This window comes from Paenibacillus glycanilyticus (assembly GCF_051200795.1).
In the GTDB taxonomy this organism is placed as follows: domain Bacteria; phylum Bacillota; class Bacilli; order Paenibacillales; family Paenibacillaceae; genus Pristimantibacillus; species Pristimantibacillus glycanilyticus.
Genome location: NZ_CP195155.1, coordinates 5,595,243 through 5,652,913 on the forward strand (window position 1 = coordinate 5,595,243; position 57,671 = coordinate 5,652,913).

At 52.6% G+C, this 57,671-nt stretch carries 52 protein-coding genes (2 of these 52 cut by a window edge); 6 read left to right on the top strand and 46 right to left on the bottom strand.

What is annotated here, in order from left to right:
* Together ACR9FF_RS25165 and ACR9FF_RS25170 are read right to left on the bottom strand one after the other, a co-directional pair.
* Positions 1–22: the start of a carbohydrate ABC transporter permease gene (locus ACR9FF_RS25165; protein ID WP_317979975.1), read on the bottom strand. It extends 860 nt beyond the left edge of the window; only the first 22 of its 882 coding nucleotides appear in the window; its start codon is at positions 20–22; the stop codon falls past the left edge of the window.
* Between the two features lie 16 nt (positions 23–38).
* Entirely contained in the window at positions 39–959 is a 921-nt protein-coding gene (locus ACR9FF_RS25170) for an ABC transporter permease (protein WP_397369588.1), read from the bottom strand.
* A gap of 500 nt (positions 960–1,459) precedes the next feature.
* Between ACR9FF_RS25170 and ACR9FF_RS25175 the strand changes: the two genes are divergently transcribed.
* Entirely contained in the window at positions 1,460–2,500 is a 1,041-nt protein-coding gene (locus ACR9FF_RS25175) for a LacI family DNA-binding transcriptional regulator (protein WP_435166016.1), read from the top strand.
* An 89-nt stretch (positions 2,501–2,589) separates the two neighbouring features.
* On the opposite strand, the gene ACR9FF_RS25180 is transcribed toward ACR9FF_RS25175, so the two are convergent.
* From ACR9FF_RS25180 to ACR9FF_RS25365, 38 genes are all read right to left on the bottom strand, one after another.
* A complete protein-coding gene (locus ACR9FF_RS25180) occupies positions 2,590–3,648 on the bottom strand; it encodes an LLM class flavin-dependent oxidoreductase (RefSeq protein WP_317979972.1) in 1,059 nt (352 codons plus the stop codon).
* Positions 3,645–5,135 (bottom strand): DHA2 family efflux MFS transporter permease subunit, encoded by a 1,491-nt coding sequence (locus ACR9FF_RS25185; RefSeq protein ID WP_435166020.1) that lies wholly within the window; start codon positions 5,133–5,135, stop codon positions 3,645–3,647. The genes ACR9FF_RS25180 and ACR9FF_RS25185 overlap by 4 nt, the downstream gene beginning before the upstream one ends.
* Complete coding sequence (locus tag ACR9FF_RS25190; RefSeq protein WP_435166023.1) at positions 5,114–7,147, bottom strand: dipeptide ABC transporter ATP-binding protein; 2,034 nt, start codon at positions 7,145–7,147, stop codon at positions 5,114–5,116. Before ACR9FF_RS25190 ends, ACR9FF_RS25185 begins: the two co-directional genes overlap by 22 nt.
* Before the next feature lie 14 nt (positions 7,148–7,161).
* Entirely contained in the window at positions 7,162–8,055 is an 894-nt protein-coding gene (locus ACR9FF_RS25195; protein WP_435166026.1) for an ABC transporter permease, read from the bottom strand.
* Positions 8,056–8,082: 27 nt separating this feature from the next.
* Positions 8,083–9,003, bottom strand: a complete 921-nt coding sequence (locus ACR9FF_RS25200) for an ABC transporter permease (RefSeq protein WP_127498484.1) — start codon at positions 9,001–9,003, stop codon at positions 8,083–8,085.
* 21 nt (positions 9,004–9,024) lie between these two features.
* Positions 9,025–10,698 (bottom strand): ABC transporter substrate-binding protein, encoded by a 1,674-nt coding sequence (locus tag ACR9FF_RS25205; protein WP_435166029.1) that lies wholly within the window; start codon positions 10,696–10,698, stop codon positions 9,025–9,027.
* Between the two features lie 22 nt (positions 10,699–10,720).
* Complete coding sequence (locus tag ACR9FF_RS25210; RefSeq protein WP_317979966.1) at positions 10,721–12,064, bottom strand: LLM class flavin-dependent oxidoreductase; 1,344 nt, start codon at positions 12,062–12,064, stop codon at positions 10,721–10,723.
* Between the two features lie 235 nt (positions 12,065–12,299).
* Positions 12,300–13,535, bottom strand: coding sequence for a M20 metallopeptidase family protein (locus tag ACR9FF_RS25215; protein WP_435166032.1), 1,236 nt, complete (start codon positions 13,533–13,535; stop codon positions 12,300–12,302).
* Entirely contained in the window at positions 13,532–14,860 is a 1,329-nt protein-coding gene (locus ACR9FF_RS25220; RefSeq protein ID WP_435166035.1) for an LLM class flavin-dependent oxidoreductase, read from the bottom strand. The genes ACR9FF_RS25215 and ACR9FF_RS25220 overlap by 4 nt, the downstream gene beginning before the upstream one ends.
* Positions 14,860–15,369 carry a DinB family protein gene (locus ACR9FF_RS25225; protein ID WP_435166038.1) on the bottom strand — a complete coding sequence of 170 codons (510 nt, stop codon included), beginning with the start codon at positions 15,367–15,369 and terminating at the stop codon, positions 14,860–14,862. Before ACR9FF_RS25225 ends, ACR9FF_RS25220 begins: the two co-directional genes overlap by 1 nt.
* Positions 15,366–16,553: an amidohydrolase gene (locus ACR9FF_RS25230; RefSeq protein ID WP_435166041.1), complete on the bottom strand. Its 1,188-nt coding sequence runs from the start codon at positions 16,551–16,553 to the stop codon at positions 15,366–15,368. The genes ACR9FF_RS25225 and ACR9FF_RS25230 overlap by 4 nt, the downstream gene beginning before the upstream one ends.
* A 21-nt stretch (positions 16,554–16,574) precedes the next feature.
* Entirely contained in the window at positions 16,575–17,585 is a 1,011-nt protein-coding gene (locus ACR9FF_RS25235; protein ID WP_435166044.1) for an LLM class flavin-dependent oxidoreductase, read from the bottom strand.
* 136 nt (positions 17,586–17,721) lie between these two features.
* Positions 17,722–18,474, bottom strand: a complete 753-nt coding sequence (locus ACR9FF_RS25240; RefSeq protein WP_127498468.1) for an amino acid ABC transporter ATP-binding protein — start codon at positions 18,472–18,474, stop codon at positions 17,722–17,724.
* Positions 18,471–19,181 carry an amino acid ABC transporter permease gene (locus ACR9FF_RS25245; RefSeq protein ID WP_127498466.1) on the bottom strand — a complete coding sequence of 237 codons (711 nt, stop codon included), beginning with the start codon at positions 19,179–19,181 and terminating at the stop codon, positions 18,471–18,473. The genes ACR9FF_RS25240 and ACR9FF_RS25245 overlap by 4 nt, the downstream gene beginning before the upstream one ends.
* Positions 19,171–19,959, bottom strand: coding sequence for an amino acid ABC transporter permease (locus ACR9FF_RS25250; protein WP_435166049.1), 789 nt, complete (start codon positions 19,957–19,959; stop codon positions 19,171–19,173). The genes ACR9FF_RS25245 and ACR9FF_RS25250 overlap by 11 nt, the downstream gene beginning before the upstream one ends.
* A gap of 40 nt (positions 19,960–19,999) precedes the next feature.
* A complete protein-coding gene (locus tag ACR9FF_RS25255) occupies positions 20,000–20,869 on the bottom strand; it encodes a transporter substrate-binding domain-containing protein (protein WP_127498464.1) in 870 nt (289 codons plus the stop codon).
* 23 nt (positions 20,870–20,892) lie between these two features.
* The gene (locus ACR9FF_RS25260; RefSeq protein ID WP_435166052.1) at positions 20,893–21,426 is read right to left on the bottom strand and encodes a GNAT family N-acetyltransferase; all 534 of its coding nucleotides are present in this window, start codon (positions 21,424–21,426) and stop codon (positions 20,893–20,895) included.
* Between the two features lie 138 nt (positions 21,427–21,564).
* Positions 21,565–22,449 carry a LysR family transcriptional regulator gene (locus ACR9FF_RS25265; protein ID WP_015846783.1) on the bottom strand — a complete coding sequence of 295 codons (885 nt, stop codon included), beginning with the start codon at positions 22,447–22,449 and terminating at the stop codon, positions 21,565–21,567.
* Positions 22,450–22,687: 238 nt separating this feature from the next.
* Complete coding sequence (locus tag ACR9FF_RS25270; RefSeq protein ID WP_435166056.1) at positions 22,688–23,932, bottom strand: alpha-L-fucosidase; 1,245 nt, start codon at positions 23,930–23,932, stop codon at positions 22,688–22,690.
* A gap of 72 nt (positions 23,933–24,004) precedes the next feature.
* Entirely contained in the window at positions 24,005–25,822 is a 1,818-nt protein-coding gene (locus ACR9FF_RS25275) for a glycoside hydrolase family 35 protein (RefSeq protein ID WP_435166059.1), read from the bottom strand.
* Positions 25,823–26,011: 189 nt separating this feature from the next.
* Positions 26,012–27,388: an ABC transporter substrate-binding protein gene (locus ACR9FF_RS25280; RefSeq protein WP_248757962.1), complete on the bottom strand. Its 1,377-nt coding sequence runs from the start codon at positions 27,386–27,388 to the stop codon at positions 26,012–26,014.
* Positions 27,389–27,495: 107 nt separating this feature from the next.
* Positions 27,496–28,266 (bottom strand): carbohydrate ABC transporter permease, encoded by a 771-nt coding sequence (locus ACR9FF_RS25285; RefSeq protein WP_236013522.1) that lies wholly within the window; start codon positions 28,264–28,266, stop codon positions 27,496–27,498.
* A 75-nt stretch (positions 28,267–28,341) separates the two neighbouring features.
* Positions 28,342–29,274: a carbohydrate ABC transporter permease gene (locus ACR9FF_RS25290; protein ID WP_317979957.1), complete on the bottom strand. Its 933-nt coding sequence runs from the start codon at positions 29,272–29,274 to the stop codon at positions 28,342–28,344.
* 497 nt (positions 29,275–29,771) lie between these two features.
* Positions 29,772–31,370, bottom strand: coding sequence for a response regulator transcription factor (locus ACR9FF_RS25295; protein WP_435166063.1), 1,599 nt, complete (start codon positions 31,368–31,370; stop codon positions 29,772–29,774).
* Complete coding sequence (locus ACR9FF_RS25300; RefSeq protein WP_435166066.1) at positions 31,363–33,129, bottom strand: cache domain-containing sensor histidine kinase; 1,767 nt, start codon at positions 33,127–33,129, stop codon at positions 31,363–31,365. The genes ACR9FF_RS25295 and ACR9FF_RS25300 overlap by 8 nt, the downstream gene beginning before the upstream one ends.
* Before the next feature lie 56 nt (positions 33,130–33,185).
* Positions 33,186–34,325, bottom strand: a complete 1,140-nt coding sequence (locus ACR9FF_RS25305; protein WP_435166069.1) for a glycoside hydrolase family 88 protein — start codon at positions 34,323–34,325, stop codon at positions 33,186–33,188.
* 166 nt (positions 34,326–34,491) lie between these two features.
* On the bottom strand, positions 34,492–34,680 hold the full coding sequence (locus ACR9FF_RS25310; protein ID WP_127498440.1) for a hypothetical protein: 189 nt from the start codon (positions 34,678–34,680) through the stop codon (positions 34,492–34,494).
* 21 nt (positions 34,681–34,701) lie between these two features.
* A complete protein-coding gene (locus ACR9FF_RS25315) occupies positions 34,702–35,232 on the bottom strand; it encodes a TQO small subunit DoxD (RefSeq protein WP_317979953.1) in 531 nt (176 codons plus the stop codon).
* A 120-nt stretch (positions 35,233–35,352) separates the two neighbouring features.
* On the bottom strand, positions 35,353–35,778 hold the full coding sequence (ndk, locus tag ACR9FF_RS25320) for a nucleoside-diphosphate kinase (protein ID WP_127498436.1): 426 nt from the start codon (positions 35,776–35,778) through the stop codon (positions 35,353–35,355).
* A 76-nt stretch (positions 35,779–35,854) separates the two neighbouring features.
* On the bottom strand, positions 35,855–36,958 hold the full coding sequence (locus ACR9FF_RS25325) for a sensor histidine kinase (RefSeq protein ID WP_435166074.1): 1,104 nt from the start codon (positions 36,956–36,958) through the stop codon (positions 35,855–35,857).
* Positions 36,951–37,604 (bottom strand): response regulator transcription factor, encoded by a 654-nt coding sequence (locus ACR9FF_RS25330; protein WP_435166077.1) that lies wholly within the window; start codon positions 37,602–37,604, stop codon positions 36,951–36,953. The genes ACR9FF_RS25325 and ACR9FF_RS25330 overlap by 8 nt, the downstream gene beginning before the upstream one ends.
* The gene (locus ACR9FF_RS25335; protein ID WP_435166080.1) at positions 37,604–38,044 is read right to left on the bottom strand and encodes a hypothetical protein; all 441 of its coding nucleotides are present in this window, start codon (positions 38,042–38,044) and stop codon (positions 37,604–37,606) included. Before ACR9FF_RS25335 ends, ACR9FF_RS25330 begins: the two co-directional genes overlap by 1 nt.
* 155 nt (positions 38,045–38,199) lie before the next feature.
* On the bottom strand, positions 38,200–38,910 hold the full coding sequence (locus tag ACR9FF_RS25340) for a Crp/Fnr family transcriptional regulator (RefSeq protein ID WP_201008226.1): 711 nt from the start codon (positions 38,908–38,910) through the stop codon (positions 38,200–38,202).
* Positions 38,911–39,008: 98 nt separating this feature from the next.
* Positions 39,009–39,749 carry a pyruvate formate-lyase-activating protein gene (gene pflA / locus ACR9FF_RS25345; RefSeq protein WP_435166083.1) on the bottom strand — a complete coding sequence of 247 codons (741 nt, stop codon included), beginning with the start codon at positions 39,747–39,749 and terminating at the stop codon, positions 39,009–39,011.
* 21 nt (positions 39,750–39,770) lie between these two features.
* Positions 39,771–42,041, bottom strand: coding sequence for a formate C-acetyltransferase (pflB, locus tag ACR9FF_RS25350; RefSeq protein ID WP_435166086.1), 2,271 nt, complete (start codon positions 42,039–42,041; stop codon positions 39,771–39,773).
* Positions 42,042–42,126: 85 nt separating this feature from the next.
* Positions 42,127–42,696: a molybdenum cofactor guanylyltransferase gene (gene mobA, locus ACR9FF_RS25355; protein ID WP_435166089.1), complete on the bottom strand. Its 570-nt coding sequence runs from the start codon at positions 42,694–42,696 to the stop codon at positions 42,127–42,129.
* 89 nt (positions 42,697–42,785) lie between these two features.
* The gene (gene adhE, locus ACR9FF_RS25360) at positions 42,786–45,392 is read right to left on the bottom strand and encodes a bifunctional acetaldehyde-CoA/alcohol dehydrogenase (RefSeq protein ID WP_435166092.1); all 2,607 of its coding nucleotides are present in this window, start codon (positions 45,390–45,392) and stop codon (positions 42,786–42,788) included.
* A gap of 103 nt (positions 45,393–45,495) precedes the next feature.
* Positions 45,496–46,047 (bottom strand): hemerythrin domain-containing protein, encoded by a 552-nt coding sequence (locus ACR9FF_RS25365; protein WP_435166095.1) that lies wholly within the window; start codon positions 46,045–46,047, stop codon positions 45,496–45,498.
* A 246-nt stretch (positions 46,048–46,293) separates the two neighbouring features.
* Here ACR9FF_RS25365 and ACR9FF_RS25370 point away from each other — a divergent pair, with 246 nt between their 5' ends.
* The 3 genes from ACR9FF_RS25370 to ACR9FF_RS25380 all read left to right on the top strand — a co-directional run bounded on the left by ACR9FF_RS25370 (position 46,294) and on the right by ACR9FF_RS25380 (position 50,511).
* Complete coding sequence (locus tag ACR9FF_RS25370; RefSeq protein WP_435166098.1) at positions 46,294–47,100, top strand: alpha/beta hydrolase; 807 nt, start codon at positions 46,294–46,296, stop codon at positions 47,098–47,100.
* 372 nt (positions 47,101–47,472) lie between these two features.
* Positions 47,473–48,087 (top strand): TetR/AcrR family transcriptional regulator, encoded by a 615-nt coding sequence (locus ACR9FF_RS25375; protein WP_435166101.1) that lies wholly within the window; start codon positions 47,473–47,475, stop codon positions 48,085–48,087.
* A gap of 36 nt (positions 48,088–48,123) precedes the next feature.
* On the top strand, positions 48,124–50,511 hold the full coding sequence (locus ACR9FF_RS25380; RefSeq protein WP_435166104.1) for an MMPL family transporter: 2,388 nt from the start codon (positions 48,124–48,126) through the stop codon (positions 50,509–50,511).
* A gap of 56 nt (positions 50,512–50,567) precedes the next feature.
* Here the strand turns inward: ACR9FF_RS25380 and ACR9FF_RS25385 are convergent, their stop codons facing one another.
* The 4 genes from ACR9FF_RS25385 to ACR9FF_RS25400 all read right to left on the bottom strand — a co-directional run bounded on the left by ACR9FF_RS25385 (position 50,568) and on the right by ACR9FF_RS25400 (position 53,660).
* Positions 50,568–51,314 (bottom strand): stalk domain-containing protein, encoded by a 747-nt coding sequence (locus tag ACR9FF_RS25385; RefSeq protein WP_435166107.1) that lies wholly within the window; start codon positions 51,312–51,314, stop codon positions 50,568–50,570.
* 135 nt (positions 51,315–51,449) lie between these two features.
* Positions 51,450–52,001 carry a hypothetical protein gene (locus ACR9FF_RS25390; protein ID WP_435166110.1) on the bottom strand — a complete coding sequence of 184 codons (552 nt, stop codon included), beginning with the start codon at positions 51,999–52,001 and terminating at the stop codon, positions 51,450–51,452.
* A gap of 69 nt (positions 52,002–52,070) precedes the next feature.
* Positions 52,071–52,730, bottom strand: coding sequence for an SGNH/GDSL hydrolase family protein (locus tag ACR9FF_RS25395; protein WP_435166112.1), 660 nt, complete (start codon positions 52,728–52,730; stop codon positions 52,071–52,073).
* 93 nt (positions 52,731–52,823) lie between these two features.
* Positions 52,824–53,660, bottom strand: coding sequence for a radical SAM protein (locus tag ACR9FF_RS25400; RefSeq protein ID WP_435166115.1), 837 nt, complete (start codon positions 53,658–53,660; stop codon positions 52,824–52,826).
* A gap of 161 nt (positions 53,661–53,821) precedes the next feature.
* Here ACR9FF_RS25400 and ACR9FF_RS25405 point away from each other — a divergent pair, with 161 nt between their 5' ends.
* Positions 53,822–55,507, top strand: a complete 1,686-nt coding sequence (locus ACR9FF_RS25405) for a ribonuclease J (RefSeq protein WP_201008237.1) — start codon at positions 53,822–53,824, stop codon at positions 55,505–55,507.
* A 66-nt stretch (positions 55,508–55,573) separates the two neighbouring features.
* Entirely contained in the window at positions 55,574–55,756 is a 183-nt protein-coding gene (locus ACR9FF_RS25410; protein WP_435166118.1) for a hypothetical protein, read from the top strand.
* Positions 55,757–55,797: 41 nt separating this feature from the next.
* On the opposite strand, the gene ACR9FF_RS25415 is transcribed toward ACR9FF_RS25410, so the two are convergent.
* The gene (locus ACR9FF_RS25415) at positions 55,798–57,297 is read right to left on the bottom strand and encodes an ATP-binding protein (protein WP_435166121.1); all 1,500 of its coding nucleotides are present in this window, start codon (positions 57,295–57,297) and stop codon (positions 55,798–55,800) included.
* A gap of 138 nt (positions 57,298–57,435) precedes the next feature.
* Positions 57,436–57,671, bottom strand: the 3' portion of a protein-coding gene (locus tag ACR9FF_RS25420) for a sugar phosphate isomerase/epimerase family protein (RefSeq protein WP_435166124.1). Its footprint extends 622 nt past the window's final position; 236 of the gene's 858 nt are visible here — the last part of the coding sequence; the start codon falls outside the window, past its right edge; it ends in the stop codon at positions 57,436–57,438.

The window sequence follows — 57,671 nt, forward strand, 5'->3', positions numbered from 1 at the left end:
GTCTGGAATGCTTAATAGTCATGCATGCATCTCCTTTCTTAGTAGAGGCCGTCGCCCTCGTTCAACCTTTTGACAATGAAATTAACCGTAATAAGCAAGACGACGTTAATGACGGAATTAAATAATCCAACAGCCGCAGAATAAGCATAGTCACCGGATTGCAAACCGATTTTGTACACATAGGTTGGAATAATTTCCGATGTCGGAAGGTTCATCGCTGTCTGCATCAGATAAGCCTTCTCGAAACCGATTGACATAATGCCGCCTGCCGCCAGAATAAACACAATCGCCATAATAGGACGAATCGTCGGCAGATCGATATGCCGGATGCGCTGGAGCAGGTTCGCCCCGTCCAGATTAGCCGCATGATGAAGCTCAGGATCCACGTTTGCAAGCGCGGCTACATATATAATGGAAGCCCAGCCTGCTCCGGTCCAAATATCCGACAAAATGTAGATGCCACGGAAATATTCGGGTCGCGACATGAACATCACGGGTTCTCCCGTCAGCAAGGTGAGCAAATGGTTAATCGGGCCTGTCGGAGACAGGAAGATGAACAACATCCCGACGACAACAACGACCGAAATGAAGTTAGGAGCGTACAAAAATAATTGAATATTTTTCTTAACTCCGGTATGCCTGATCTGATTCAGCATAAGCGCGAGAAGAATCGGGATCGGAAATCCGAGAATAAGGCCGAAAAAGCTTAATTTAAGCGTATTCATAAAAATAACGTCGAAATTCGGCGACGACAGAAACTTCTCGAAGTTGTACAGCCCTACCCAGTCGCTCCCCATGATCCCTTTGATTGGACTGAAGTCCTTGAAGGCAATAACGGCACCATACATCGGACCATATTTGAATATTAGTGTCAGAATAAGAGCCGGGGCGAGCAGGATGTAGAGAAAGTAATGTTTTCTCCAATAATCAAGTACTGCGTTACCGGGCTTTGCTACCATTTGGGCCTGTTTGGCTTCCATTGTGTTAGACTTACCTCCGTCCATTTACAAAAGTGTTCTATGTTTGTGCAGTAAGGGCTTTCATTGATCTATTTTCATTTCGCTTGCTGCATTTACAATTTATCAAACAGCTATGCAAACGTCAATACATTTTGTAAAAAATAAATTGCACATTTGGAAACATGAATTGTTCATTTATGAAGTAGCCAATTCACTATTACGGACGAAACATTGGATTTGATTGGAATTAGTAGAAGAATTTTAATAAAAACCCGAAAGATTCAGTATCTTCAATGTCCCCGCCCTGTTAACTTTGCACAAATATATTTACTAATGAACTTTTATTTATAGTGTATTTGTAAACATAAATGTGCATTTGTAAAATCAATGTTGCTATTTGTCGCAAACTATTATACATTTGAGTTACCTATATGGATGAATCAGGTTTACAAAATCACAAAAATAGGAGAATAAAGATCGCAAGAGGTGAGCTTACCTGCATGAATAAGGAAAAAGTAACCATTCAAGACATCGCTGACGCACTCGGCATATCCAGGAATACCGCCTCCAAGGCGTTAAATGGCCGAAGCGAGATTCCGGAGGAAACGCGAAATAAAGTAATCAAAAAAGCAATTGAATTGAAATACAAGCAATTTTCTTATCTGGAAAGCGATCAGCTGTTATCCAAAAATTCAGGGAATATCGCATTATTGACGGCTAACCTTCCGAATACCTCCCATTTTGGCTCTACTCTGATCAGTGGATTGGAGAAGCGGATCAGCGCCGAGGGCTATAACCTGTCCTTTCACATTATTAGAGAGGTGGATCAAGCCTCGTTATCGCTGCCTAACAATTTTGATGTATCCAATGTAGATGGCATCATATGTATTGAAATGTTTAACCCTGCTTATAGCGAAATGATTACAAGCCTTGGCGTGCCTACTATATTTATAGACTGCGCCTCCACGGTAAGTTATCCCGAATTCAAAGCGGATATTCTTCTGATGGAAAATCAGCATAGCGTTTATCAGCTTACAAGGAAGTTAATAGCGAGCGGATATAACAGCTTCGGGTTTATCGGGGATTATAACCACTGTCTCAGCTTTAACGAACGCTGGCTGGGCTTCAATCGGGCTCTCAGCGAAGCCGGAATACCGCTTGATCTCGGCCAATGCATAGTAGACGACGACCGCCTTTTCTTTTCCAGGCCAACCTGGCTGGAGGAACGTCTCAATGAGATGCAGGAGCTGCCTTCCGCCTTCATCTGCGCCAATGATTTTATTGCCGTCAGCTTCATGAAAGCGCTTAAGAACAAGAACATCTCCGTTCCTCAAGATGTCGCAATTTGCGGCTTCGATAATGGGCCAGAGTCCATGATCGTCGAGCCCCACCTTACGACTGTCCATATTTACAGCAACGAAATGGGCGTGAAAGCTGCGGAAATGCTGCTGTCAAGAATTAGCGATCCGGAACAGCCCTATCAGGTTTCGCATATCTTTACGAAACCGCTTGTCAGGGAGTCTACTGCGGGGATTGGTTAGCGCGGATTAGCTGATCCAAGCTGGCTAACGCAAACAAAAGCAAGCCTCCATCCTCGGATAGGGGCTTGCTTTTGTTATTCAAATACAAGTTATACGGGCACTCTCTTCCCTTGCTCCTCCCAAACCCAGCTTGGCACTTCCCGGCGCAGTACGGGAGCGATATCCGAAGCGAACCGCTCCATCTGCTCCTGCTGCTCGGCTTCGGATAGGCCGTCTACGCTAAGAGACAGCACCTGGTGACCAAAGGCCGCTTGGTAGTTTAATATTTTCTCGATAATCTGCTCCGGGCTTCCGATCAGGCTTGGACCTCTGGCGATATTATCCTCAAGCGAGGTAAACGGAGATTGGTTATGCTGAGCGGCGGCCGTTGCCTGGAACGCCTCATAGTAAGGACGATACCGCTTAATAGCCTCCTCCGTCGTATTCGCGATATACAAGCTGCCCGCGCCTGAACCAACAACCGCTTTCCGCGGATCATGCCCGTAATACGCCAGTCTCTCGCGGTAATGATCGATGAGATCCTTGTATTTCGCCTGCGGATGGAAGCTGTTCGAGGAGAAGATCGGCTCGCCGTAACGGGCGGCTAGCTCGGTGGAGCGGGTGCTGGACGCGCTCCCATGCCAGATCGGAATCGGCTTCTGCAGCGGTCTTGGCTGCGTCGTCACCTCATGAAGCGGCGGACGGTACTGGCCTTGCCAGGTCACATCCTCCTCCCGCCAAAGACGCCGCAGCAGCTCGTAGCGCTCCTCCATCGAATCCCATTGCTCCTCTTCCGTGATTCCGAAGAGCGGGTAATGCCGCGGATCATTGCCTTTGCCGATAATCATCTCCAGTCTTCCGCCGGACAGATGATCAAGCGTCGCGTAATCCTCGGCGACCCGTACCGGATCCAGTACGCTAAGCACCGTTACAGTCGTCAGCAGTCGAATGCGCGAAGTTCTTGCCGCAATAGCCGTCAGCAGCAGCGGAGGAGAAGAAGAGAGAAACGGCGCTCCATGCCGTTCTCCAATGCCGTATCCTTCAAAACCAAGCTTCTCGGCAAGCACTGCCTGCTTGATTATATTTTCGATTTTTTCGCTGGTCGTAAAATGCTCCCCCGTCACCGGGTTCTTCAAATTCATAACCAGGCTGAACCATATAAATTTCATAAGCTTTCACTCTCCTTTGGCGTCGTAAGCGGTGGTGCCGGCATCCGTCTGCCCAGCAGCAAAGCAATCGGAATTGCGCAGGCGACAATGATGCTGGATACGAAAAACACATCGTGAATACTGTGCATGTAAGCTAGACTATATGCCTTCGTCCCCTCTTCTCCTCCGCCTGAATCAGCCAGATGAACCGACAGCCGGGAGTAAAACAACGACGTGCAGAGGCCTAAAGCCATAGCGCTAAATACTTGCCTCAGCCAATTGAGCAAAGCCGACGCATGCCCGATCCACTCCTCGGGAACGGACGACATGCTTGCGTTGGTGGTTGGCGTTGAACCCAGACCGGTACCGATATTTCGGATGGCGAGCCACACGATAATCGCAATAAGACTGGTTTCCGGAGGCATTTGACTGAAATAATAGGTACTCACAACCAGAATCGCGCAGCCGATCATAATCAGCTTGGCCGGTCCCGCTTTGCGGTACCATTTGCCGGCGGCAAACGTGGCAGCCGTTAAGCAAGCCGCGGCGGGAAGAAACAGAAGACCAACCCTGAACGGCGATAAGCCTTTCATCTCGACCAATAATAAAGGCATGAAATACACAACCGAATAAAGTCCAAACGACAGAATAAGGGAGGCCGTCAGACTCAGTGAAAATCTGGGGTTGAGCAGCAGCCGAAGCTGCAATAGAGGATGCTCGCTGCGGCGAGCCTGCCATATAAATAGCGCAAAGCTGCAGGCTCCAACAAGCAGCATCGTCCAAGTAAGCAAGCTGTTCCAGCCCCATACGGTCATGTTGCCGAATAGCAGCAGCAGCGCGAGACTTCCGCCCGTTGCAAGCAGCAGCCCCGGCCAATCCAATCGGGCGAGACCGTTTGCCGAGTCCTTCGGAATAACAATCGCTCCTACAATCCAAGCGACAAACCCGACCGGTACGGTCACCAGGAAAATAAGATGCCAATCGAAGCTTTGCAGCCAGCCGCTGAGCGACGGGCCAATCGCTGTTCCCAACACCGTGGAGAAGGACCACACGCTAAGGGAAAAGGATTGCTTTTCCGGCCTAATCGTCCGGTAAATCAGAGCAAGCGACACCGGCTGAATAAGCCCGCAAAACAGCCCTTGCACAATACGAAACGCAATAAGCGCACCAACATTCCAAGACAGTGCGCATAAAAACGAGCTGACCGTAATTCCCCCGATTGCAAACAGAAACAGCCGCTTGCAGCCAAACCGCTCCATCGCATAGCCGGTAATAGGAACAACAATGCCGCTCGCCAGAGTAAAGCCGGTCATCATCCACTGAACCGTCTGCAGCTCCGTGCCGAATATCCGGATAAAACCGGGCAGCGACACGTTAAGCGAGACGACATGGTACATCCCGACAAAGGATCCGATAAAAATAGCCGTCAGCACCGGCCAGAATGCCGGGTAGGATGCTGCCGCCGGCCCCTTCTGCTCCGCCTGCTTCATAGTAAGGTATAGTGGCAAGCCGCATAACGATCCTCGCCTAACGGGCGAAGCTCCGGCTGCTCCTTCCTGCATCTTTCCGTCGCGAACGGACAACGGGGGTGGAACCGGCAGCCGCTTGGCGGATTTGCCGGCGAAGGGATTTCGCCTTGGATCGATGCAGTGCCGCGCTGACCCGGGACGGGCTGCGGAATCGATTCGATGAGCAGCTTCGTATACGGATGGGCAGGCTGGCGGAACAGCTCATCGCTTGGAGCGATCTCCACAAGCTTGCCCAGATACATCACGCCAATCCTGTCCGAAATATGCCTTACAATCTGCAGGCCGTGGGCGATAAACAAATAAGTCAGACCCAGCTTCTGCTGAAGCTCCTGCAGCAAATTAACGATCTGCGCCTGAACGGACACGTCCAGAGCGGATACGGCTTCATCGGCAAGAATAAAGCTTGGGTTCAAGGCAATTGCCCGGGCAATGCCAATCCGCTGCCGCTGGCCGCCGGAGAACTCATGCGGATATTTGCTGGCGCTCGCTGGATCAAGTCCCACCAGACCGAGCAGTTCTTCCACGCGATGCCGACGTTCGTCAGCCGTCCAAGTGCCATGTACTTTAAGCGGTTCGGCAATACTGTCGCCGATCGTCCATCTAGGGTTTAGAGAACCGTAAGGGTCCTGAAAAATAACCTGCATATCCTTCCGCAACGGACGAAGCTGCGCGCCATTTAATCCTGTCAGCTCCTTGCCCTGAAACAGCACCTTGCCTGAAGTCGCCTGCTCCATTTGCAAAAGAACCCGGCCTAGCGTAGATTTGCCGCTTCCCGATTCGCCAACCAGACCAAACGTTTCATTCCGCCTGATGGAGAACGAGACATCGTCAACCGCGCGAATGAAGGTACGTGGCGCGGTAAAGCTTTTTCGCTTCACCGGATAATACTTGCGCAGATGATCGGCAGAGAATAGGATTTCGCTGTCTGTGCCGGAAAGGGCAGCTTCCGACTGTTCATCATGCGCAGCAGACTCTTCTACCCGCAATGCGGCGGATTTGCTTCTAACCGCAGGCTCTGCGGCAACCTGCTCCGCATGCCAGCAAGCCACCCCGCTTCCGCTCTGTTCAACAAGCGGCGGAGCTTCCGCCCGGCATCGCTCCGTTGCGTATTCGCAGCGGGGATGGAACAAACAGCCGCCGGGTAACGCGGCAAGTGACGGAATAGATCCCTGAATCGCATAGAGCCGTTCGCCGCGTACGCTGTCCAGAGGAGGAATCGATTGAAGAAGTCCTCTCGTATACGGATGACGAGGTCTTGCGAACAAATCCTCAGCCGCCCCCTGTTCAACAATCCGTCCGGCGTACATGACGACAATGCGATCCGCCATCTCCGCGGCAATGCCGAGGTCATGGGTAATTAGCAGAATCGACATCCCGAGCTCCTGCTGCAGCTCCTGAAGCAGCTGCAAAATTTGGGCCTGGATCGTAACATCCAGAGCCGTGGTTGGTTCATCGGCGATGAGCAGATCCGGGCTGCAGGAGAGTGCCATCGCAATCATCGCCCGCTGGAGCATGCCGCCGGATAACTCGCCGGGATACTGCTTCATCCGGATTGCCGCTTCAGGAATACCAACGCGGCTTAATAACTGAATGCCCCTATCCCAGGCGACCCGCCGGCTCACCCGTTCGTGCTGCATGATCGTCTCGACAATCTGCTGGCCAATGGTGAAGACCGGGTCAAAGGCGGCCATCGGCTCCTGGAAGACCATCGCTACCCGCTTGCCGCGCAATTGCCGGAGCTCGGCTTCAGGCAGCGCCGCAATATCCCGTCCCTGCAGCAGGATGCTTCCCCGCGTGATGGATCCTTTCTCGTAATCAATCAGCCTCATAATCGCTTTGGAAGTGACTGTCTTACCGCTGCCGGATTCTCCGACAAGGCACACGGTTTCCCCGGGCTGTATCGAGAACGATATATTCGTAATCGCTTCAAGCAAGCCATTTTTGGTCCGAAAACCAACGGACAGCTCCCGAATATTAAGCAACGCCTCCAATAGAGCTCCCCCTCCTACCTCGTGCTTTTCTTCGGATCAAGCTGATCTCTCAGCCGGTCGCCGATCATATTGACTGCCAGCACAAACATCGTGATCGCAAGCCCCGGGAAAGTACAGATCCACCAGGCAACCGTTAAATAACCGCGGCCCTGCGACAGCAGCGTTCCCCAGTCCGGCACTTCCTTCAGCACGCCAAGGCCAAGAAAGCTAAGCCCCGACCCGGTCAGAATCGATGTCCCGATGCCTATCGTCGCCATGACGAGGAGCGGGGACAGCGAATTGGGCAATACATGCTTCCAGAAGATGTGGAAAGGCGAAGCGCCGGCAGCCTGCGAGGCCTGAATAAACGTCCGGCCTTTAATGCTCATAATTTGCGACCGCATAATACGCGCATAACCCGGTATGGAGGCTATGGCTACAGCCAGCACGATATTAAACAGGCTTTTGCCAAGCGCTCCCGCAATCGCAAGCGCAAGCAGGATGCCCGGGATGGTCATCAGAATATCGTTGAAGCGCATCAGCACCGCATCGATCCAGCCCCCCGCGTAACCGGATAAAGCGCCAATCGCCCCGCCTGCCAGTCCCCCGACAAGAACGGAAGCGAAGCCGATAAACAGCGAATCCCGGCTGCCGTATACAACCACGCTGAATATATCCCGGCCGAAATAATCCGTTCCGAACAGATGCGCCGCGCTTGGCGGCTGCATAATGCTGTCCGTTAACATCTCGGTAGGGGAATAAGGGGCAATCCAGGACGGCACAACCGCGCATGCCGCAATAAACAAGATAACGAGGGCTGCCGCAAACAGGAACAGATTGCTTGCCGCCAATCGTTTGAAACGGATAGCCGTCAGGCGTCCACCGCTTCTTTTGTACGGGAGTGTATGGGCCGTAGCCGCTTCACGCATACGTACTTGGCTCCTTTCTCCATAACCTTACGCCGAGCGCCTTACTCTCGGATCAATTAGCGAATAGGACAAGTCGACAAGCAGGTTCACCAGGACGTAGATCAGCGCGGTAAAAAAGATAACGCCCTGCACGACCGGCAGATCCTTCGCCATCAAAGCGTCCCCGATAATCCGTCCGATGCCTTGCCGTGAAAACACCGTTTCAATCACGACGGTTCCGGCCAGCATCTCTCCGATCAGCATGCCAATCATCGTGACCGCGGGAATAAGCGCATTCCGCAGCGCATGCTTATACATCACGGCACGCTCGGACAAACCTTTGGAGCGCAGCGTCAGCATAAAATGCTCGTCGATAATGTCCAGCATGCTGCTTCGGACCATTCTTACGATAAAGCCGGCTCCAACAATGCCCAGCGTAAGAGCCGGAAGCACAAGCGTGCGCCATCCGTCCGAGCCCATGGCCGGAAACCAGCCAAGCTGCAGACTAAACAGCACGATAAGCAGAATGCCCGACCAGAAGGTCGGCATCGAGATGCCGAACAATCCGACGAGACGGGCAAGGTAATCAATGGGACCGTTGCGGTGAACGGCGGACAATACGCCAAGAACAAGGCCAATCGTGACCGAGACCAGCGCGCTTGCCGCCGTCAGCGCCAGGGTAGCGGGGAAATGCTCAAGAATTTTATCCAGCACCGGCTCGGAATTTAATAAGGAATTCCCGAAGTCTCCCCGCGCCATGTCGCTTATGTACCGGATGAACTGGATATAGAAGGGCTGATCCACGCCCAGCTGATGCTTCAGGTTCGCAATCTGCTCCGCCGTGGCAACCGACGGATCGATCATCGAATCCGTCGGGTCGCCGGGCAAGACATATAGGATCGCGAACACCAGCACCAAGGTGCCTGCGATCACCAGCAGGGAAGAGAGAATACGTCCGGCAATGTACATGGCGATCCGCCTCCCTATCGTTTAAGAACTAAGCGAGACCCCGTTGAACAACGGATAGCCCAGCGAATCAAATACAAGTCCTTGCACGGATTTGTCCGCGGCTACCGTATACGGGAATACGTAAATCGGCAGAATCACCGCTTGGTCGATAATGTAATGCTGGATTTGCTTATAAATGTCCGCGCGCTTTGTATCATCCGTTTCTACCCGGCCTTGCTCAAGCAGCTTGTCGATCTCCGGATTGGATAAACGCGTGAGCGACTTCGGAGCGTTTGGAGCGGTAGTATGATAGAACGAATACAGTGCGTTTGGATCCGAGTTCACCTGGCTGTTGCCGTAGAGATCATAATCGCCATTGGTATAAACGACCGTCCGCACGTCCTTCGTGATCTCTACCTCAACGGCAATGCCAAGCGCCTTCAGCTGCTGCTGAATGATGACCGCGATATCGTTGCGTTTCTCGCGGTTTGGCGTTCCGTCCACGTAATGGATGGTCAGCTTCTTGCCGGCTTTTTCGCGAATGCCATCCGAGCCTTTAACCCAGCCCAATTCATCCAGCAGTGCGCCCGCCTTCTCGAGATCCGGCTTCACTCCGTTCTCAAGCGAAGCATCGTAACCGAAGGTTCCCGGCGTAAGCGGCGACCAAGCGCGGTCATACGTCCCCAGATACAACGTCTTCACAATGCTGTCGACGTCAACGGCGAGCTGGACCGCCTGTCTTGCTTTCGCATCGTTCCAAGGCTCATGCTCCTGATTGAAGAACAGCGTATAAGGCAGGCCAACCGTGTTGGCTCCAAGCAGCTGAACCTTCGAATCGCTCTTTAAGGCTACGATATTTTGTGGAGGAACCGTTTCAGCTGCCAGTACCTGACCGCTCTGCACGCTGCCGATCCGGGTTGCTTCTTCCGGCACGATCTTGAAGGTAATGCCGTCCAGATACGGTGCGCCCGCATTCGTTACAAGCTCTGGCGCCCACTTATAGTCGGGATTCTTCGCCACTTGAATTTCGGCGTTCTGCTCCCATTTCACGAACTTGAACGGTCCTGTGCCAACCGGATTCAGACCGAATTGGTCACCGTATTTCTTCGCCGCCGTTGGCGATACGATGCCAAGCAGAGCCTGGCTCAGGTTGCCGAGGAACGCGCGCGACGGAGTAGCAAGGTTCAGCTTCACCGTATACTCGTCAATCACTTCCGAGGATTGATACGGAGCGAGCAGAGCCGCCGCGTTCGCAGCCTTCGTAGCCGGATCGAGAATACGGTCGAAGTTATATTTGACCGCTTCGGCGTTAAACGGCGTGCCGTCCTGGAACTTCACGTCTTGACGCAGCTTGAAGATATAGCTCAGGCCGTCATCCGAAATCTCCCACGAAGTAGCCAGCCACGGCTTGATGGAATTGTCCGGAAGCTGTACAACAAGTGAGTCGTAAATCGTGCGGATGACGCGTACGGCAACGGCCAGACCGCTGCGATGCGGATCAAGCGTATCGGGCGAAGTAGCGAGAGCGTAGGTCAGCTCTCCGCCTTGCTTCACTTCCGTGGAAGCTGCAGGTGTATCCGTCGACTGCTGCTGCGCCTGCTGGCCGTTATTGCCGCTCCCTTTATTTGACGCGCACGCCGACAGCACCAGTGCCAGAACTAACAATAACGCCGCCGAGCTGTGGAGTGATTTGCGTTTCGATTTGAATGTATTCATCGGATTTCTCTCTCCTATTCAATTAGTTAACAGTCACTCCAGCCTGTTTGCGCGCCGCAGCGTAACGGTTCTCCGGTACCGGAATCCCCAGGTTGCCGCGAAGCGTATCGGCATCGTACTCGGTGCGGTACAATCCGCGCTCCTGCAGAATCGGAACAACCAGCTCGACAAAATCATCCAGACCGCGCGGCGTAGCCGACGCAATGATAAAGCCGTCCGCCGCTTCTTCCTCGAACCATTCCTGCACTTTATCCGCTACGAATTCCGGCGTGCCGATAAAAGAGTTCCGAGGCGTTGCCGCCTGCAAAGCAACCTCGCGAAGCGTAAGCCCTTGTTCCTTCGCACGGCGCTTGATCCGGTCTGTTGTGCTGCGGAAGCTGTTGGAGCCAAAGTCGCCGAGGTCCGGGAACGGTGCGTCCAGCTCGTATTGCGAGAAGTCGTGATGCTCGAAAAATCTTCCCAGATGATCGAGCGCCTTCTCGATCGTAACGAGGCCCGCAATCTGCCGATACTTCTCTTCCGCCTCTTCCTGCGTGCGTCCGATAATCGGCCCAATGCCAGGGAAAATAAGCGTATGCTCGGGATTACGGCCATTCTCGGCCACGCGGCGCTTCACGTCGCGGTAGAACTCCTTCGCCTCTTCGAGCGACTCCGGACCGGTAAATACGGCATCGGCCGTCTTTGCAGCCAGATTGCGACCGCTCTCGGAAGAGCCTGCTTGGAATACAACGGGCTGGCCTTGCTTCGAACGCGCGATATTCAGCGGACCTTGCACGGAGAAGAATTCCCCGCTGTGATTCAGGCGATGCAGCTTCTCCGGATCGAAGAACACGCCGGTTTCTTTGTCGCGGACAAAAGCGTCGTCTTCCCACGAATCCCACAGTCCCTTCGCAACCTCCAGGTACTCCTCGGCGATCCGGTAACGCTCGCTGTGCTCGGGATGCGGCTTGCCGCCGAAATTAAGCGCGCTGCCTTCAAGCGGGGAAGTGACGACGTTCCAGCCTGCGCGGCCGCCGCTGATATGATCGATCGACGAGAACTGGCGGGCAACCGTAAACGGCTCGGAGTAGGAGGTCGACAACGTCCCTACAAGCCCGATGTTGGAAGTAACCGCTCCAAGCGCGGACAGGATCGTAATAGGCTCGAACCTGTTCAAGAAATGAGGGATTGATTTTTCGGTAATGTACAGTCCGTCGGCGATAAAGAGAAAATCGAATTTGCCTTCTTCCGCTTTAAGCGCCTGCTGCTTATAGAAACCGATATTAACGCTTGCATCCGCCGGAATATCGGGATGTCTCCAGCCTGAGCTGCTGCCGCCAACACCATGAATAATAGCTCCCAATTTCAATGCTCTCTTCTTCGACATATACACTCCACCCTTATCTTCTTTTTTGTATGACTCAATAAAATTCCGGTAAAGTAACATATCCCATCTGTTTAATAGGAATTTATCTTGGCAATACTCTAACACCCGGCTTTCCGCGGCACAATAGCATATAAATCTCTTCTATCGACCGTTAGGCATCATCTATGGGTCAAGGCTTTCCGAAGAAAAAAAACACCAACTGCCGCTTCACGCAGCAATCGGTGTTTTCTTCCTACTATGACGATGTTCCCGCAGCAAGCTGAACGAACAGTCTGGTGCCGTGAACAAGCACAGACTCATCCAGATCAAACTTAGGCCGGTGAAGCCCTTCCCGGATGCCAAGCGATTCATTCCCGCAGCCCAGCAAAATAAAAGCGCCCGGCACCCGGTCCAAATACCAGCCGAAATCTTCTCCGGCCAGGCTTGGCTCAAGCTGCTGCCGCACATTATTCCCGCCAAGCACGGCCGTACCGGCGCGGATAACCTCTTCGACCGCATCACTATCATTCACAACCGCAATCCCTTCGCGAAGAGCAATATGGTAGAAGCCGCCATAGGCAAGCGATGCCGTTTGCGCATGACGTTCCAGTCCGGCCGTAATGGCCGCAACGGTCTGCTTGCTGAACGCGCGGAAGGTCCCGGTTAGGACGCTTTGCTCGGCAATCGCGTTAATGACCGTACCGGCTCGCACGGTTCCGAAAGCAAGCACGGCTTGCTCCCGCGGATCAATGCTGTTAGCCATCATCCCGTTTACCCCGGCAATATAAGCCCCCGTCATTTGGATGGCATCGGCGGCTAGATGAGGAGAGCTGTGATGGCCGTTCTTCCCTTGAAAAGTCACGTGAAAATGGGAAGAGGCCGCCATCGCATATTGCGAATGGATGCCAATCATGCCCGCATCAAGCTCCGGCCATACATGCAGGGCATAACAACGGTCAACGCCTTCGAGGATGCCCGCCTCGATCATATCCCTTCCGCCGGAGAGCAGCCGTCCGTCCAGCGGACTTGGCAGCGCTCCTTCCTCGGCAGGCTGAAAGACAAAACGGATCTCCCCGGCAAAGCTCTCCCGGTAAGCCGCAAGCGTCTTTGCCGCTCCAAGCAGCATTGCGGTATGCGCATCATGACCGCAGGCATGCATCACGCCGTCGACCGAGGATTTATAATCGACATCGTTTTGTTCCGTAATCGGCAAGGCATCCATATCGGCACGCAGCAGAAGGGTCCGGCCTCCCTCAAGCCCGCCGCGCAGCACGCCAACTACTCCCTTGCCAAAATGGGGGCCGACGCCCGTCTGGACGTCGATCCCCCATTCTTCGAGCAGCCCCGCAACCCGTGCCGCCGTACGATCCGTATCGTACAGCAGCTCCGGATGACGGTGCAGGTCGCGGCGAATTGCGATTAGCTCGTCATGCAGCGAACCCGCATACGCCAGCATCTCCTTTATGGCTGCTTTATTGATGTTCAAGCTCAAACGTGCTCGGCTGCTTTCGTATAACGGTTAGCCGGGATTGGCAGGCCGAGATTGCCGCGCAGCGTATCGCCTTCGTACTCTGTGCGGAACAAGCCGCGTGCCTGCAGAATCGGAACCACATGCTCAATGAAATCCTCAAGCCCGTGCGGCACCGAAGAACCAACCATAAAGCCGTCGGCAGCGCCGGCTTCGAACCACTCTTGTACCCGGTCGGCAACCTGCTCAGGCGTTCCGATAAAGATAGGACGAGGAGTCGCAACCTGCAGAGCCACTTGACGCAGCGTCAGACCTTTCTCCTTCGCATTGGCTTTGATTTTGTCCGTGCCGCTTTGGAAGCTGTTGCGGCCAAGATCGCCCAGTTCAGGGAACGGCGCGTCCAAATCGTATTGGGAGAAGTCATGATGCTCGAAGAAGCGTCCCATGTAGATGAGCGCATTTTCCGCCGATACAAGGTCCACGACCTCCTGGTATTTGCGCTCCGCTTCTTCCTCCGTGCTGCCGATAATCGGACCGATGCCCGGGAAGACGAGAACGTTATCCGGATTGCGTCCAAATGCGGCCGCGCGGCGCTTCACGTCCTGATAGAACGAAACCGCGTCTTCAACCGAATCATGACCGGTAAAGATCGCATCCGCATGTTTAGCGGCATAGTCCTTGCCCACATCAGACGCACCCGCCTGGAAAATAACCGGCTGGCCCTGCTTCGAGCGGGCAATGTTCAGAGGACCTTTTACGGAGAAGAACTCTCCTTCGTGATTCAGCGTATGAAGCTTGGCAGGGTCGAAGAAGACGCCGGACTCTTTGTCGCGGACAAACGCATCGTCTTCCCACGAATCCCACAGGCCGCGCGTGACCTCCAAGTATTCCGTCGCAATCCGGTAACGCTTGTCATGGTCCGGATGCTCCTTCTTGCCGTAGTTCAGCGCAGAGCCTTCGAGCGGGGAAGTGACGATATTCCAGCCTGCGCGGCCGCCGCTGATCACGTCAAGCGAACCGAATTGGCGCGCAACCGTAAACGGCTCGCTGTACGAAGTCGAGAGCGTGCCGACAAGACCGATATGCTTGCTGACAGAAGCCAGAGCGCTTAAGATCGTAATCGGCTCGAAGCGGTTCAGGAAATGCGGAATGGATTTTTCGTTAATATAAAGGCCGTCCGCGATAAACGCCAGATCGAACTTGCCCGCTTCGGCTTTCTCGACCCACGATTTGTACAGCTCGAAATTGACGCTTGCATCGGACGGAATCTCCGGATGTCTCCACAGCGAAGTGCTGCTGCCGACGCCATGAAGCATCGCGCCCAGCTTTAGTTGTTTGCGTGCTGTCATTACGCATTTCCCCCTTTTGCTGTCGATATCGTAACGGACGGTCCTTGAGCGATGTAAGCGGCTTTGATCCGGTCAATCTGACCCAGATGATGCTGCACATGCTTCGTGAAGCCTTGAATAATGTCGCGGACGCGGACCGTTTCCCCTTTGAAGTTGATGCCGGTCTTATCCAGATCCTGCTCGCTCAGACGGCCAAACAGCAGACCGTTGTATTGCAGCAGCGCCCAGAACACGTTCAAAATGTCGGACGCGTTACCGTCATTGGAATGTTGGCCAGATACCCACAGGTCCTGGTTAAAAGCGGGAAGCTGTGCCTTCGTATCCGCGAGAATGTCGCGGATGCGGAAGGATACAACGATATTATGATCGGCCAAATGGGACAGCACCTCGGTAATGCTCCATTTCGCTTCGTTTTCTTTCCATTTCAGCTGCGTTTCTTCTACCCCTGCGATCGCCTGGGTCAATTGAAGATGCGTGTCCAAATAAGCTTGAATATCGATGGCACTCATTGGAAATCCTCCTTTGGATCTTGCGGCTCAGCCGCAAAGTGTGATAATGCGCGAATAGCCGTACCGGCTAAGAAATCAGCCGCAACCGGCAGTGCTCGCTCATCGAGATCAAACGCCGGATGATGCCATTCTTGTGGACCGTCCGTCCCTACAAACACGAATAGTCCCGGAACCTGCTGCTGGTAGGCCGCAAAATCTTCCCCGGCAAGAGATGGTACCGGATTAACCGGAAGCAGCTCCAATCGCTCGGCTTCCCGCCATGCCAGCTCCGCTAGCCCTTCATCGTTGTGAACCGGCGGCGGACCTTCAATCCAGCGGACTACGGCGGTAGTATCGAAGGCAGCGGCAACGCCCGCTACCACCTGGTCGAATCGCTCGCGGACGCGGCGGCGGATATCGGGATCAAAAGTACGGATCGTGCCGTCCAGCACGGCCTTCTCCGGAATCACATTCCATGCCGTACCGCTGTTCAGCTTCGTCACGCTGATGACCGCGCTGTCGAGCGCCCCTACATTGCGGCTGACAATCGATTGCAGCGCGGTAACGATATGCGCAGCCGTTAGAACGGGGTCATTGCCGGCTTCCGGTACGGCGGCATGCGAGCCGCGTCCCGCAACTTCAACAACAAAGCCGTCGGCGGCAGCCATTAGCGGACCGCCTTTAATGCCAACCGTGCCAACCGGCAGATCCGGCTTGTTATGCAGGCCGAAGATTGCCTGCACGCCTTCCAGCGCCCCGCTGGCGATGACCTGCCGCGCGCCTTTCGCCTTCTCTTCGGCCGGCTGGAAGATCAGCCGTACCGTGCCTTTCAGCTCCTGCTCGCGTTCCTTCAATAAATAAGCGGCTCCGATGAGGGCAGCCGTATGAAAGTCATGGCCGCAGGCATGCATTTTGCTAGGAACAGCCGAAGCAAACGGCAATCCCGTCTCTTCCTGAATCGGGAGGGCGTCGATATCGGCGCGAAGCGCAATAACCGGAGATCCCGTTCCGATCTCGGCGATAACGCCGGTCTTCAGCGGATAATCCGCGATACGGATGCCGCCCGCTTCAAGCCAGCTCTTGATACGGATTGTCGTTTCGAATTCCTCGTGGGACAGCTCCGGATTCCGGTGCAGCTCCCTGCGGATATCCGTCAACCGGCTTGCCAACGCAGCAGCGCTGCGGGTTGTTGTATCGTTACTCATTCGTCCACCTCACCTCCCAGCTTAAGCCGTTACTTCGGCAAATGCCTCGCTAAGCAGTTCATACGAGCGGATCCGTTTCTCAAACGGTGAAATATTCGTTGTGATAATAAACTCGTCTACGCCGGTCGCTTCCTGCAGGGCAAGCAGCTTGCCGCGTACCGTTTCCTTGGAGCCTGCCGCAATAAGCGGCTCTTTCTCTTCAATCGTGTATTCCTCGCCGGATTGCTGACCGTAAGCCTCGGCTTGCTCCACCGTGCCAAGCGTAACCTTGCGGCCGCTGGCCAAATGCACCTTCACCAGCTTTTGCGGCGGGATCAGGCTGACGGCTTCCTCGTCCGTATTCGCCACGATTGCAGCCAATGCCAGAATCGCCTGCGGCGCTGCACCCAGCTCATAATTAAAGGCTTGCTTATATTTAAGAACCGAATCAACGGCAGCTTGCTCGTCTCCTCCGATGAAGAGGGAGAATACGTAAGGCAGGCCAAGACTTGCAGCCAGCTCCGCGCTGTCCGCGGAAGCACCTAGCACATGCAGCTCCGGTGCAACAGCCGGAATAGGCGTCGCCTTAATACCAGCCAGCGGACCTTCTTCCTCCGTCCGTCCCTCTACGTATCCGCGAAGCTCAACGATTTTGTCCGTCAGCGACAACGGGTTTACGATGTTGCGCTGCAGCGCCTGCGTGCTGCGCGGAAGTCCGCCGGGAGCTCGGCCTACGCCAAGATCAACGCGGCCTGGCTCGAGGGAAGCAAGAACATGGAAGTTCTCCGCCACCTTATAAGGGCTATAGTGCTGCAGCATGATGCCGCCGGAGCCAACCCGAATCTTATTGGTGCGGGCGAGCAGATAGGAGATTAGAACCTCCGGCGAAGAGCCCGCTACATGCTCGGAATCATGATGCTCCGACACCCAGAAGCGGCGGAAGCCAAGCTCCTCGGCTTTTTGCGCCAACGCAACCGTATGAGCGAATGCTTCGGCTGAAGTTTCGCCCGGGTAGACCGGGCTTTGATCCAAAATGCTTATTGTAATGGACATGCCATAACCTCCTAAAAAGAATGATCACACAAACAGCCTGGGAAGGGCTGTTCGTGATGATTCTTGCATCGAAAGCCTAAACTTAAGAATGATCACACAAACAGCTGGGAAGGGCTGTTCGTGATGATTCTTTGTACTAAATCGAATAGCTCGGCTCCGTTGAAAACCGCTTTAGGAACTGTTTAGTCCGCTCTTCCTGCGGATTCCCGAACAGCTCGGCCGGAGGGCCTTCCTCAACGACAACGCCGCCGTCCATAAACACCACATGATTCGCTACATCCTGGGCAAAGCCCATCTCGTGCGTCACGATAATCATCGTAATGCCTTCCTTGGCAATCCGGCGGATAACGGCCAGCACTTCGCCCACAAGCTCTGGGTCGAGCGCCGACGTCGGCTCGTCAAACAAGATCACTTCGGGCTCAAGCGCAAGCGCTCTTGCGATGCCGACGCGCTGCTGCTGACCGCCGGACAATTGACTTGGATAAGCATCCAGCTTGGCGCCGAGACCTACCTTCTCGAGCAGCTCGATGCCGCGTTTGCGTGCTTCTTCCTTGCCGATCTTCTTTACCACGATCAGTCCCTCGATGACATTCTCGAGCGCCGTCTTATGGCTGAACAGATTGTATTGCTGGAACACCATCGCCGAGCGCTGGCGCAGCGAATAAATGTCCTTTTTCCCCGCATGCTTCGCGTTAAGGGCGAAATCGCCGATCCGGATCTCTCCGTCGTTTGGCTTTTCCAAATAATTGATGCAGCGCAGCAGCGTGGTTTTGCCGGAGCCGCTTGGCCCCAGAATGGCAACAACCTCGCCTTTATTAACGGTGAGATCAATCCCTTTCAGGACCTCGTGGCGTCCAAACGATTTGTGGATACCGCTAAGCTTAATCATGCTACCCCTCCCTTGCTGTACACGCGGATTCTTCTTTCGATAAGACCGGTAAAACGTTCAATAAGGATCGTTAAACCCCAGAATATTAAAGCAGCGGCTACGTAAGATTCGAAGAACTTCCAGTTCGTCGAAGCCACGATCTGCGCTTTGGCGTTCAAGTCGACAACCGATACGGTAAAAGCAAGCGTCGAGCCGTGAAGCATCCCGATAACCGAGTTGGACAGGTTCGGCAGGCTTGCTGCCAGCGCTTGAGGAAATACGATGCGGCGGAGCGCCTGCGGCGTTGTCATCCCGATCGACCAGGCCGCTTCCATCTGCCCGCGGTCCACCGCCAATAATCCGGAGCGGACTACCTCCGACAAATAAGCGCCTGCCGTAATCGAGAACGAGATGTAAGCAAAGCCAATCATCGGGATTTTGGCCGAATTCCATCCTAGATCGAATTGCGCCGACAATCCGTCTACAAGCATCGGCAATCCGAAATAGATGAGGAGCAGATGCGTCAGCATCGGCGTCCCGCGGATAAAGGTCACATAACCGCTCGACAGCTGGGACAGTACCGGAATCCGGTAAATCCGGGCAAGCGCCGTTATTACGCCGATCACAAATCCGACGGACACGGATACGAGAGTAATAAGCAGCGTTGTTGGAACAGCCGACCATAGCTGCAGGAATGCGGTCCATATAAACGACGGATCAAGCTTCATAACGCGGCACCTCCTTTAATTCGTGGGTTAAGCCGCCCAAGGACAGGCGCTTGCGTTTTCTGCTGAAGAACCGGTTCTTCTCATTGCTATCCCTGCGCAGATGGCGGGACAAGCGGCGCTCTGCGAGCAGCATAAGACGTTCCAATACGATACTCATAACGAGATAAATAAGGGCTAGCGCAATATAAGTTTCGATAAAATGCTGGGACAGCGAGCCAAGCGTCTGGGCTTTGCCCGTCATCTCCATAACGCCGAGCGTAAAAGCAAGCGATGTATCCTTCAGCATCGCAATGACAAGATTGGTGAATACCGGAACGGCAATCCCTACCGCCTGCGGCAGCACGATCCGGGTAAAAGCCTGATACCCGGTCATGCCTACGGCATAAGCCGCTTCCACCTGACCCCGGTTAACCGCAAGCACGGCCGCACGGATCGTCTCCGATACATAGGCACCAACGTTAAGACCAAAGGTGAGAATAACGAAATAAAGGACGGGAAGCTTTGAGATGTCGATCGACACCAGCTTCAAAATTTCCGGAAGGCCGTAATAGAACAGGAACAGCTGAATGAGAACCGGCGTGCCCCGGAAGAAGGATACATACACCATCGATACATTCCGAAGCACCGGTACGTTGTATAGGCGGGGCAAGGCGACAAGAAAACCGACAAGCAGCCCCAGTCCGATAGCGCCTGCCACGATTAGCAGGGTAATATTCAGCGTACTCAGCAGTTTGGGAATAAAATCGAACACATAATTAATATCGAAGCCATACTCCATCTTGCGGACTCACCTCTCATTACTCATTCGCTTTCGCTTGCTATTTCGAGCTTTCTGCCGTAAAGTCGCCGCCCAGCCATTCCGTGCTCAACTTGCCCAGCGTTCCGTCTGCTTTAAGCTCCTTCAGAGCAACGTCAATCGCATCGGACAGCTCTTGCTCTGCCGGATCGTTCTTGCGGAGCACGAACAGGATGTCGGCTTCGGACAGGTTATCGCCCGTTGTCTTCAGCTTCGCTTGCGGATCGATCAAGGACAATGTGAAGTCGGCTGCCAACGTAGCGTCTACCCGGCCGGTCGTAATTTGGCTGACCGTATCGTTAGCTGCGCCGTTTTGGTATACGATGTTGATCTTCTTGTCATGATCCTTGTTGTAGTTCTCCAAAATTTGCGCCTGCGCGCTAGTCGCGCCAACGAGTACCTTTTTGCCTGCCAGATCATCAAGGGAATGAATCGTGTTGTTGTCCTGCGGAACAACGATTTTATTTCTCCAGTGAGCGTAAGGCTCTTTGTTGAATAGGTATTTCGCTTCGCGCTCCGGATTTTTCTCCATCTCATGGGCAACAAGATCAATCTTGTTCGTCTCCAGGCTCAGAAGCAGGTTCGAGAATTCCATCGTTTGAATATCGAATTCGTATTGCGGAAGACGCTTGTCGATCTCTTTGATGAGCTCAACGTCAAAGCCCGTCAGCTTCCCGTTCTCGTCGATAAAGCATACCTGCGGGAATCCGGTGCCCGTACCGATGACAACCTTCTTCACTTCACCGCTTGCGTTGCCGGATGCCGATACGTTGGCAGCCGCTTTATTGCCGTTTTGCGCTTGCGTGTTATCCGATTTATTGTTCGAGCCGCAGCCTGCCGCCACCAGAATCAATGACAATGCAGCTGTAACAACTAGTGCTTTTTTCTTCATTTTAAGTACCCCCGTCTTTTTCATTAATTTGCCGTAGTTTGTTCTTCGCTTAATTTCTCGTACAGCTCCGGATTCACAATCTTGCGGAGCAGATGCATCGTTCCGTCTCCGTTGCCGGAGTCGAAGGAGCGGATGCTTTCGTAACCTCTGCGCTGGTACATCGGCAGAAGCCATGGATGCTTCTCGGCCGTGCCAAGCGTTACCGCAGCTGCCCCTTCCTTGTCTCGAATAATCGTATTCTCGACCCACGTCAGCAGCTTGTCGCCGTACCCTTTGCCTTGCTCGCCGGGATGGACCGCGAACCATTTGATAAACGGCAGGTCCGTAATGGCCTTCACTTCATCGTTTCTCGATAAGGTTATCGTTGCGACGATAACGCCGTCCGCTTCCAACACGTAACACTCGTTCTGCGTAATGTTGTCCCGTATTTGATCCAGACCGGCATTCGCCGCTGGCCAATTCAGCTTCAGCTCCCGAATGAGCGAATAGGCTTCATACGTCACTTCAAGCAGACGCTCCGCGTCCTCGACTCCCGCTTGCCTAAACGATTCACTCATAGTTCCACCCCTTAAATGTCTAATTAAATAATTCCTATAAACTTACTAAGAATTAAGATGGTATAAATGTATCATCTATCCGCCTAAACGCGCTAATAGACTTTCTCTATCGATCGATTGATTCTATTGGTCTCTATGCTAAATGCTGTAAAAGCTTAAATTATCCTTGGGCAGCAGCGCCTGGATATACTCTTCGTTCTCCCCCGTCAGCGCAATCAGGTTCGTATGCAGGGAAATCCCTTTGGTCTCTTCAATTTCAATCGGGATGAGTCTGCCCTTGCTCACTTCTTCCCTTGCGCATAAGCCCGGAAGGAAGCAGATGCCGGCCTTTTGCAGGACAAGCTTCTTCGCGGTCTCGGAATTATCCGCATGGAAAACGATGCGCGGGGGCTGCTCCAGATGCTCGAATACGCGGTGAAGACGCAGCCAGTCGAGCGAGCCGCATTCGAAGAAAACAAGCGGCTGGTCGCGGATCTCGTCAATGGACACCCGTCCTTCTTCCGCAAACGGATGGCCTTCATAGACATACAGGCGGATAGGATCTTCGTAATAGGAGAACGACTGCAGGGACGGATGAACAAGCTTTCGGACGAATGCGATATCGATCTCCTTGTCGAGCAGTTTTTTGACCAGGTCATCCGAAGGAGCCGTTGTTAATTTGAAGGTTAAACGCGGGAATAACCGGGTCAGCCGCGGCAGCAAATCCGGAATCAAATAGTTCGAGACGGACACGGTGCTTCCGATCCGAAGCTCCTGCGGACGTGCTCCCTTCTCCTGCAGATGGAGACGGCCCTTCTGAATCGTTTGAAGAATTTGCTGGGCGTAAGGCAGGAACTGCTTGCCCTTCTCGGTCAGCATAATTTGCTTGCCAAGCCGGTCGAACAGACGGCAGTCGAGCTCCCTTTCCAGTGTCTGTATGCGGGCCGTAACGGATGGCTGGGAGAGGAAGAGCACCTCCGCCGCTTTATTAAAGCTGCCGTAATGATTGACATACACAAAAGCTTCGATGTTCTCAATATTCATGAATAATCCCTCCGCGACCTTATCAATAGATTTTCTCTATTCTGCTTTTAAATTATTTTTATCATATAGGATTAATCGGAATTAGGGAATAGCGAGATTGTAAAAAACTTCAAATGACGTCAAAAAAGCGAATCGAATGGTCTTCGATCCGCCTTAAATTGCTATTCCTCTTCCTGCACGAAGTTCAGCACCTGCTCGTCAACTGCAGCCGTCTAGCCAGGCAATTCAAACAGAACGGTCATTCGTTGCTTCCATACGCTGTAAACGATCTTATTCTGGGTTTATCGTCGGATTCTAATATTCGTAAACGCAAACCATCTATTGAAGCAGGTGCGATACGATCAATCTTCTTATGTCCGATCGCGCTGCCTCGAACAATCTCATGCCATTCCCCACTGCACCATGCCTCTATTGCATAGGCTCGCACACATTCTCCGTATCGAATGTCCTCCATGATTACTACATGCTCTACAACTGTATTAGGCTCAAGTCCAAGGATAATAAATTCGCCTTCTTGATCCACGGTTTGCGCAAGGGCCTTGCCCAGCCTGCGCCTGATCTCATCACCGAACGCAATTACCCGCTCAACGTCAGCATCCGGCAGAAGCCCGCGATTGTCCGGCGCCACATTCAGTAGAAGAGTCGCGCCATGCCCGACGGAACGATAATAAATATCCATCAGGCTATCCAGGGAAAGCAGAAGTCCTTCCTCATCGGGATGCCAGAACCAGCGATCTTTACGAATTGGTACGTCGCATTCCGCCGGAACCCAGCCTGGGGTCTCAGGCAGCCAGTTTAAGGAGGCATCACTGAACATGCTGACTCTTGCCGATTCCGCCGTATTCCATGATGGATACGGTGCCACTCCGTCCTCGTTGCCAACCCACCGAATTGTAGGTGCTCCCATATTAAAAATCATGGCAGCGGGCTGATGCCGCTTGACCAGGCTCATAATCCGGCTCCAGTCATACTCTCTGCCCTCGGAGCCAGCTCCGTCGAACCATATTTCTACTAGTGGTCCATAACCGGTTACAAGCTCTTCCAATTGCCGCAGATAGAAGTCATCATAGGCAGCTTTATCCGAATAACAAGGCTCATGACGATCCCATGGCGATAAGTATAGTCCGAATCCGATTCCTTCCTCGCGGCATGCTTCAGCGCATTCCTTCACGACATCGCCTTTGCCTTCCTTCCAGGGACTAGAAGCAACCGAATAATCGGTTGTCAACGTTGGCCATAAGCAAAAGCCGTCGTGATGCTTTGCCGTCAACACGAAATATCGGAAGCCGGCCCGCTTGGCTGTACGTACCCACTGGCGGGCATCCAGCTCTGCCGGGTGAAATAAACGGGGCGAATCACTCCCGTCACCCCATTCTTGATCGCAGAACGTATTTATCCCGAAGTGACAAAAAAATCCAAGCTCGAAGTCCTGCCACAGTAGCTGATGCTCTGTTGGAAGGGGTCTATTGATAGAAGATTGCATGATCCTGTTCTGTCCTCTCAACATCGAATAGATTACAGCTGGTGCCCAGCTATTTAGAAAATTAGATTCTGCCTATTCTTCCTGTACGAAGTTTAGCACCTGGTCGTCAACCGCAGCCGTCTCGCCAAGGTCGGGAGTATCGGTTAATTCCACTTCGGGATGTCCGGTTACGCCATGCAGCTCGAATAAAATAATTTCGTTTTCTCCTTTGCGCAGCAGCGGACCCGGCACGTATAACGCGCGCTGCGGTCCCGCTTCCCAATATCGTCCAAGCTGGAAGCCGTTGATCCAGGCAATCCCCTTCTGCCAGCCGTCAAACCGGAGGAACGTATCGGCAGGCTCATCCACCTCAAAATAACCGCGGTAAAAGACCGGACGTCCAGCAGACTGCGAGGCCAGCTCTCGCTCCCGCACAGCTCCAAATTGCACCCGGGCGAGCTGCTCGGACTCCAGCGGCAGCAAGGTAACTGTCCAGTTCGACTGGAATTGGTTGTCGATTAGGATACCTTCCGTTATTCCTTTATGATCGCGCAAATAAGGGCCGTAATTAACTCGCCCCATATTTTCGACCAGGACATCGAGTCTAGCCCCTTCTCTCGGAACCGCGATCTCAATCGGCTGCGGATTCCACCGCTCGACGATACCGATCAGCTTGCCGTCCAGAAATACCTGGGCTCGGTCGCGCACCTCACGAAGATGCAGCTTCTGACGGTTTCTTGGCCCTTTAATCTGAGTCGAATATAAAATAAAGCCGTAAGCCTGATCAAAATGCTCCATCGGCCTGATGCTGACGGATTGCACCTGATCGGCGGATACCTGCTCGAGCTGATCCAGCAAATCTCCCCGTTCCGTTAATGCGACCTTGCCGTAAGCCTTCTTCAGAATCGGAGCCGGGAACGGCGCTCCTTCCGGTATGCCGTGCTTTTCGAGCACGCCGCGGATGGCCTTGTATTTCTCGGTTGCATCTCCCCACTCCGTAAGAGGCGCATCATAATCATAGCTTGTTATCGTTGGTTCATAATGCTCACCGTAGTTGGCTCCGCTGTAATAGCCGAAGTTCGTCCCGCCGTGGAACATGTAGAGATTCACGGATGCCCCTTGCTCCAGCATCTCATCCAATACGTTAGCGACATCCCCCGCCTCCCGGACATGATGCGGCTTCCGCCAATGGTCGAACCAGCCCAGCCAGTACTCCATCACCATCAGCGGTTCTTCCTGTCTGTACTCCCGGTACTTCCCGAAGGACTCCTCAACGCGAGAGCCAAAGTTAACCGTGGCATGAAGCCCGTCCACCGTACCGCCAAGCAGCATCTCGTCCGTTGGGCCGTCCGAGGTGAACAGCAGACAGTCAACTCCGCGCCGGATCAGGCCATCCCTCAAGTAAGCCAAATACGCGGTGTCATTGCCGTAGCTGCCGTATTCATTCTCGACCTGCATTGCAATAATCGGACCGCCCTGCGATTCCAGCAGCGGCAGCAGGCGCGGAATAAGCTCGTCATAGTAACGGTCGACTTTTGCCAGGTATTCATGATCCATACAGCGCAAGCCCATGGACGATTTCAGCAGCCAGGCCGGCAGGCCGCCAAACTCCCACTCCGCGCATATATAAGGGCTGGGACGGACAATTACGTGCAGGCCAAGCCGGCCCGCCGTCTCTATGAACCGGGCGACATCCGCAAGCCCGTCGAAGCGAAAGCTTCCCTCACGGGGTTCATGAAGGTTCCACGGAATATACGTCTCCACCGTATTGAAGCCGCACGCCTTCAGCTTCAGCAGCCTGTCCTCCCAATATTCCGGCACAACCCGAAAATAATGAATCGCCCCCGATAAAATCCGGAACTCCTCGCCATCCAGCAAATATTTCTGATCCTTCCACGTTAACCGGCTCACCTTATACCTCCAATTAGCTCATGCCCAAGCGTAAACGGCTGTGCCGCCTTAGGAAGGCAACATACGTTTCGCGAATGAAATATAAGCCCTGTATATGTAAGAAAAAATATACATTCTTATATTTGAAAGAAAGCCCCGGAGCAACCGGCAGGTTGTCTCCGAAGCTCTCTTCCGTCAGCTTATGAGCGATTATTTCTTTTCTTTCTCGTTAATGATTTTTGTTGCTTCATTAACCATCCATTTCTGCACATCGTCAATCGACTCATTACTCAGCATAAACTTGCTGAAGCCATCATCGATAACCTTGGTAAGTGCCGCGGTGGACACCGTAATTACGCTCGAAGCATCCAGGTATTTGATGTTGTCGCCAAACAGCGTGCTTTGAAGGGAATCCAGGTCGTACAAATCTTTGTTTTCGCCAATGATGCGGTCCAGCAGCGCTTTGTTGTCCGCTTTTTTCCAACCGGAGAATTCGGTGCGCTTGTCGGAATCCGCGGTTGTCATAAAGCGCATCAGCTTAAACGACGCGTCTTTATGCTTGGAGCTTTCGCCCATCACAACCGAGCTGCCGCTTGTGAAATATTTGCCGCCTTCATAATCCTTCGGCTCGGCGCCTTTTGGAGGCAGCGGTACCGGTGCGAACGCCGTCTTGAACGTATGCGGGTATTGCTCCTGGTTGCCTACGTCCGGAATCGTAAAGCTTCCCGTCAAAATCATCGCGGCCTGCTCGTTGAAAAATTCCGTACGGTAGTTCAGCTTGGCCGCAAGCACGTCGGCATAAGGCTTGGCCGATTTGTCGACGCTCTCCATATCCTTGCGGAGCTGGAAGAAGTATTTGTAGGAAGGATCGGACAAAATCGTCGAACCGTCGTCGTAACGGAACGGATCTTTCATCACCGTCTGCGCCGGCGCGTTCATGTACAGCTCCCAGGTATGGAAGTACGTCCCGTAACGCTTATCCACGCCTTCGCCTTTGGTCAGCTTCTTGGCATAGTCGCGGTAGTCATCCCAGGTCCAGCCGTAGGTTGGAACCGGCAGGCCCGCTTCATCCAGCGCATCCTTGTTCAGCAGCACATAGTTGAAGCTCGAAGTCAGCTGCATGCCGTAGTAGTTATCGTTAATTTTCGGATTCACATAATATTCGTCTTCCGGAACCAGATTTTCCTGCTTATAGAAATCATTTAACGATGCCAATGCCCCTCTTGTCGCGCGTTCATAAACAGCTCCAAGGCTCGGCATCGCTACAACGTCAACCGCTTCGCCCGAGGAGATCAGGAAGTCCAGCTTTTTCAGCATCTCTACGGAATCGCCCGGTACCAGCACGACATGCTCAACCTTGATATCCGGATTCTTGGTCATGAATTCATCCAGCATGGCATCGGTCGCAACCGCTTGGGCTTCGTTATCCCAGTTGTAATACTTGATCGTTACGGATTCCGATTTACCTGCTCCGGATGAGCCTTCGCTTCCCGAATTCGCCGAATTGCCTCCGCATGCGCTGAGCGCAACCGTGCCGGCCAAGAGCAAGCCCGCTACGGCCGTAAACTTGCGTTTTGCTTGTTTCATTTCTGCTTCCCCCTAGAACTTTATAATGACTACACACCCAGTATAACGATCGTCCCATTTTGCCAAGTGTATAATTTTGAGGTGAAACGAGTACTTTTTTGACTACCTTACCCTTTCACGCCGCCTAGCGCAATCCCGTTAATGACTTGCTTCTGCATAATAATGAATATAGCCAGAAGTGGGATAATCGCCGACAAGGCAGCCATCATCATAATCGCGTAGTTATTCGTGTAATCATCCCGGAACAGCGTAATGCCCAGCGGAATGGTGTACAGCTTTTTGCTCAGGAGGAAAATAAGCGGGTTCTGGTAATCATTCCACGTCCAGATGAATTTGATGATCGCCACGGTCGCCAGAACCGGCCGGCATAGCGGAATCATAATCGAGAAGAACGTCCGCAGATGTCCCGCGCCGTCGATGCGCGCCGCCTCCAAATATTCATCGCTGATATCGGACATGAACTGCCGCAGCAGGAACGTGAAGTAGATCGAGAACATGCTCATCAGAATAATCGCCGCATGCGTATCGTACAGCCCCAGCCAGCGGATGATGAGAAACCGCGGAATGAGCGTCGCCTGATCCGGAATGATCATAAAGGACAGCATCGCCAGAAAGATCATGTGACGGCCCCGGAAACGCAGCTTCGTCAGCGCGTAGGCGGACATCGACGAGATCAGCAGCGTAATAAGCGTTGTAATGATGGCAACCTTCAGGGAGTTCCAGTAGAAATCGTAAAACGGAACGCGTCCCATCCAGACGGATTTGAAGTTGTAGACAAAGTTGATTTTTTCCGGAATCCACTGGATCGGAAAGCGCATGACATCCTTCTCGAACTTAAAGGCCGATGAGACCATCCAGACCAGCGGGGTCAGGAACATGAGCGAGAATGCTCCGAGTAAGACGGTAATAATGCTTTTTGACAGTTTGGTTGCCACAAGTAATCCCTCCCTTTCTTAATCCTTCCCAAGCTTCCACGTCGCCGCCGTGATGATGCCGATAATGGCGAAGAGCAGCCAGGAGATCGCCGAGGCATAGCCCATATCATAGTTGCGGAAGCCTTCCTCATAGATCCGGTAGACCAGCACGGTAGACGAATTGTTAGGGCCGCCTTCCGTCAGGTACGAGATGATATCGAACACCTTGAACGACCCGATCAGCATCGTAATCGCAAGGAAAAAGGTCGTTGGACGCAGCAGAGGCACCGTAATCCGGAAAAACTTCTTCAGCGGAGACGCCCCGTCAATCTCGGAAGCCTCGTAAATTTCGTTCGAGATGTTGGTCAGACCCGCGGTATAAATAATAATCGTGTAGCCGAGGCTCGCCCATGTGCCGATGATCGCAATGGAGAGCAGCGAGGTCTTCGGATCAACCAGCCACTTCGGCGGAGCGTCAATGCCTAGCTGCATCAGCAGCTGGTTAACCGGGCCGAGGGACGGATGCAGCAAAGCGCTCCATACCGCGGCAATCGCGATAATCGAAGAGATATACGGGATAAAGAAAACAACCTTGAAGTAGCTTTTCAGAAAAACGCTGTTGTTGATCACAACGGCCAGCACCAGCGCAATCGCGATCGGAATCGGCACCGTCATCACGGTGTACAGCAGATTGTTTTTCAGCGCCTCCAGAATGGCCGGATCATGGAACAGCTCTTTGTAGTTGCCAAGCCCGATCCACTCGATGCCGGGAAGTCCGGACAGCATGTCCCATTTGGAGAAGCTTAAATATAAGGAGAACCCTAAGGCAAATACGTTTAACAGCAGCATCCCGACAATCTCGGGGATTAGAAACAACCAGCCGACCAGCGCCTCTCTGCGCGACGGCGTCCAAAACTTCTTCCTGGCTTCTGCCGCATGGCTGGCGCCTGCCGTTTGTTTGACGACTTCCATACAATCACCTCAACTCTTATGTTGAGATCATAATAAGGGATTCGGCCGGCTTGTAAGCGAAGTATTCTGACCCGATACAGGGAAGATTTTGACCTTTTTTCGGGGGGCCGGGAAAGTGTCGGTTACGCAAAAAAGCCGCGCCCGGGGCACGGCCTTGTTCCTTGTTACATGTTCCTTGTTCCGGGGGACAGCCCCTACCGCACAACCTACATTGCACGAAATACACCATAATACGCCCAAATCATGCACTTCGGCTGCCTACGTTGTACGAAATGCAGCATATGGGTCTGAATTGGGGTCCTTAGAGCCGTTTTGAGAGAAATATACTGCAAAAAATACAACATAAACCATGTTACTAGGGCAATAAGCGGCATTATGCTGTATTTCGTGCAGCGTAAAAACCGGGCATAACCCGGGTATGCAAAATGCCGCTGCTAGGAGCGGCATTTTAGAGAGAAATCTGGCTTAACGATCAGTAGATGCTATTGTTAGCGACACTATGTTTTGCGAACGAGCTGATGCTTTTGCTTGAACTGGCTTGGGGTGAAGCCGATGTACTTCTTGAACACCTTCGAGAAATAAGCGCGGTCGGAATAACCAAGCCCAACGGCTAGCGTCTCGAGCGTCTGGCCGGAGCTCTTCAGCATATTGGCGGCTATCTTCATCTTGTACTGGTGCACATAATCCGTGAAGCTAAGCCCCGTCAGCCGTTTGAAATAACGGGAGAAGTAGCTTGGGTTCAGATACAGGTATTGCGCAATATCGATGGACGTAATATTGTCCGACAGATGCTCGTCAATAAAAGCTTGGATGACCTGAAGCCGCGGCTCCCGCGATTTGGCTGTGCCTCCGGGATGCCCAAGCTGCTCCTGGGCTAGACGCTCCAGCCGCCCGACCGCCAGCTCAAGCGCATCCTCCATCGTTCTTGCCGCGCCGATATAAGCGTAGACATCCTCCTCCGCCTTTCTCCGCGGGAACAGGATTTCCGCTTCGCGAAGCAGCTGTACAAGCGCCTCGGTCCACTCCTCCGGCTCGATTCTGCGGCTTTCCGCCTCTTGTCCGAAACGGAGAAAAACCTCGCGCATCTCCTCCGTGTTCTTCTCCAGGATGGTGCGTTCAAGCTCGCCGCGGAATGCCGCATTAAAGTCCTGCGGAAGCGGGTAAAAGAGCTGGCCAAGCAGCTGCGAGGACGCAGCCGCGGCCATCTGACCCATCCGGTAAAACTCCGGCTTGCCGCTTCTGATCTGCTGGTAGACGGAACCGGCGGCCTGCAGAACCAGCTTGTCGGTAACAAGAACGGTCTGCAGCGTAATCCTAAGGTATGCCGTCACCTGACGATGCAGCTCGTTCAGATAAGATTGCAGATAAGCCTGATCATTCCCCGCCAGGTTCTGACGGTAATTGTACAGCACCATGAAATGCTCCGGATCGATAAACGGCGTGATCCCTTTATAAGACTGGGCAATCTCCAGCGCAATGTTGTAGATGGCGTAACGGATAAGTGGAATATTGCTCCGGTTGTAGAGCAGCTCGTAATCCGAATAACGAAGATGAATCATCCCCATCATAAAGCACGCATAAGGCCACTCGATGCCCGCGCGCGACGCATAAGCACGCGTTTTCTCCAGATCCGCTCCGTCCATAATTACCTGGAATAACGCGCGTTTCTGCAGCTCGATGCTATACGCATCGGAATCGGTTCCCCCTTCCGCCTTCCGTCCCTTCAGACGGGCAATCGATTTGCCAAGACTCTCCTCCAGCTGGTCGGCCGTCAACTGATCCTTGATCAAATAATCGTCGGCATCCAGCTTCACCGCCTGCTGGGCATAATGAAATTCCTCGTGGCAGGTTAGAAAAATAATCCGGACGCCCGGCTTTATTGCCGTAAATTCCGCGGCCAGCTCGATTCCGTTCTTCTTGGGAAGTCCGATATCCGTAATGACGATATCCGGCATCGTCTCCTTGAACAGATGCAGCGCCTTCACGCTGGAGAACGTGCTTGCGGCTACATGCGTATCAAGCTGCTCCCACTCAATCATCTGCTGCAGCACTTTCAGCATCGGGACATCATCATCAATCAGCATGACTTTATACATGGGATACCTCCTTCCCGGCCGGAATTGGACTTGGAATAGGAATAGACAAAATAACGGTAATGCCGCCTGCGGCATTGGCGATCAGCTTCATCTCCGCCGAGCCGTACGTCAGCTTCAGTCGCTGGATGACGTTCCGCAGTCCTACCCGCTCATACGGCACATAATCCTCCGCATCCGGGTCCAGCTCCAGGTCCGAAGAAGCGTTTAATTGCCTGTTCAGCCAGACAAGCTGCTCTTCCTCCATGCCGCCGCCATCGTCTTCGATGGCTATATAAATACGGCCTTGCTCCCGGTAAGCATGAACAACGATATGAAGCTCGTCTTTCTCGTCCAATCCGTGTACGATCGCATTCTCGACTATAGGCTGGAGCACCAGCTTCGGCACAACAAAGCTCTTCAGCTCCGGCTCGATGCGCACTTCAATGGATAGCGGCATTTCGCTACGGACCTTCATAATATCGACGTAATAACCAAGCAGCCTGCATTCTTCCTCAAGCGAGGAGGGTGTATTTACCTTCAGATAGGCGCGCAGCAGATTCATTAAGGAATCGACAATGCCGCTATGCACCTGGTCCTTGCTGAGAATGAGACTGCATTTAATCGAATTAAGCGTATTGATCAGAAAATGCGGCCGAATCTGCATAAACAGGGCCTCCAGCTCCATGACCCTTTTTTGCTCCTGTTCCTGTTCGATGTTCGTAATGAGCACTTCGATCTCGTCAAGCATCTGGTTAAAAGAATGCCCAAGCTCCGCAATATCGTCCCTGCCCTTTACTTCAAGCCGCATATCGCGGTTCCCCAAAGCGAACTGGCGGGCAACCCGCTGCAGCTTCTGAATCGGATTATGCAGCTTCCTCGCGAACAATAGCGAGATGACCGAGAATACCAGCGTAAACACCAGCACCAATCCGATTCCGATGTAAAAGGCACGCGAGATCTGGCCAAAAAGCGAATCCTCCGACGTCTCGTAAGCGAGCTTCCAGTCGGTTTTGTCCAGCGTCAGCTGGTTCCGGTATACCGAATCCGAAGAATCGTCTGACTGCAGCCGGACATCCGGACTGCCCGCAATCCGTTTGCCCGTCCCGTCGAACAACGCAATCTGCCCGAACTCAACCCGCTCCAGCAGCTTTTCGAAATAGGAGCCTTCGATTCCGACAAGCAAAACAGCCGTATAAGGCTTGCCGCCCCCGTCGCCTATAACTCTCGCGAGATAATATGTGCCGTCGTCATCCGCATTGTCATGAAGAAGACCGAGATACTGCAGAACAACAGGCTTTGAGGCATTTACGTTCTTAAGGAGCGGTGCCAGCTTGCTGTTGATCGCCGCCAGGTTCTCCGAATCCGGCGACAGAATAAAGTTCGCCCGGTTGACCAGGTACATATGAATGCTGTTGTTCAGCGGCTTGGATGTAATCAGGGAGAAGCTGTCTTTTATCCGGATAAAACGGGTGTAGTCGGTATACGTATTCAGCCTGCTTGTATCCGCGAACAGATTCAGGGATGCCCGCAGCTCGGAATCGTTTACGATATAATGCGAGGCAAAGGTCACGTCGTCTATCGTCCGGTCGATCTCCCCGACTATAACGTTCAGCATGCTGTTGTTGCTGATCTGAAACTTCTCTATCATGTTCTGCTTTAACAGCGTATATGAAATAACCGAAACGGCGAGGATCGGAAAAATGATAAACAAGAGAAAGGACAACTGAATTCTTCGGTAGTAGGTTAATCTCGTCATGGCTGCGCGCGCCTCTTTCCCCATACGATATATCCTCATTGTAGCAGTATCGGTATACCGGGAACATCCCCAAGGATTGGTTAGTCCCGTTCCCGGTTCCTTTCATACCAATAACCGTCGATGCCTCTCTCAAGCCGAAGCAAAGCCTCCAGATAGAAATAATCGCCCCAGATCATATAATCATTCGGCGCCAGCCCGCCCCGCACATGATAAGAGCCATGCTTCAGCAGACCTTCCTCAGTCCCGTCGCCATTAGTCGAATATTTAGAAACCAGCGCCTCCATTGTATACTGCAGCCCGTCACGCAAATCTTTAAAAGCGGTATCCTTCTGATCCAGATGCGACAATAACTCTACCAGTCCTGCTGCCGCAATCGCAGAGGCCGAGCTGTCCCGGTTTTTCGGCTGCTCCTCCGGCAAGTGGAAGTCCCAGTACGCCACGCCGTCCTCCGGCAGATGCTCAAGAAAATAGACTGCCATCCGCTTCGAGGTTTCCAGGAACAACGGATCGCGCGTATAACGATAGGACAATGCAAAACCATAGATGCCCCACGCCTGTCCGCGCGTCCAGGTCGAACCGTTGCCGAAGCCTTGATGGGTCGCGCCGCCTACCGGTTCACCCGTCTGCTGGTCGAAGAAAAACGTATGATAAGAGCTGTCGTCGCCTCTTACCAGATACCGCCTGCTTTTCTCCGCCTGGGCTTTGGCTGCTTCCTTATAGACCGGATTGCCCGTCTGCTCGGAGGCCCAATACAGAAGAGGCAAGTTAAGCAGGCAGTCGATTATAATTCTTCCGCCTTCCACCGGATCCCCTTCCGGCCCCCAAGCTTGAAAATAACCTCCCGCCTTGCGCCAGCGCTTCATCATGACGTCAGCCGCCGCAAGAGCCAGCTCCTTCGCCGTTTGGCTGCCTTCAACGATCCATTCCGCCTTCGCGGATAAAGAATACAGAAAGCCGATATCATGATGGTCCAGCACCACATTGTCCTTCAGTCTCTGGCGGAAGCTTGCCGTTGTTTTTCTTGCCGCCTCTCTTAATCTCTCGTCACCCGAATATTCGTACCCAAGCCATAACAGCCCGCTCCAAAATCCATTGGTCCAATCGTTATTCTCTATTCGCGTATAACGGCTGCCTTCCCCTACATGAGGGTAAGAATCTCCGAATCTATCGATATTGCTCGCAATCGTGGCGATTGCCCCTTCAATTGCCGTCTTCCACATGTCTGTTCGCCCCTTGCCCTGCGATTTTCCACTATCGTAATCGAATGCGAGAGCCTTAGGAGCGACAACTTTTGCTTCGAGTGTGTAAAATTTTGACCTTTTGGCAGCTAACGGCACAACGCAAAGAAGCGGCCATGCGGGTATATCCCCCACAGCCGCTTGCCTATTACTGCGCATATTCCCTCAACAGCTCTTCCGTCGTCTGCTCGTTCCGCTGTTTCTTTACCATAATGCCTTTCGCTTCCCAGCAGGCGATGCACTTCTCCTCCGTATCGCATTTATGGGCATCCTCGCAGGTATAGCAGTATTTAATCATGTTTTTCGTAATTTCGCTTTCCCGATTGTTGCCATCCATGTTATCACTCCTTAATGATCTTTACGCCGCTTTGTCCGCCGGAGGAAAGGTGCCGTGTCCGCCTCTGCGCAGCTTATTGGTCCATTTGCGCAGCAGCGGCAGCAGGTAATAGTCGGCTCCGAACTTACCGCCGTTAAGCCCTGCAATCATCACAATGCCTCCTAGAAGAATCAGCCAAGGATTCGTGCTTACGGTCCCCGCGAACAGGAACATGAAATTCATCAGCATTCCGAAAAATGCAGCCGTTGCCGTTAGAGCGCCTAGAATAAGTCCAAGGCCAACAAGCGTCTCGCCAAGCGGAATAAGAATATTGATGGCCTTCACGTTAGGCAGCGCCACATGCTCGATAAACCGGACAAAGTTCGGATAGACATTGGCATGTGTCTCATGGTCAACAACGGGATTGGCAATCGCCCCTTTCAGGAACCCTCCCGCATCGAAGCCGTCTTTCAGCTTGTGAAAACCGGCGTCCAGCCATTGCCAGCCTACGTACAAACGGAGCAGAAGAACAAGCCCCGCGGCATAAACGTTCTCGCGCATAAACTTCAACATAATAATCTCTCCCTTAATGAATATATTGTGAATAAAATCACAAAGTTATAAGGAGGCGTATGCACCGAATGCTCCCGCCCCATGTATAACGGTTGACTCCAGTGTTTTGCCTCATATAAGCTACAGCTTTTGCAGCATTCCGGTTTTTCCGAAGAACAGCTGAATTTCCATACCCGCGTGATCGAAGGAATCGGAACAGTGAATGACATTTTCGTCGATATCGGAGCCGTAATCGCCCCGGATTGTACCGGGAGGCGCCTTCACGGGATTCGTTGGTCCGATCAAGGCTCTTGCGTTTGCTACCGCGGACCTTCCCTCCACGATCATCGCGAATACGGGACCGGATGTTATATATTGAATCAAATCCTCGAAAAACAGCTGCTCCTTCAAATGCTGGTAATGCGTGCGAGCCGTTTCCTCGGACAGCTCCTTCAGCTCCGCGTATACCGGCTTCAGCCCTTTTTTCTCGAAGCGGCTTACGATCTCACCGATCAACCCCCGCCTTACGCCGTCCGGCTTTATCATGACAAAGGCTCTTTCGTTCATGTTTACCATCTCCTTCTTGATTCCATCTTACCGCTTAACGGAAGCCGAAGAAGTGATAAAAATCACACCTTTGAAATTATTTTGGAATAATCAGTGTAACGGTTGTCCCTTCGCCCGGAGACGATTCAATGGACAAGCTGCCCCCCGCCAGCTTTGCCCGCTCCGCCATGCTGTAACGTCCGACGCCTTGCGTATGCGAAGCTGTATCAAAGCCGATACCCCGGTCCACGATTAGGGCCACTACTTGCTTCTCGTCCTCCCGGATTTCCACCTCGGCATCGGATACGTCCGCATACTTCGCAATATTGGTCAGCGCCTCCTGAATAATCCTGTAGAGGACGGTCTCCACCTGGACGTTCAGACGCTTGCTCAGATTGTTCCGGAACGATACCTTAATGCCGTAATGGGAGGTATAGTTTTCGAGATGCGTCCGCAGAGCCGGAACAATGCCGAGATCGTCCAGCACCGATGGCCGCAGCTGCCAGGCCACGCTCCGTACCTCCTCGATAATGCCGGCCACCTGACTGCGGATGAAAGGCAGCTGCTCCTCGCCATGAGCAGGAGAGGAAATGACACGGTCCAGCTGAATAAGCAGGGAAAACAAGCTTTGCCCGATGCCGTCATGCAGCTCCCGGGAAAACTTGCGCCGTTCCTCCTCCTGAATCGTCATCACTTTGGACAAGGTCTCCTGAAGCTCCTCCTCGACCTTCTTGAGCCGGGTCACCTCGTTGCGGATCGCCAGGTATTGATACGGCTTGCCGTCCTCGCCTACAAAAGGAACGATTGTCGTATTTACCCAATAGTAAGTGCCGTCCTTTGCCTTGTTCTTGATATCCCCATGCCAGACTTGTCCGGAGGATATCGTTGTCCATAGCTCCTTCATAAAAGCTTTCGGATGAGTGCCCGAGTTGATAATCCGGTGGTCCTGCCCAAGCAGCTCGGAGCGGTCATATTGGGAGATCTCGCAGAACTTATCGTTGACATAAAGAATCTTGCCCGTGTGGTCGGTCATCGCCACAATCGAAGACGCATCAAGCGCCAGCTTCACATCCGCGAGCTGCTTAAGCGAGCTCTGCAGCTCGCTTCGGAATTGCGAATCCTCGATCCGCCCCTCCAGCTGGAGCAGCAGAGAATCGACATGCTCGGCGAGCACCTTATTTCCGGGTGGATGATTAATCAAAGTTAAGCAGCCCCTTTTTCATGGCGTATTTGATCAGCTCCGGCCTTGATTTCAGCCCCAGCTTCTCCATGACGTTGCTCTTATGCGTCTCGACGGTTTTGACACTGATGACCAGCATCTCGGCCATTTCCTTGTTTGCATAGCCTTTGGCCGTTAGCGAGAGAACTTCCTTCTCGCGCTCCGACAGGGCATGAAACAAATCTCCGCTTTCTCCCCGCTGCATCCGGTCGACGTACTCCTTCATCAAACGTTTCGTTGCCGTAGGGTAAAGGTAGGCGTCGCCTCTCGCGATGGAGCGAATCGCCGTCAGAAGTTCCTCATGCGGGGCATTCTTCAGAACGTATCCGGCCGCTCCGGCATGAATGGCACGGAACAAATATTCATCGTCGTCGTGCATCGTCAATATCAGTATCGCGGTATCCGGCAGCAGCTCCTTCAGCTCGGCGGATGCCGCGAGGCCATCCTTTCCCTGCGGCATGCTTAAATCCATGAGGACAACATCGGGCTTCAGCTGAAGCGCCGTCCGGATCCCCTCATCTCCATCGGAGGCTTCCGCGACAACTTCCATATCCTCCGTGCCGTTCAAGAGCATCCTCAGTCCGGAGCGGACCATCGCATGATCATCGACGATTATCATTTTTATCATTAGCGGTCTCCTCTCTTAAGCAGCAATGAAGTTATTCTTTGCGCTTCTTCTTCGGTAAACGGCCGATCCTTCCTTCTGCCCAGCAGTATAATGCCGCTGGCGTGATTGGGATGGCTCGCCGGAACCGGCAGCCCTAGGGCCGCCCGCAGCTTTTCCGCAAGCATGACGGGACATTCACGGAGCAGGGCGGCATTGGTCCTTTCATCCACCCTCCAAGCCGTTCCGTGACGCAGCACCATTCCGCCTATTCCTATTCCCGGCTGAATTCTCATATGTTCAACTTTGCCGTTCAGGCTGCCGATCGCCGCATTCCATTTCATGCTCCGGTGATGCTCGGCAGAACCGGCAAACGCAATAAAGTCGCTTCCGCTTCCGTGAAGGATTTCCTGAAGGCCCGGCGACAGATACTCTTCGCCGGCAGACTGCGATAACTCTCTCAAGGTGCTATCCCCTTCGTTTTTCGTATTCGATACGGCCTACCCATTGTCCTATTGTAAAGGATGAGAAATTTCTTGTATGTAAGGGGGTTCCCTTATTCAAGAGTCAGGGAATTCCCCTAGAAGGCAGAAAAAAACCCGGCTGACCGCAGCCGGGGTTACATACGGCAAATCTCCTTCGGGCAATTCTCGCAGCAGCATGTATCCCGCAGGTACCGCAAATTTTTGATGATAAAATGGCCGTCCTCATAAGCGATAACGTCTTCCTTCTTGAGATCGCTTAGCATCCGGTTGACGCTTTCGCGCGTCGCCCCGATCATATCGGCCATTTCGGTATTGCTCATTTTGAGGGTGATGTAAATGTGCTCCGCCTTCGGCCTGCCGTAAGAGTTGCTAAGTCGGATGAGCAGCGAGCAGAGCGCCCCCGTCTTGCCGAACATCATGAGATCCCGGAATTTGGTCTGCGTCAGGCGGTGCATGAGCCCCATCCATCTCATAAACTCGACGGCCAGGTCGCCATGCTGCCACAGCAGCACCTCGAGGTCCTTCCGCTGAATAACGCCAATCCTCGCATCCTCCGTCACTTCGGCCCGGAAGCCGTGTACGGAGTCCGGGAACGGATCCATCTGACCGATTAGGTCACCCTTCTGATATAAATACAACGTTAACGCGCGTCCGCCGTCCGTCGACTTCGCGGCCCGAACGCGGCCTTTTATAATAAAATAAAGCTTATCCGCCGCATCCCCTTCCCAGAACAAGCAGCTTCCCTTGTCATAGCTGCGTTTGTACATTATGCTGTCCAGCTTCTCGAAGCTGTCCTGCGATAAAACGGGCTGCTGCCCTTCCATCGAAGCGTTGTTGGTTCCCATTGCGGATATCCCCTTCCGAGTGATCGTTATCCTCATCATAACGTCATTCGTGATGCGGCAACATCGGGGAATCTCCTGATCTTCAGGGGAATATTTCCTTATTTATGGCGAAGAAGCCCCTGAGGGCATTCCGCCTGAAGGATGGCGGCAGCGCGGGCAACCTCCTGCTCTGTTGGAACGGGAACACCCTCCAGAGGGTACGGGCGCCCCAGCGTCTGCCATTTGTAAACTCCCATCCGGTGATACGGAAGCAGCTCAAGCTTCTCCACGTTGCCCAATCGACCGACAAACCTGCCCAAGCGACGCAGATCCTCCGCATGATCAGTTATGCCGGGAATAAGCACATGGCGGATCCATACCGGCTTGGATAAGAAGGACAGCCATTTGGCAAAATGCAGGATCCGGTCATTGGGCTGCGAAGTCAGCCGTTCATGCTTGCCGCGGTCGATCTGCTTCAAATCCAGCAGGACAAGATCGGTATAGCTCATCAGCTCGGCCGCATGGGAAGGGTCGCAGAAGCCCGAGCTGTCCAGCGCCGTATGCAGGCCAAACCTCTCTTTGCAGGCCTTGAACAAAGCCGAGACGAAGGGAGCCTGCAGCGTAGGCTCTCCTCCCGTCACCGTAATCCCGCCGCCCGAGCCGCGGTAGTAAGGCAAATATGGCTCAATCTCCTGCAAAACCTCCTCCACTGTCACCTGCCGGACTGCGGCCGTATCCCAGGTATCGGGATTATGGCAGAACTGGCACTGCAGCGCGCAGCCCTGCATGAACAGGACAAACCGGATGCCGGGGCCGTCAACGGTGCCAAAGGTATCGATCGAATGAATGCGTCCTTTCATGCCCCATGCTCCTTTCGTACCTTAGATTTCGCCGTGGAAGGTCCGGTTGATCACATCGAGCTGCTGCTCTCTCGTCAGCTTGATGAAGTTGACCGCATAACCGGATACCCGGATCGTCAGCTGCGGATAATTCTCCGGATGCTCCATTGCGTCAAGCAGCTGCTCGCGGTTAAAGACGTTGACGTTCAGATGATGCCCGCCGCTTGCCGTATAGCCGTCAAGCAGAGCGGCCAGGTTGCCGAAGCGGGCCTCCTCTTCCTTGCCAAGCGCCTTCGGAATAATCGAGAAGGTGTTCGACACGCCGTCGAGGCTATGCTCGTAAGGAATCTTCGCTACCGAAGCGAGCGAAGCAAGCGCGCCCTTGCGGTCCCGGCCGTGCATCGGATTCGCGCCCGGCGCGAATGGCTGGCCGGCTTTGCGGCCGTCCGGCGTGCTGCCGGTTTTTTTGCCGTACACGACGTTGGAGGTGATGGTCAGGACGGACATGGTAGGAATCGCGCCTCGGTAGGCCTTATGTTGGCGCAGCCGGTTCATAAAGCCTTCGGCTAGCTCAACGGCAAGCTGGTCGGCACGGTCGTCGTTATTGCCGTATTGCGGATATTCGCCTTCGATTTCGAAGTCGACCGCAATTCCTTTCTCGTTCCTGACCGGACTGACCTTCGCGTAACGGATCGCGCTTAAGCTGTCGGCCACTACGGATAGACCGGCAATTCCGCAGGCCATCGTCCGGATAATATCCCGGTCATGCAGCGCCATCTCAAGCCGTTCATAGCAGTATTTGTCATGCATGTAATGGATGACGTTCAGAGTATTCATATACAGCTTGGCAAGCCAATCCTGGACGACGGCGAATTTTTGCTTAACCTCCTCATAATCCAGCACTTCGGAGGTAATAGGCGCGATAGCCGGACCAACCTGCACGCCAAGCTTCTCGTCTACGCCGCCGTTAATCGCGTACAGCAGCGCCTTCGCCAGATTCGCCCTTGCCCCGAAAAACTGCATTTGCTTGCCGATCCGCATGGCGGATACGCAGCAGGCAATGCCATAGTCGTCTCCGAAATAGGGACGCATCAGGTCATCATTCTCGTACTGAATCGAGCTGGTCTCGGCCGAGACCTTGGCGCAATATTTCTTGAAAGGCTCGGGCAGCTTAGCCGACCATAGAACGGTTAGGTTGGGCTCAGGAGCGGGTCCAAGCGTATAGAGAGTATGCAGGAAACGGAAGGAATTGCGCGTAACCCGCGTCGCTCCGTTTAAGCCCATGCCGCCAACCGATTCCGTCACCCAGGTCGGGTCGCCGCTGAACAGCTCATTGTAGTCGGGGGTCCGGAGAAACTTCACGATTCTGAGCTTCATGACAAAATGGTCAACCAGCTCCTGCGCTTCCCGCTCCGTTAAGGTACCTTCCCTCAAATCCCGCTCGATATAAATATCGAGGAAGCTGGATACGCGTCCAAGGCTCATCGCCGCTCCGTTCTGCTCTTTGATAGCGGCCAGATAGGCAAAATAGAGCCATTGCACCGCTTCCTGCGCATTTGCCGCAGGAGCGGAGAGGTCAAAGCCGTACGCGGCAGCCATGGCCTTCAGCTCGCCAAGACTCCGAAGCTGCTCGGATAATTCCTCGCGAAGCCGGATAACCTCCTCCGTCATCGCGTCTACTTCCAGCTGCAGCAGCTCCTCTTTTTTTCCTTGAATCAGCCGATCGACGCCGTATAGGGCAACGCGCCGGTAATCCCCGATAATGCGGCCGCGGCCGTAAGCGTCGGGCAAGCCCGTGATGATCCCTGCTTTTCTCGCGGCCCGCATATCGGTCGTATAAGCATCAAAAACGCCTTGATTATGCGTCTTGCGGATATCCGTAAATAGACGGAGCATCTCGGGATCAAGTTCGTAGCCGTAAGCCTCGCAAGCATCGGCAGCCATCCGAATACCGCCAAAGGGCTGCACGGACCGCTTCAGCGGCGCGTCGGTCTGCAGGCCAACGATTCTTTCCTTGTCCTTGTCGATATAACCCGGCGCATGCGAAGTGATTGTGGATACGGTATGAACATCGATATCATGGACGCCGCCGCGCTCCCGCTCTTCCTTGAGCAGAGTGCTGACCTGCCGCCAAAGCGCATTCGTGTCTTCGGTTGCGGATGCGAGGAACTGTTCGCCGCCTTCATACGGCGTAAGGTTCTTCTCGATAAACGAATTGACATCAATCTGCTTCCGCCATTTACCGTCAGCGAACCCCCGCCATGCTTCTTTGCCGGCCGTCCCTCTTCTGACTTCGTTTTCCTTCATCGCCATCTTCAAGCACCTCCGTTTTCTATGTCTCCATGTTACTTCTTTGCTTGGTGCGCGGCTGTGATCTTCCTCACAAAGAAAGAGATATTTACAGCTCCCGAACGGGAACCGTACGGACGAACCTGCTGTCAATCCGGTTGCTTCGAAACGTCGGTTCCTTCAGCTTCAGCCAATGGATTTGCTGCAGCAGATACTCGACGTCCGTATGACCCTCCTCCAGCATAGCGCCAATCGGCTCGGATAAGGCGCGGTCATAGATCCCGTGCAAAGGATAGATACGGCCGCCGATCAAAGGAATAACCGCATCATACCCTTCCCGCCTCCAAAGCAATAAGAGGCTGGCCGCCGCCGCCGACGGGTGAGGCATGTGGCATCCTAGCATCCATACGTCCGGGTATCTCGCCAACGCTAGCCCCGCATGCATGCCGCTCAGTATGCCTTGACCCGCATAATAATCGCTAATGATTCGAATATCCCGGTCGACATGGCGAAGAAACAGCTGAGGATGATTCGTAACAATCGTGACCTCCGCGCATAGACTTTTCATTTCCTTGATTTGGCGATGCAGCAAGGACTGACCCTCAACGACAAGAAAAGCACGCTCATCAGCCCTCTCCGTTCCGCAAACGTCCCCTGCTAAAATGACGCCCGATACCACCTTAATCACACCTTTCGTTCGACTGACATTAAGAAGTAAGAAAGAGCTGCCGATCCGGAGATCGGCAGCCCCAATTGCAGGTATGAATCTTAGAATCTGCCGTAAAAAGCGTTACGGTAAATGTCCGCCAGCTCGGCGACAAGCGGCATGCGGGGATTCGCGGTGGTGCACTGGTCCTCGAATGCGCGGTCAGCCAGATAGTCAACTTTTTCTTCGAAGTCCGCTTGATCAAAGCCGAGCTCCTGGAAGGTTTCCGGGATGCCAAGCGAACGGTTCAGCTTCCGCACCGCTTCAATCAGGCTGCTTACCCCCTCCTCCGTCGTCCGGGCAGGAAGTCCAAGCATGCGGGCGATTTCCGCATAGCGCTGATCGGCAACGAAATGGCTATATTTCGGGAACGACGTGAACTTCGTAGGCTTCTGAGCATTATAACGAATGACATGAGGCATCAGGATCGCATTGGTGCGGCCATGCGCCGTATGGTATTGGCCTCCCCATTTATGCGCCAGGCTGTGGTTGATGCCGAGGAACGCATTCGCGAAGGCCATGCCTGCAATGGTCGAGGCATTGTGCATTTTCTCGCGGGCGAGCGGGTCTGCCGTATGATACGACTTCTCCAAATTCTCGAATACGAGGCGGATTGCATGCAGCGCAAGGCCGTCCGTATAGTCGCTCGCCATGACCGATACATAAGCCTCGATCGCATGAGTAAGCACATCCATTCCCGTATCGGCAACCGCCGTCTTCGGCAGGCTATATACAAATTCCGGATCGATAATCGCGACATCCGGCGTCAGCTCGTAGTCGGCCAGCGGATATTTGGTCTGCCCTTCTTTTTTGTCCGTAATGACCGCAAAAGAAGTCACTTCCGAGCCCGTTCCCGAGGTTGTGGGAATCGCTACGAATTGGGCCTTATTGCCAAGGCGCGGATATTTGTACACCCGCTTGCGGATATCGAGAAACTTCTGCTTCAGCGAATGGAAGCTGGTGTCCGGGTACTCGTAAAAGAGCCACATCGCTTTGGCCGCGTCCATAGGAGATCCGCCGCCAAGAGCGATAATGCAGTCCGGCTTGAAGCTTTCCATCAGCCGGGTGCCGCGCTCAACCGTTTCAACCGACGGATCCGGTTCAACATCCGAGAATATCTCCATGGCGACGGGGACGGTCCGTTTGCGCAAGTAGTATTCCAGCTTCTCGACATAGCCCAGCTTCACCATCATCGCATCGGTGACGATAAGAACCCGTGAAATATCCGGCATTTTCTCCAGATACTGCGTTGCGCCTTTCTCGAAGTAAATTTTCGGCGGAATTTTGAACCACTGCATATTTACCGTCCGGTAAGCCACTCGTTTGATATTAATCAAGTTGACGGCCGTTACGTTCGAGGTCGTCGAGTTATGGCCGTACGAGCCGCAGCCAAGCGTCAGCGAAGGCAGGTTCGTATTGTAAAGGTCGCCGATTGCGCCGTGGGTCGACGGCGAGTTGACAATAACCCGGCCGGTCTTGAGCCGATCCGCAAACGCCCGGATCACTTCTTCATTACCCGAATGGATAACGGACGAGTGGCCGAGGCCTCCAAACGCGACCACCTCTGCCGCCAGCGTTATGCCCTGCTCTGCCGAGTCCGCTTTATAGCAGGCCAGCACGGGGCTCAGCTTCTCGGCCGACAGAGGGAAATCCGTTCCGACGCCGGACAACGGGGCAATGAGAATTTTCGTATCCGCGGGCACCTCGATCCCCGCCATCTCCGCAATCCGGACGGCTGGCTGGCCCACGATCTTTCCGTTTACCGCACAGCGGTCGCCCTGAATGACGAGCTTCGATACCGCTTCCGTTTCCTCTTCATTCAGGAAGTAGCAGTCGTTGTCCTTCATCAGCCTGCATGCCTCATCGTAGACGGGAGCTTCGATAATAACGGCCTGCTCGGAAGCGCAGATCATGCCGTTATCAAACGTCTTGGAGAGAATCAGGTCCGTCACCGCCTGCTTCAGGTCAGCCGACTGCTCGATAAAGCAAGGAACGTTGCCCGGCCCTACGCCTAACGCCGGCTTGCCGGTGCTGTACGCGGCTTTGACCATCGCCGATCCGCCGGTTGCAAGCACAAGAGCAACATCGGGATGATTCATCAAGAGCTGCGTCGCTTCCAGCGAAGGCGTCTCGACCCACTGCACGCAAAACTCGGGCGCCCCGGCGGCAACCGCCGCTTCAAGAAGCGTCTGCGCCGCAGCCGCGCTGCTCTTCTGGGCGGAAGGGTGGAAGGCGAATATAATCGGATTGCGCGTCTTCGCCGCTATCAATGCCTTGAACATCGTAGTGGAGGTCGGGTTGGTTACCGGCGTTACACCGGCAATAATGCCAACGGGCTCCGCTACTTTTTTGTAGTTCTCATAGACATTCTCTTCGATGACGCCAACCGTGCGGTCATGCTTGATGCTGTGGTAGATATATTCCGTCGCAAATATATTTTTCGTGATTTTATCCTCGTACACGCCTCTGCCGGTCTCTTCCACCGCCATCTTCGCCAGCTGCATATGCCGGTCGAGGCCCGCAAGCGCCATGGCCTGCACGACGCGGTCCACCTGTTCCTGGTTCATGCGCATGTAAGCTTCCTGCGCCGCCTTGGCGCGCGCCACCAATTTGTTGATTTCGTCTTGTGCGGAGTGTTGGGCTTCAAGCTTGCTTTCTTTTACAGCCATCTTCTTCTCCTCCTCATACCGGAGATCTCGTCTCCTCATGCCTTCATCGTAAAGAAATTCAAACCGGCTCACTATGACATTTCTCACACTTTGAAAAAAGACTTCAGGAGAATAAATAGTCCATGTCGGTCAAAATCGTCTCGGCCAGCGGAAACAGCAGCTCTTCTTCCATCTGGAAGTGGGCGGTCAGAATAAAGCAGCCCTGGGTCAAGCAATCGCAGCCTTCCTTCAGTTCATGCTGCAGATCCGCGCCGCTTAACGGCTCCAGCCGTAAAGCATGGAGCAAGGCGCTGCTTGCCTGGACAAACGATTCGATATACTGGACAGCAAGCTCATGGTCTTTTTCCAGCACCCATAACGAAGGCATAATGGTTGGCTCGATCTTCTTGTGCGAATAATGCATCAGAATAGGGAACAGCTCCTCCTCTTCCCAAACGGAATGCCGCTTCAGCTCGCGCAGGAGAATCTCGGCTTCTTCCCGAAGTCCGATTAAGCCCTCTATCGTAACGTAATTGCTCATCCCCGTAGCATGATGAATGCTTTGCTGGCATATAGCGCTGCACATCGCTTTTATTTGTTCATGGTCCGATTCCAATCTCATCGCCAGCCTTGCAAAGGAGCTTGGCCTTGCCGTATTAAACGGATCCAGTCTCATTCCAATCCCTCCCGTACCGCTTCCTTAAAAATGTTCATGCCTCAGCCTACCATCTGCCGGTCATAGCCGGCTGTGACGCATATCACAGTTGGCCGGACGGACATAGAACGTTCAAATAAAAAGGCCTGCCCTGCGCAAATCCAACCGAAACACCACAAAATCGAGCGAGAAGCCCGGCTGGTTTTACGCTAAACTTGGGAGAGTTGTTATCGATTCATGACTCGGTTGAGGGGGACAGGATAATCTATGAAACTGGAAAACATTAAACTTGAGATTAGCAGCGGGGCTACGCTAACGCTTTATCTGCACGACATTATGGAATTAAGGGAAAAAGCGCGCCCTATTGTTCTGGTCACGCCCGGAGGAGCATACCGTTTCTGCTCAGAGCGGGAAGCCGAGCCCGTAGCGATTGCCTTCTACAACGCTGGCTACCATGCGGCGGTATTGCGCTACTCCTGCATGGAGGATGCACGTAATATGCAGCCGATGGCGGAAGCTTTGGAGTCAATCCGGATACTAAGAGAGCATGCTGAGAAATGGCATATTCTTGCGGATAAAATCGCGGTTTGCGGTTTTTCGGCAGGCGGACATTTGGCTGCTTCCACCGGTACGATGTGGAATGAGCCCGCGCTTATGAAGCGCTTGAACTATGAGGGAGATATTCTGAAGCCTAATGCGCTCATTCTTGGCTACCCGGTTATTACTTCCGGTGAATTCGCGCACCGCGAATCGTTCTACCACATCAGCGGCTCGCCTGAAGACGATGAGACATCGGGCTTTTATTCGCTGGAGAAACGCGTAACCGGCGAAACTCCCCCAACCTTCATCTGGCATACGGAGGACGATCCGGCGGTTACGGTGGAGAATGCACTGCTCTTTGTAAGCGCTTTGCGTAAGCACCAGGTACCGTTCGAGTGCCATATCTTCAATAAAGGTGAGCATGGCCTGTCCCTGTGCAATGAAGAAGTAAATACGCCGAATCCGCATTGCGCCCACTGGTTCGGCTTATGTATCGAATGGCTGGACTCGATTGGGCTGGGTTTGGAAATTTAATAAGAACGGCCAGGGATTTCGATCCCTGGCCGTTTTTTTCTATTAGAGAACGAACAAATCTGGACATGTTCGCGACGCTCTAAGGTGGATGGCTGATAAGGAAGTTTTCGTGTTACAGCTCATGTCCGCGAGGACGCCGAGCACCGGGCTGCGCAGTAGCAGGCTTTTTGCCTGCTACTGCTCATGTCCGCGAGCGCGCCGAGCACCGGGCTGCTCAGTAGCAGGCTTTTTGCCTGCTGCAGCAGCTTCCGCCACAAAAACGTCAAACTCTGCCCGTTGTGCATCATTGCCCATTGGGCAATAATATACTTATACAATTGTTGCCCATTGGGCAACGACCGAAGAGAGGTGAAGGCACGCGGCCGGTCTACGATGAACAAGCAAAGCTTGCGTGATGTCAAAAGAGAAGCAACGGCTAATGCGCTTGCGGAGGCGGCATTTGATCTCGCGATGGAACGCGGGATGGACAGTTTTGTAGTGGAGGATGTTGTGCAGCGCGCAGGATATTCGAGAAGAACGTTTGCGAATCATTTTTCCTGCAAGGAAGAAGCTGTTGTTATGGGGGCTTCCGCCTTCAATAACGTGGATGAGGTGCAGCAGCTCATCGAGAGCTTGACGGAGAACTCCACTCCGCTTGAAGTTATGGAGCATCTGGTCCGGATGGAGCTTACCGCTGGCCTGTTTAAAAAAACGCGCGAGCTCGTAAAGCTATCCAAACAGCACCCTACCCTGGAGCCTTACATTCTCAGCGCTCTTCATAGCCATCAAGGCCTTGCCGAGCAATTGCTGCTCGATTTGTTCGAAGACAACTATGCTAAGGGCTACATTCAGCTGCTCGTTGGCGCTTCTTACGGCGCCGCGCTTCCGATGCTGTATGGCAGCGGCAACATCCTGTTTCCGGGTCAATCAAGCGAAGAGTCGCCGGACTCTATCCCGCTCGATCAATATTTAGACGACATGTTTAACTACTTGAAAAACGGTTTTTAGATTTTATTCCCTATATAAAAGGAGAACCACACTGTTATGTCGACTTTCCTGTACAAAATAGGCAAAACCGCTTATAACAAGCCTTGGCATTTTATCATTGCGTGGATCGCCATTCTTGGCGTTGTTGGTGCCTTGATCGGCATTAACGGCATTCACACCAGCTCCGAAATGAAGATCAAGGGCACGGAAGCGCAAAAGGTATTGGATCAGCTCGCAAAAGAACTGCCGGAAGCTTCCGGCGGGCAAGCAAGCGTTGTATTTACCGCGCCGAAAGGCGAACGGCTGGATACGCCCGATCGTATTGCAGCGATTACGAAAGCTATTAACGATGTGTACGGCATTGAATATGTCATTAATCCGGCTGAAGCAGCTGCCGCGGCAGGCGCAACGGCAACGGATGCGGCTCAATCCGGCAATGCAGCTGCCGGCAGCGAGCAGCAAAACGCTCAGCAAAGCGCCACGCAGACCGATCCATCTCAAGCGGCTGCGGCTGCTCCATACGGTCCGTTGATTGTTGAAGGCAATCCGGTACCCGGCGTTATGATTTCAGCTGACGGCAACGTCGCTTTGTTCCAATTCCAATTCACCGTTCAGCAAATGTCCCTTCCGCAAGAGGTAATCGACACTGTCGTGGATGATGTTACGGCTGTTGAGCAAGCAAACCTGGGCATCAAAGCCCTGCCAAGCGATACGCTTGTAGGCAAACCGGCAATCGGAGCTACCGAAGGAATTGGTATCGTTGTTGCCGCGGTTGTTCTGTTTATAACGCTTGGTTCTGTTGTTGCAGCCGGTCTTCCGCTTATTACCGCACTTCTTGGCGTAGGCATCAGCGTAGGCGGAGCTTATTCTCTCTCCAAATTTATTCCGATGACCGATATCACGCCTGCGCTTGCCATGATGGTTGGTCTGGCCGTCGGTATCGACTATTCCCTGTTTATCGTAAACCGCCAGCGCCGCATGATCCTGGATCAGGGTCTTAGCGCCCGCGAAGCGGCAAGCCGTGCGGTTGGTACGGCGGGCAGCGCGGTATTTTTCGCGGGGTTAACCGTTATTATCGCGTTATGCGGCATGGTTGTTATGAATATCGACTTCCTGACCGCTATGGCGCTTGTTGCTGCGGCAAGTGTCTTCATTAACGTCCTTGTAGCCTTGACCTTGCTTCCGGCATTGCTTGGTCTGGTTGGCGAACGGATCGTCTCCGAGAAAGCGCGGAAGAAAAACAACGAACAAGCGGGTGTTGCCCGTCAAGGTACGGCTCATCGCTGGGCAAGCGGAGTTGTACGACGCCGCTGGCTTGTGATTGTAGGCGTGATTGTTATTCTTGGAGCCGCATCCATTCCGGCAGCCAACATGAAATTAGGTATGCCTTCCGGAGATACCGCAAATCTGGATACGCCGGCTAGACAAAGCTTTGACGCGATCTCGGCTGGTTTTGGCAAAGGCTTTAACTCGCCGCTTCTGCTCGTTGCCGAGCCTGCAAGCTCCTCCGACAAGGTTACGCCTGAACTTCTCGGCAAGCTTGTGCAGGATATCCAACAGCATGACGATGTTGCGGTTGTTACGCCAATGGGCATTAACAAGACCGGCGATATCGGGATTATCAGCGTAATTCCGAAATCGGGTCCTACGGACGACGAGACCAAAAAGCTCGTAAAAGAGCTACGCGATCAAGACTCCAGCATCTCGCAATCTAACAAAGTGACGCTTGGCGTTACCGGCTTCACCGCGATTAACATCGATATGTCGGCAAAGCTGGCTGAGGTATTCCCGCTCTATATCGGCATCATTCTGATCTTGTCGCTGATCATTCTGCTGCTCGTATTCCGGTCCATTATCGTTCCGGTGAAAGCAACTATCGGCTTCCTGCTTAGTATCCTCGCTACCTTCGGGATTACAACTGCAGTGTTCCAATGGGGCTGGCTGCATGATCTGTTCGGCTTTGATACCGGCGGCCCGCTTCTCAGCTTTATGCCGATTATGGTATCCGGCATCCTGTACGGCCTTGCGATGGACTATCAAGTCTTCCTTGTCAGCTCCATGCGGGAAGCTTATGTCCACGGACATAAAGGAACAACTAGCGTGGTTGATGGCTATAAGCAAGCAAGCCGCGTCGTTGTGGCGGCAGCCGTTATCATGGTATCCGTCTTCGCCGGGTTCATTCTGACCGAAGATATTATGTTGAAGCAAATCGGCTTTGCTCTCACCATCGGTATTCTTATTGACGCATTCTTCGTCCGCATGGCGCTTGTTCCGGCCATTATGGCGGTGTTTGGCGACAAAGCATGGGGTATGCCGAAATGGCTGGACCGCATTCTTCCAAACCTGGACGTTGAAGGCGACAAGCTGATTGCGGAGCTTAACAAATCGTCGAATCCGAATGGCCATAAAGAATTAAAGAAGGCTAAACCAAGCCGGGCGCATTAGAAGAAAATCAAGAAAGGACCGCTGCCAGCAGCGGTCCTTTCTTTTATACTTATAAGTTATTCGGCTAAAATTAGCTCTTTATATTTTGCGTATTCATTCAGGGCAAGTTGCTGGCCGCTTTGCGACCGATTTACTCCAAAAAACAAAGGACTGGTATATGAGCTTGTTGGTTTTGAGCCGGTAGCAAAGCTCTTTAAATCCTTCTCTAAGTTAGCTATAGATTCTTTATAATATTGAATGGCCTCACCATAATAATCCAGTATTTCTTGAACCTTTTCAATTGAAATTCCGTAGCTGATTAATTTAGGACCGATCGTATTTATATAGTCGGATTGTTCTTTATATTCATCCGTATATTTAGAGGTTAATTCTGAAATCCCATCCGTATTACTGATACCTATTACCTGCGTACGGAGATATACGGAACGTACACGATCGTCCATATCATTCAAGCTTTTACCCAAATCGGATAATTGCTTATAAAAGTCGGCCGCCAGAAAATAAGCTTTTAGTTGAGTATCTCCATTCTCGTCATTTTGCATATTTTTTTGGATTGCGACCGTATTATTTGCGGCATCCCAGGAGTAATTAACTCCAGCTTCCTTAAGCATATAGATAGGAACCATTGTGCGATTAGACATACTGATTGCAGGTGTATCTGTTGCTTTAATCACGTTGCCGTTTACGGTGAGCCTGATAACATCATATCCTTTATATTTCCCCCATGCTGTCGCCGCACTTACAACACCTGCTGATACAGTCATAATGGCTAATGCCAAAAATGCGATTTTCTTTTTCAACACAAACATCTCTCCTATTTCTATTGTCTCTATTACTTTTCGTCTTCCTGAGTTCAATTTATTAATAACCTGACGAAAAAAACAAAAAGAGCCGGCCCCGGTTCAAAACCGAAGCCAGCATATTTTATGAAACACAGTTTACTTCACCGTAATCATGGTATATACGCTTGTGTTGTAATGACTGTTAACGACCGCTTCGTCCAGCGAAAACAAACAAATGGCCTCGATTAAATAGTTCCCCGGAGGTAAAATAAGTTCTTTCTCGGAGTAAAACTCCCGCCAGAAATCCGCCTTAGGATCATCGCTGTCATAGCCGCCACTCTTGAAGAAAGGATAGTCAACCGTCTTGCCCTTTAATAACTTCGTTGTCGTCATTTCCGTCGTATTGACTCCCTGCATCTCAAAATCCAAACCATCCGTAATAATGAACCCTACAATTGTGTGCCCGCCCCAGACGGTAAATGAATCGTCTTCTCCAACGTACGTCAGACTAGCGGAATACGGAATGGGTTCATTAGCAGCAAAGGACGTTTTCTCGATATTCAGCTTAAACTCGAACATGTCGTCCTTGTGCACAAGCTTTGGATGATTCATCCTCTCTTCTATGTCAGCGTCGATTTCCTTCTCCTGCGCCTTGCCCCCGCATGCGGTAAGCAGAAGGATGAACAGAAGTACAATACCCGCTCTCATAACGTTCTCCCCCATTCACCCTTTCCAAAACAGACGGGGAGCGTAAGCAAAAGGTTACATCATGCCGCCTTACAACCCGCGGTTGTAATCGTATTCAATCGCTTGCAGAAAAGCCCGGGCAAGCACCGCATGGCCCGACATATTGGGATGAACCCGGTCCCAGGCGAGAGTTGCCGGATAAATATGACCAAGCACCTTGTTAAACGCCGCCTGGGTATCCACGAAACGGGCATCGAACTTGGATGCCAGCTTTTGGACAACCCGACCGTATTGATCCATCGTTCTGCGCATCGGATCCGCTTCGTTCGGCTCAAGATAGAATGGAGTCATTAACACAAGCCCTTGCAGTGTTGGTCTCGTACGCTCCACCAATGCCTCCAGCTTCTCTTCATATTCGTCTATGTAGACATGCTGCTCGGTCTGGGCGGGCAAATCATATTGCCTCCAAATATCGTTTGTGCCGATCATAATAGACAGCCAGTCCGGCTTCAGTTCCAGCACATCCGTTTCCCAGCGGTCCGTTAAATCCCGAACGTTATTGCCGCTTGTTCCCATGTTCACCACGCGGATACCCAGCTCCGGATAAGCTGCGGTCAACAGCGCATCCACCAACGACACATACCCTTTCCCGATGGCGCCAAACAGTCCTTCTCCCCTAGGTCTAGCCCGTTCGCAATCCGTAATCGAGTCTCCGATCATGACCAGCTTCGAATTTTGCCCTAACAACATTCATATGGCCCCCTCTGCCGAACTTTAAGATATTGAAGAATCTACCACATTCATCATACCAAAAAACCGAAAAAGGGCTACTGAAATTCATGCTTAATTAAGCGGAAATGCTTCGCTCTTCGACACATGGATCATCTCGCTTGGATAGAAAGACCGAAAGTACGACTCGACTCTGGAATGAATATCGCTGCGGTACCAATCCGTCAGGTCATGGTCATCAAACAGCTGAGGCATGCCTAAACGCTTGGACCTCTTCCCCATGGAACCATCTCCGATCGTTAGCGTATCGATCCAGATCCGGTCCGCTATTCCTTCCAGTACCTTAGGAAAGTCAGGCGTAAACGGCAGAACCGGAGAGATTGCAGCTTGCGTCATTATCCCGGCGTCATGCACCTCTTTCAGAGCCTTCAGCCGCAGCTTGATACCCGGCGCGTAGGGAGCAAATAACCGCTTCATATCCTCGCGGTCCGTCTCTACCGTCATCGATACTAGAACCTCGCATTTGTCCTTGAGCAACACGATAAGATCGAGGTCCTTCCTAATAAGCGGGCTGCGCGTCTGGATCTGAATCAGATCGGGAGGAGCCTCCAGCATTTCCTGCAAAATCCGCCTTGTAATCCCCGCTTCCCGCTCGATTGGCTGATAAGGATCCGTTGCCGAGGACATAAAGATATTAATCGGCTTATTTTTCCGGCGCAGCTTATTCACTTCGTTCCGGTAAATGTCTGCGGCATTTGTCTTAATGTCCACCCATTCTCCCCATGGGATCTGTTTGAACTTCTGGATCGGCATTTCTCTCACATAGCAATATTTGCAGGCAAACGAACACCCGCTATATGGATTAAGGGAATGGGTAAAGCCGATATCCAAGTAACCCTTTGCTTCGCTTAGAATACTCTTGGAGACGATATCTCTGATCTCGACAGCCATGGCAATCCCCTTTCTTCAAAAAACAAATAAGAACATACGTTCTACCCAATATCATAACTAAACTTCAACTTTTAATCAATCTCTTCTGGAATAATGACCTTTGGGAACGGGTAAACCAACCAAATAAAGAAAATAACAAACATGGATAGGCGGAGGCACGCATGGCAGCAAATCAGAATCACAAATTATCGGTTATTCCTCTTGGCGGAGTTAATGAAATCGGAAAAAACATGTACGTCATCGAATGCGGCGAAGATCTGATCGTTGTAGACTGCGGATCGAAATTTCCGGATGAAAGCTTGCTTGGCATTGATGTGATTATTCCGGATATTACGTATCTCATCGAAAATGAGAACAAAGTCCGCGGCCTTGTCGTCACGCACGGTCATGAAGATCATATTGGCGGAATCCCCTATATTATTAAACAATTAAACATGCCTATTTATGCAACAAGGCTTACGCTTGGTCTAATCAAAGGGAAGCTGAAAGAACATGGTCTGCTGGGTTCAACAACCCTTCATCAGATTGAACCGCAGTCGGAGATTACCTTGGGATCGGTTCCCGTCAGCTTTTTCAGCACTAACCACAGTATTCCGGATTGCCTAGGCATCGTATTCCATACTCCCCAAGGAACGGTGGTCCATACCGGGGATTTCAAATTTGATCTTACTCCGGTTAATAACCAATACGCCGATATTCACAAGATGGCGGAGATCGGGAAAAACGGCGTATTAGCGCTGTTATCCGAAAGCACCAATGCGGAACGTCCGGGCTTTACCCCATCCGAGCGTCTGGTTGGGGCGAATATTCAGGAAGCTTTCTATAATGCGGACGGCATGATTTTTATCACAACATTCGCATCCAATGTCCATCGGCTTCAGCAAATAATTGACGCCTCGGTCAAAACCGACCGAAAAATCGCCCTGGCCGGCAGAAGCATGGTTAATGTGGTGGATATCGCCTCTACGTTGGGCTACCTCAATATGCCTCCCAATATGCTGGTGGACATTGCCGAAGTCAATAAATACAAACGAAATGAAATCACGGTGATGTGCACGGGCAGTCAAGGCGAGCCTATGGCCGCATTGGGGCGGATTGCCAGCGGCAATCATCGGCAGATAGCCGTTCATCCGGGCGATACCGTTATTTTCGCCTCCTCCCCTATTCCGGGGAACGAGCGGAATGTTGCCCGAATCGTGGACAATCTGTTCGAAAGAAAAGCCAAGGTCATTTACGGCTCCGGATCGAGCACCGGCATGCATGTATCCGGACATGCCAGCCAGGAAGAGCTGAAGCTGATGCTTACGCTTATGAAGCCGCAATATTTTATTCCCATACACGGCGAATACCGGATGCTGCACTTGCATCGCGAATTAGCCGAATCCGTTGGGGTAAAAGCAAACAATATCTTTATCCTGAATAACGGCGATGTCGTGGACTTTGCAGGCTCGGAGGCTTTTCACGAAAGAAGCGTTACGAATGGAGATACCTACGTCGACGGGCTAGGGATCGGCGATGTAGGCAACGTGGTGCTGCGCGACCGCAAGGTGCTGTCTGCCGACGGCATTCTCATTATTGTGGTTACGATCGGGAAGAACGACAACAAGATTGTGTCCGGACCGGACATTATTTCCCGCGGTTTCGTATTCGTCAAGGAATCGGAAGGATTAATGGAGGAAGTACACCGGATCACGCTCCAGGAAATGGAACAGCTGCTGGAGAAGGAGAACAAGCTCCATAAGCCTTGGAATCTCTACAAGCAAAGCTTGAAAGAGTCGGTCGGAAAATTCCTGTACGCCAAAACAAAACGCAGACCCATGATACTTCCGATCATTATTCTGGTTTAGCTGGATATACTATTCAGGCCGATTAATATACCGGTTGCACGACATAGAAGAAAGGTGGAGAAACCTATGACATCAAGCCGCGGCCATCAAGGCGCTCATGGAATCGGACAAGTAGAGAAGCAATTAAACCGTCAAGCGCAAGCTGCTGAACAAATGCAAGGCACCAACCAAACCGACCAAGAAGTGCTTGCAGCCAGTCAGGAGCCTTCCTCCGTAATGGAAGAAATCGTCGACACGCATAACGAGTAAAAAGGAATACTGGCAAAAAAGAGTATTTGATCTTTTCGCGATCAAATACTCTTTTCTTCATCCTGATCATTATCCATCTCCACGGGAAAAGTAACGGACACGACGGTCCCTGTTGAACTCGTCTCTATCGTCAGCTCCCCGCCCATTTCAACAATAATTTGCTTGGAGATAAACAGCCCTAAGCCATTACCTGACTGTTTGGTCGTGAAAAACGGCGTAAACAGCTTATCCATCACGTCAGGCGGAATTCCCGGCCCCGAATCCTGAACGAACAAAGTGACGGTATGATCTGCTTCCCGCAGCCCAAGGACCAGTCTGCCTCCCGATTCCATCGCTTCAATGCTGTTCTTGCATAGATTCAAAATGACCTGCTTCAAAAGAGCGACATTGGCTTTAATCGACCTGCCGGCCACAACCCCGTAAGTGTCCATCTGGATATTGTTCATATTCGTATCCACTTGGATGAGGGGAAGAATATCGTTTACCAGCTTCAACATATCGATCGTTTCCATGCTGCTCTCTTTGGGCTTGCGGAGCCATAACATTTCGCTGACCAGGTCGTTAATGCGGGAAAGCTCCGTCTGGATGAGGTCGACATAGCGCTGCTCTTTCTCAATGCCATACCTTTTCAATGTTTCGCCTAACAGCTGAACAAATCCCCGTATGCCCGTCAGCGGATTTCTAATCTCATGCGCCACGCCGACAGCCAATTCGCCAAGCGCCGCATTCATCTCCGACAAGCGCAGCATCTTTTCAATGTTTTTCCGTTCGGAAATATCGACGGCCGTTGCAATAATTCCCGTAACGCGGCCCTGGTTGTAATAAGGGATTAAGGTCTTGTATAAGCTTCTTCCGTGCAGCTCGGTTTCGAAGCTGATCGTTTCCCCTTGAAGAATCCGGTCATAATATTGCCCCTCCGTCTTGTAGAGAGAAGGGAATATTTCCCTGACCGTTTTCCCATAGCTGTTAGCCGTCGTATAACCAAGCTCCTCCGCGATTCTCCCTTCGGCCAGGACGTAATAAAGCTCGCCGTCTTCCCTCTTCTTCATTTGAATCACAAAGCCGTTCACGGAACGAACCGTCTGCAGAAGCTCTTCTTTCATTTCATCGTATTTATTTTTCTCGATGGCTTTCACGATCGAGATATCTCTGCCCGCGATCAGAATACACGGCTTCGCCAAGATGTTGATCAGCTCCAAATTCAGGACGCAGGTCACGATATTATTCTGCCGGTCTCTGACCTCGATCTCTAAATCCTGGATCAATCCGCTCTCCTCCAAAGCCGACATGACATTGTCCCGCTCCACCGCGTTCGTCCAAATCCCCAGATCAAAAACATTAAGCTTAAGCAGCTCTTCGTCACTATAGCCCAACCTTCGAACAACGGAATCGTTGGCGTAAATAAATTCGCCGTCATGGAAGGTCGTAATGCAGACGAATTCCGATCTCATGCTCAAAATCCGGTTTAATAAAAATTGCGTCAGCTCGCTATTTTGATTCACGAACAGTTCATGTTGGAAGTGATCTCTTAGCGACAGCATGGCATCCACCTACATTCCCGTCTTTTTCTAGTAGTGATTATACACTCCTTATGTTAAATCGGAATAGCGGGAAACAAATTTACTGCTATATCGCGAACAAAAAGAGGAGCGTTAGTATCGCTCCTCTGTTAGGCCTTATTAAAGAGATTGCCAGATCTTCTTCAATTGATTGAGCCCCTGCTGAACGCCGAAACGGCATGGCTCCAAGCCTTCGAACTCAACGGAAATATAGCCGTCATAGCCGGAGCTTTTCACAATGCCGAGCACCCGGCGCATGTCGATATCGCCTTGGCCTACAATGGCTCCACGCAAATAATTGCCACGTGCGGAGCGGAACCAGCCGTCTCCAAGGTCGCTTTCGGGATGACGCACAT

Coding starts and splice junctions, on each gene's coding strand:
- ACR9FF_RS25170 (WP_397369588.1), bottom strand. CDS start 959: ATGGTAGCAAAGCCCGGTAACGCAGTACTTGATTATTGGAGAAAACAT.
- ACR9FF_RS25175 (WP_435166016.1), top strand. CDS start 1,460: ATGAATAAGGAAAAAGTAACCATTCAAGACATCGCTGACGCACTCGGC.
- ACR9FF_RS25180 (WP_317979972.1), bottom strand. CDS start 3,648: ATGAAATTTATATGGTTCAGCCTGGTTATGAATTTGAAGAACCCGGTG.
- ACR9FF_RS25195 (WP_435166026.1), bottom strand. CDS start 8,055: ATGCGTGAAGCGGCTACGGCCCATACACTCCCGTACAAAAGAAGCGGT.
- ACR9FF_RS25200 (WP_127498484.1), bottom strand. CDS start 9,003: ATGTACATTGCCGGACGTATTCTCTCTTCCCTGCTGGTGATCGCAGGC.
- ACR9FF_RS25205 (WP_435166029.1), bottom strand. CDS start 10,698: ATGAATACATTCAAATCGAAACGCAAATCACTCCACAGCTCGGCGGCG.
- ACR9FF_RS25210 (WP_317979966.1), bottom strand. CDS start 12,064: ATGTCGAAGAAGAGAGCATTGAAATTGGGAGCTATTATTCATGGTGTT.
- ACR9FF_RS25220 (WP_435166035.1), bottom strand. CDS start 14,860: ATGACAGCACGCAAACAACTAAAGCTGGGCGCGATGCTTCATGGCGTC.
- ACR9FF_RS25225 (WP_435166038.1), bottom strand. CDS start 15,369: ATGAGTGCCATCGATATTCAAGCTTATTTGGACACGCATCTTCAATTG.
- ACR9FF_RS25230 (WP_435166041.1), bottom strand. CDS start 16,553: ATGAGTAACGATACAACAACCCGCAGCGCTGCTGCGTTGGCAAGCCGG.
- ACR9FF_RS25235 (WP_435166044.1), bottom strand. CDS start 17,585: ATGTCCATTACAATAAGCATTTTGGATCAAAGCCCGGTCTACCCGGGC.
- ACR9FF_RS25240 (WP_127498468.1), bottom strand. CDS start 18,474: ATGATTAAGCTTAGCGGTATCCACAAATCGTTTGGACGCCACGAGGTC.
- ACR9FF_RS25245 (WP_127498466.1), bottom strand. CDS start 19,181: ATGAAGCTTGATCCGTCGTTTATATGGACCGCATTCCTGCAGCTATGG.
- ACR9FF_RS25250 (WP_435166049.1), bottom strand. CDS start 19,959: ATGGAGTATGGCTTCGATATTAATTATGTGTTCGATTTTATTCCCAAA.
- ACR9FF_RS25255 (WP_127498464.1), bottom strand. CDS start 20,869: ATGAAGAAAAAAGCACTAGTTGTTACAGCTGCATTGTCATTGATTCTG.
- ACR9FF_RS25260 (WP_435166052.1), bottom strand. CDS start 21,426: ATGAGTGAATCGTTTAGGCAAGCGGGAGTCGAGGACGCGGAGCGTCTG.
- ACR9FF_RS25265 (WP_015846783.1), bottom strand. CDS start 22,449: ATGAATATTGAGAACATCGAAGCTTTTGTGTATGTCAATCATTACGGC.
- ACR9FF_RS25270 (WP_435166056.1), bottom strand. CDS start 23,932: ATGCAATCTTCTATCAATAGACCCCTTCCAACAGAGCATCAGCTACTG.
- ACR9FF_RS25280 (WP_248757962.1), bottom strand. CDS start 27,388: ATGAAACAAGCAAAACGCAAGTTTACGGCCGTAGCGGGCTTGCTCTTG.
- ACR9FF_RS25285 (WP_236013522.1), bottom strand. CDS start 28,266: ATGTTCCTGACCCCGCTGGTCTGGATGGTCTCATCGGCCTTTAAGTTC.
- ACR9FF_RS25290 (WP_317979957.1), bottom strand. CDS start 29,274: ATGGAAGTCGTCAAACAAACGGCAGGCGCCAGCCATGCGGCAGAAGCC.
- ACR9FF_RS25295 (WP_435166063.1), bottom strand. CDS start 31,370: ATGTATAAAGTCATGCTGATTGATGATGATGTCCCGATGCTGAAAGTG.
- ACR9FF_RS25300 (WP_435166066.1), bottom strand. CDS start 33,129: ATGGGGAAAGAGGCGCGCGCAGCCATGACGAGATTAACCTACTACCGA.
- ACR9FF_RS25305 (WP_435166069.1), bottom strand. CDS start 34,325: ATGTGGAAGACGGCAATTGAAGGGGCAATCGCCACGATTGCGAGCAAT.
- ACR9FF_RS25310 (WP_127498440.1), bottom strand. CDS start 34,680: ATGGATGGCAACAATCGGGAAAGCGAAATTACGAAAAACATGATTAAA.
- ACR9FF_RS25315 (WP_317979953.1), bottom strand. CDS start 35,232: ATGTTGAAGTTTATGCGCGAGAACGTTTATGCCGCGGGGCTTGTTCTT.
- ndk (WP_127498436.1), bottom strand. CDS start 35,778: ATGAACGAAAGAGCCTTTGTCATGATAAAGCCGGACGGCGTAAGGCGG.
- ACR9FF_RS25330 (WP_435166077.1), bottom strand. CDS start 37,604: ATGATAAAAATGATAATCGTCGATGATCATGCGATGGTCCGCTCCGGA.
- ACR9FF_RS25340 (WP_201008226.1), bottom strand. CDS start 38,910: ATGGGAACCAACAACGCTTCGATGGAAGGGCAGCAGCCCGTTTTATCG.
- pflA (WP_435166083.1), bottom strand. CDS start 39,749: ATGAAAGGACGCATTCATTCGATCGATACCTTTGGCACCGTTGACGGC.
- pflB (WP_435166086.1), bottom strand. CDS start 42,041: ATGGCGATGAAGGAAAACGAAGTCAGAAGAGGGACGGCCGGCAAAGAA.
- adhE (WP_435166092.1), bottom strand. CDS start 45,392: ATGGCTGTAAAAGAAAGCAAGCTTGAAGCCCAACACTCCGCACAAGAC.
- ACR9FF_RS25365 (WP_435166095.1), bottom strand. CDS start 46,047: ATGAGACTGGATCCGTTTAATACGGCAAGGCCAAGCTCCTTTGCAAGG.
- ACR9FF_RS25370 (WP_435166098.1), top strand. CDS start 46,294: ATGAAACTGGAAAACATTAAACTTGAGATTAGCAGCGGGGCTACGCTA.
- ACR9FF_RS25375 (WP_435166101.1), top strand. CDS start 47,473: ATGAACAAGCAAAGCTTGCGTGATGTCAAAAGAGAAGCAACGGCTAAT.
- ACR9FF_RS25380 (WP_435166104.1), top strand. CDS start 48,124: ATGTCGACTTTCCTGTACAAAATAGGCAAAACCGCTTATAACAAGCCT.
- ACR9FF_RS25390 (WP_435166110.1), bottom strand. CDS start 52,001: ATGAGAGCGGGTATTGTACTTCTGTTCATCCTTCTGCTTACCGCATGC.
- ACR9FF_RS25395 (WP_435166112.1), bottom strand. CDS start 52,730: ATGTTGTTAGGGCAAAATTCGAAGCTGGTCATGATCGGAGACTCGATT.
- ACR9FF_RS25400 (WP_435166115.1), bottom strand. CDS start 53,660: ATGGCTGTCGAGATCAGAGATATCGTCTCCAAGAGTATTCTAAGCGAA.
- ACR9FF_RS25405 (WP_201008237.1), top strand. CDS start 53,822: ATGGCAGCAAATCAGAATCACAAATTATCGGTTATTCCTCTTGGCGGA.
- ACR9FF_RS25410 (WP_435166118.1), top strand. CDS start 55,574: ATGACATCAAGCCGCGGCCATCAAGGCGCTCATGGAATCGGACAAGTA.
- ACR9FF_RS25415 (WP_435166121.1), bottom strand. CDS start 57,297: ATGCTGTCGCTAAGAGATCACTTCCAACATGAACTGTTCGTGAATCAA.